49 protein-coding genes, 1 other RNA gene and 6 pseudogenes (1 of these 56 only partly in view) are annotated in these 57,671 nt (G+C 45.5%); 22 read left to right on the forward strand and 34 right to left on the reverse strand.

The features are described 5' to 3' along the window. Positions 1-164, forward strand: the 3' portion of a protein-coding gene (gene lsrG, locus A3CS_RS0105185; protein WP_005544322.1) for a (4S)-4-hydroxy-5-phosphonooxypentane-2,3-dione isomerase. 139 nt of this gene lie to the left of the window's left edge; 164 of the gene's 303 nt are visible here — the last part of the coding sequence; its start codon lies off the left edge, out of view; the stop codon is at positions 162-164. A 103-nt stretch (positions 165-267) separates the two neighbouring features. Here lsrG and pyk read toward each other — a convergent pair whose 3' ends face one another. The 6 genes from pyk to A3CS_RS0105215 form a co-directional block, all read right to left on the reverse strand. Beyond that, a complete protein-coding gene (gene pyk / locus A3CS_RS0105190) occupies positions 268-1,713 on the reverse strand; it encodes a pyruvate kinase (RefSeq protein WP_012821023.1) in 1,446 nt (481 codons plus the stop codon). A 245-nt stretch (positions 1,714-1,958) separates the two neighbouring features. Beyond that, positions 1,959-2,948 (reverse strand): ribonucleotide-diphosphate reductase subunit beta, encoded by a 990-nt coding sequence (locus tag A3CS_RS0105195; protein WP_005544319.1) that lies wholly within the window; start codon positions 2,946-2,948, stop codon positions 1,959-1,961. A 130-nt stretch (positions 2,949-3,078) separates the two neighbouring features. After that, positions 3,079-4,764, reverse strand: a complete 1,686-nt coding sequence (locus tag A3CS_RS0105200; protein ID WP_005544317.1) for a ribonucleoside-diphosphate reductase subunit alpha — start codon at positions 4,762-4,764, stop codon at positions 3,079-3,081. Positions 4,765-5,039: 275 nt separating this feature from the next. After that, positions 5,040-5,846 (reverse strand): tryptophan synthase subunit alpha, encoded by an 807-nt coding sequence (gene trpA, locus A3CS_RS0105205; protein WP_019518295.1) that lies wholly within the window; start codon positions 5,844-5,846, stop codon positions 5,040-5,042. Positions 5,847-5,848: 2 nt separating this feature from the next. Then, complete coding sequence (gene trpB, locus A3CS_RS0105210; protein WP_005567646.1) at positions 5,849-7,042, reverse strand: tryptophan synthase subunit beta; 1,194 nt, start codon at positions 7,040-7,042, stop codon at positions 5,849-5,851. 9 nt (positions 7,043-7,051) lie between these two features. Further along, on the reverse strand, positions 7,052-7,816 hold the full coding sequence (locus A3CS_RS0105215; RefSeq protein WP_211205773.1) for an SDR family oxidoreductase: 765 nt from the start codon (positions 7,814-7,816) through the stop codon (positions 7,052-7,054). Between the two features lie 408 nt (positions 7,817-8,224). Between A3CS_RS0105215 and A3CS_RS0105220 the strand changes: the two are divergent. Further along, positions 8,225-8,965 (forward strand): annotated as a pseudogene (locus A3CS_RS0105220) (TonB-dependent receptor plug domain-containing protein); the annotation flags it as partial. Here A3CS_RS0105220 and A3CS_RS1000000111475 read toward each other — a convergent pair. Beyond that, the gene (locus A3CS_RS1000000111475; protein WP_080630354.1) at positions 8,880-9,206 is read right to left on the reverse strand and encodes a DNA-binding protein; all 327 of its coding nucleotides are present in this window, start codon (positions 9,204-9,206) and stop codon (positions 8,880-8,882) included. The pseudogene A3CS_RS0105220 and the gene A3CS_RS1000000111475 sit on opposite strands and share 86 nt — an antisense overlap. Positions 9,207-9,214: 8 nt before the next feature. Next, positions 9,215-9,403, reverse strand: a complete 189-nt coding sequence (locus A3CS_RS0105225; RefSeq protein WP_019518297.1) for a helix-turn-helix domain-containing protein — start codon at positions 9,401-9,403, stop codon at positions 9,215-9,217. Positions 9,404-9,537: 134 nt separating this feature from the next. Between A3CS_RS0105225 and A3CS_RS0105230 the strand changes: the two genes are divergently transcribed. After that, positions 9,538-10,047 carry a helix-turn-helix domain-containing protein gene (locus A3CS_RS0105230; protein WP_005546052.1) on the forward strand — a complete coding sequence of 170 codons (510 nt, stop codon included), beginning with the start codon at positions 9,538-9,540 and terminating at the stop codon, positions 10,045-10,047. A 188-nt stretch (positions 10,048-10,235) separates the two neighbouring features. Here A3CS_RS0105230 and A3CS_RS0105235 read toward each other — a convergent pair whose 3' ends face one another. From A3CS_RS0105235 to A3CS_RS0105250, 4 genes are all read right to left on the reverse strand, one after another. Further along, positions 10,236-10,436, reverse strand: a complete 201-nt coding sequence (locus A3CS_RS0105235) for a hypothetical protein (protein WP_019518298.1) — start codon at positions 10,434-10,436, stop codon at positions 10,236-10,238. A gap of 370 nt (positions 10,437-10,806) precedes the next feature. Further along, a complete protein-coding gene (locus A3CS_RS0105240) occupies positions 10,807-12,111 on the reverse strand; it encodes a sodium ion-translocating decarboxylase subunit beta (protein WP_005588631.1) in 1,305 nt (434 codons plus the stop codon). A gap of 10 nt (positions 12,112-12,121) precedes the next feature. Beyond that, complete coding sequence (gene oadA, locus A3CS_RS0105245; protein ID WP_005544789.1) at positions 12,122-13,918, reverse strand: sodium-extruding oxaloacetate decarboxylase subunit alpha; 1,797 nt, start codon at positions 13,916-13,918, stop codon at positions 12,122-12,124. 15 nt (positions 13,919-13,933) lie between these two features. After that, positions 13,934-14,200 (reverse strand): oxaloacetate decarboxylase subunit gamma, encoded by a 267-nt coding sequence (locus tag A3CS_RS0105250; RefSeq protein WP_005544786.1) that lies wholly within the window; start codon positions 14,198-14,200, stop codon positions 13,934-13,936. Positions 14,201-14,553: 353 nt separating this feature from the next. On the opposite strand from A3CS_RS0105250, the gene A3CS_RS1000000111480 reads away from it, so the two are divergent. Further along, complete coding sequence (locus A3CS_RS1000000111480) at positions 14,554-14,742, forward strand: hypothetical protein (protein ID WP_005561119.1); 189 nt, start codon at positions 14,554-14,556, stop codon at positions 14,740-14,742. Further along, on the forward strand, positions 14,717-15,094 hold the full coding sequence (locus A3CS_RS0105255; RefSeq protein ID WP_005544784.1) for a hypothetical protein: 378 nt from the start codon (positions 14,717-14,719) through the stop codon (positions 15,092-15,094). Before A3CS_RS1000000111480 ends, A3CS_RS0105255 begins: the two co-directional genes overlap by 26 nt. Positions 15,095-15,214: 120 nt before the next feature. Here A3CS_RS0105255 and hybG read toward each other — a convergent pair whose 3' ends face one another. From hybG to A3CS_RS0105295, 9 genes and pseudogenes are all read right to left on the reverse strand, one after another. After that, the gene (gene hybG / locus A3CS_RS0105260) at positions 15,215-15,490 is read right to left on the reverse strand and encodes a hydrogenase maturation factor HybG (RefSeq protein WP_005544782.1); all 276 of its coding nucleotides are present in this window, start codon (positions 15,488-15,490) and stop codon (positions 15,215-15,217) included. Positions 15,491-15,519: 29 nt separating this feature from the next. Then, positions 15,520-15,678 (reverse strand): annotated as a pseudogene (gene hybE, locus A3CS_RS1000000112455) ([NiFe]-hydrogenase assembly chaperone HybE); the annotation flags it as partial. Between the two features lie 263 nt (positions 15,679-15,941). Further along, positions 15,942-17,372, reverse strand: coding sequence for a bifunctional indole-3-glycerol-phosphate synthase TrpC/phosphoribosylanthranilate isomerase TrpF (gene trpCF / locus A3CS_RS0105265; protein ID WP_005588635.1), 1,431 nt, complete (start codon positions 17,370-17,372; stop codon positions 15,942-15,944). 8 nt (positions 17,373-17,380) lie between these two features. Continuing rightward, entirely contained in the window at positions 17,381-18,382 is a 1,002-nt protein-coding gene (gene trpD, locus A3CS_RS0105270) for an anthranilate phosphoribosyltransferase (protein ID WP_019518299.1), read from the reverse strand. Positions 18,383-18,393: 11 nt separating this feature from the next. Then, positions 18,394-18,786, reverse strand: coding sequence for a tautomerase family protein (locus A3CS_RS0105275; RefSeq protein ID WP_005543439.1), 393 nt, complete (start codon positions 18,784-18,786; stop codon positions 18,394-18,396). Between the two features lie 73 nt (positions 18,787-18,859). Continuing rightward, positions 18,860-19,449: pseudogene (locus A3CS_RS01000000110915) on the reverse strand (aminodeoxychorismate/anthranilate synthase component II). Between the two features lie 10 nt (positions 19,450-19,459). Next, positions 19,460-21,007: an anthranilate synthase component 1 gene (locus tag A3CS_RS0105285; protein ID WP_005544774.1), complete on the reverse strand. Its 1,548-nt coding sequence runs from the start codon at positions 21,005-21,007 to the stop codon at positions 19,460-19,462. Positions 21,008-21,174: 167 nt separating this feature from the next. Beyond that, positions 21,175-21,729, reverse strand: a complete 555-nt coding sequence (locus tag A3CS_RS0105290; RefSeq protein WP_005544773.1) for a KdsC family phosphatase — start codon at positions 21,727-21,729, stop codon at positions 21,175-21,177. Further along, positions 21,729-22,664: a KpsF/GutQ family sugar isomerase gene (locus A3CS_RS0105295; RefSeq protein WP_005544771.1), complete on the reverse strand. Its 936-nt coding sequence runs from the start codon at positions 22,662-22,664 to the stop codon at positions 21,729-21,731. The genes A3CS_RS0105290 and A3CS_RS0105295 overlap by 1 nt, the downstream gene beginning before the upstream one ends. 126 nt (positions 22,665-22,790) lie before the next feature. Between A3CS_RS0105295 and rnpB the strand changes: the two genes are divergently transcribed. From rnpB to A3CS_RS0105325, 6 genes are all read left to right on the forward strand, one after another. Beyond that, positions 22,791-23,179: RNase P RNA component class A (gene rnpB, locus A3CS_RS1000000111180), an RNA gene on the forward strand. A gap of 167 nt (positions 23,180-23,346) precedes the next feature. Continuing rightward, entirely contained in the window at positions 23,347-24,222 is an 876-nt protein-coding gene (htpX, locus tag A3CS_RS0105305) for a protease HtpX (protein WP_005544769.1), read from the forward strand. A 261-nt stretch (positions 24,223-24,483) separates the two neighbouring features. After that, positions 24,484-25,473, forward strand: coding sequence for a phenylalanine--tRNA ligase subunit alpha (gene pheS / locus A3CS_RS0105310; RefSeq protein ID WP_005574468.1), 990 nt, complete (start codon positions 24,484-24,486; stop codon positions 25,471-25,473). Between the two features lie 19 nt (positions 25,474-25,492). After that, complete coding sequence (gene pheT / locus A3CS_RS0105315; protein WP_005574469.1) at positions 25,493-27,883, forward strand: phenylalanine--tRNA ligase subunit beta; 2,391 nt, start codon at positions 25,493-25,495, stop codon at positions 27,881-27,883. A 3-nt stretch (positions 27,884-27,886) separates the two neighbouring features. Then, a complete protein-coding gene (locus tag A3CS_RS0105320) occupies positions 27,887-28,183 on the forward strand; it encodes an integration host factor subunit alpha (RefSeq protein ID WP_005543400.1) in 297 nt (98 codons plus the stop codon). Between the two features lie 51 nt (positions 28,184-28,234). Next, positions 28,235-28,723 (forward strand): NlpC/P60 family protein, encoded by a 489-nt coding sequence (locus tag A3CS_RS0105325; protein ID WP_005544763.1) that lies wholly within the window; start codon positions 28,235-28,237, stop codon positions 28,721-28,723. A 94-nt stretch (positions 28,724-28,817) separates the two neighbouring features. On the opposite strand, the gene ttcA is transcribed toward A3CS_RS0105325, so the two are convergent. Then, positions 28,818-29,783: a tRNA 2-thiocytidine(32) synthetase TtcA gene (ttcA, locus tag A3CS_RS0105330; protein ID WP_169331099.1), complete on the reverse strand. Its 966-nt coding sequence runs from the start codon at positions 29,781-29,783 to the stop codon at positions 28,818-28,820. A 140-nt stretch (positions 29,784-29,923) separates the two neighbouring features. Between ttcA and A3CS_RS0105335 the strand changes: the two genes are divergently transcribed. Further along, complete coding sequence (locus A3CS_RS0105335; protein ID WP_005544757.1) at positions 29,924-30,340, forward strand: DoxX family protein; 417 nt, start codon at positions 29,924-29,926, stop codon at positions 30,338-30,340. A gap of 89 nt (positions 30,341-30,429) precedes the next feature. Here the strand turns inward: A3CS_RS0105335 and A3CS_RS01000000110920 are convergent. Together A3CS_RS01000000110920 and A3CS_RS0105345 are read right to left on the reverse strand one after the other, a co-directional pair. Then, a pseudogene (locus A3CS_RS01000000110920) lies at positions 30,430-31,670 on the reverse strand (TonB-dependent receptor plug domain-containing protein). A gap of 1 nt (position 31,671) precedes the next feature. Further along, on the reverse strand, positions 31,672-32,169 hold the full coding sequence (locus A3CS_RS0105345; RefSeq protein ID WP_025298397.1) for a hypothetical protein: 498 nt from the start codon (positions 32,167-32,169) through the stop codon (positions 31,672-31,674). A gap of 210 nt (positions 32,170-32,379) precedes the next feature. On the opposite strand from A3CS_RS0105345, the gene A3CS_RS0105350 reads away from it, so the two are divergent. The 4 genes and pseudogenes from A3CS_RS0105350 to A3CS_RS1000000112460 all read left to right on the forward strand — a co-directional run bounded on the left by A3CS_RS0105350 (position 32,380) and on the right by A3CS_RS1000000112460 (position 37,631). Beyond that, complete coding sequence (locus A3CS_RS0105350) at positions 32,380-33,381, forward strand: iron ABC transporter substrate-binding protein (RefSeq protein WP_005544749.1); 1,002 nt, start codon at positions 32,380-32,382, stop codon at positions 33,379-33,381. Continuing rightward, positions 33,381-34,394, forward strand: coding sequence for a FecCD family ABC transporter permease (locus tag A3CS_RS0105355; RefSeq protein ID WP_005544748.1), 1,014 nt, complete (start codon positions 33,381-33,383; stop codon positions 34,392-34,394). The genes A3CS_RS0105350 and A3CS_RS0105355 overlap by 1 nt, the downstream gene beginning before the upstream one ends. After that, positions 34,391-35,140, forward strand: coding sequence for an ABC transporter ATP-binding protein (locus tag A3CS_RS0105360; protein ID WP_005544746.1), 750 nt, complete (start codon positions 34,391-34,393; stop codon positions 35,138-35,140). Before A3CS_RS0105355 ends, A3CS_RS0105360 begins: the two co-directional genes overlap by 4 nt. A 94-nt stretch (positions 35,141-35,234) precedes the next feature. Further along, a pseudogene (locus tag A3CS_RS1000000112460) lies at positions 35,235-37,631 on the forward strand (FepA family TonB-dependent siderophore receptor). 118 nt (positions 37,632-37,749) lie between these two features. Here A3CS_RS1000000112460 and A3CS_RS0105375 read toward each other — a convergent pair. The 8 genes from A3CS_RS0105375 to A3CS_RS0105410 form a co-directional block, all read right to left on the reverse strand. Next, positions 37,750-37,959, reverse strand: coding sequence for a TOBE domain-containing protein (locus A3CS_RS0105375; protein ID WP_005543485.1), 210 nt, complete (start codon positions 37,957-37,959; stop codon positions 37,750-37,752). An 81-nt stretch (positions 37,960-38,040) separates the two neighbouring features. Then, positions 38,041-39,075 (reverse strand): ABC transporter substrate-binding protein, encoded by a 1,035-nt coding sequence (locus A3CS_RS0105380; RefSeq protein WP_005568729.1) that lies wholly within the window; start codon positions 39,073-39,075, stop codon positions 38,041-38,043. A gap of 12 nt (positions 39,076-39,087) precedes the next feature. Continuing rightward, positions 39,088-39,876, reverse strand: a complete 789-nt coding sequence (locus tag A3CS_RS0105385) for an ABC transporter ATP-binding protein (RefSeq protein WP_005544738.1) — start codon at positions 39,874-39,876, stop codon at positions 39,088-39,090. A gap of 5 nt (positions 39,877-39,881) precedes the next feature. After that, a complete protein-coding gene (locus A3CS_RS0105390; RefSeq protein ID WP_005544736.1) occupies positions 39,882-40,901 on the reverse strand; it encodes a FecCD family ABC transporter permease in 1,020 nt (339 codons plus the stop codon). A 127-nt stretch (positions 40,902-41,028) separates the two neighbouring features. Continuing rightward, on the reverse strand, positions 41,029-42,432 hold the full coding sequence (locus A3CS_RS0105395) for an efflux transporter outer membrane subunit (RefSeq protein WP_019518301.1): 1,404 nt from the start codon (positions 42,430-42,432) through the stop codon (positions 41,029-41,031). Positions 42,433-42,451: 19 nt separating this feature from the next. Continuing rightward, positions 42,452-43,579 carry an ABC transporter permease gene (locus A3CS_RS0105400; protein ID WP_005568733.1) on the reverse strand — a complete coding sequence of 376 codons (1,128 nt, stop codon included), beginning with the start codon at positions 43,577-43,579 and terminating at the stop codon, positions 42,452-42,454. Position 43,580: 1 nt separating this feature from the next. After that, complete coding sequence (gene rbbA, locus A3CS_RS0105405; RefSeq protein ID WP_005544729.1) at positions 43,581-46,325, reverse strand: ribosome-associated ATPase/putative transporter RbbA; 2,745 nt, start codon at positions 46,323-46,325, stop codon at positions 43,581-43,583. 2 nt (positions 46,326-46,327) lie between these two features. Then, positions 46,328-47,287 carry an HlyD family secretion protein gene (locus tag A3CS_RS0105410; protein ID WP_005544727.1) on the reverse strand — a complete coding sequence of 320 codons (960 nt, stop codon included), beginning with the start codon at positions 47,285-47,287 and terminating at the stop codon, positions 46,328-46,330. A 147-nt stretch (positions 47,288-47,434) separates the two neighbouring features. Between A3CS_RS0105410 and A3CS_RS1000000112530 the strand changes: the two genes are divergently transcribed. Together A3CS_RS1000000112530 and A3CS_RS0105415 are read left to right on the forward strand one after the other, a co-directional pair. Then, positions 47,435-47,680 carry a TetR/AcrR family transcriptional regulator gene (locus A3CS_RS1000000112530; protein WP_231092504.1) on the forward strand — a complete coding sequence of 82 codons (246 nt, stop codon included), beginning with the start codon at positions 47,435-47,437 and terminating at the stop codon, positions 47,678-47,680. Further along, positions 47,638-48,024 carry a hypothetical protein gene (locus tag A3CS_RS0105415; RefSeq protein ID WP_012821006.1) on the forward strand — a complete coding sequence of 129 codons (387 nt, stop codon included), beginning with the start codon at positions 47,638-47,640 and terminating at the stop codon, positions 48,022-48,024. Before A3CS_RS1000000112530 ends, A3CS_RS0105415 begins: the two co-directional genes overlap by 43 nt. 50 nt (positions 48,025-48,074) lie before the next feature. Here the strand turns inward: A3CS_RS0105415 and A3CS_RS0105420 are convergent, their stop codons facing one another. Beyond that, positions 48,075-49,265 (reverse strand): amino acid aminotransferase, encoded by a 1,191-nt coding sequence (locus A3CS_RS0105420; RefSeq protein WP_005544723.1) that lies wholly within the window; start codon positions 49,263-49,265, stop codon positions 48,075-48,077. 421 nt (positions 49,266-49,686) lie between these two features. Here A3CS_RS0105420 and pepN point away from each other — a divergent pair, with 421 nt between their 5' ends. From pepN to topA, 4 genes and pseudogenes are all read left to right on the forward strand, one after another. Further along, complete coding sequence (gene pepN / locus A3CS_RS0105425) at positions 49,687-52,296, forward strand: aminopeptidase N (RefSeq protein ID WP_019518302.1); 2,610 nt, start codon at positions 49,687-49,689, stop codon at positions 52,294-52,296. A 72-nt stretch (positions 52,297-52,368) separates the two neighbouring features. Continuing rightward, complete coding sequence (gene pyrD, locus A3CS_RS0105430) at positions 52,369-53,388, forward strand: quinone-dependent dihydroorotate dehydrogenase (protein WP_005574487.1); 1,020 nt, start codon at positions 52,369-52,371, stop codon at positions 53,386-53,388. 30 nt (positions 53,389-53,418) lie between these two features. Next, positions 53,419-53,904, forward strand: a pseudogene (locus tag A3CS_RS01000000110925) (PHP domain-containing protein); the annotation flags it as partial. 237 nt (positions 53,905-54,141) lie between these two features. Next, positions 54,142-56,748: a type I DNA topoisomerase gene (gene topA / locus A3CS_RS0105440; protein ID WP_005544715.1), complete on the forward strand. Its 2,607-nt coding sequence runs from the start codon at positions 54,142-54,144 to the stop codon at positions 56,746-56,748. An 84-nt stretch (positions 56,749-56,832) separates the two neighbouring features. Here topA and A3CS_RS0105445 read toward each other — a convergent pair whose 3' ends face one another. Beyond that, the gene (locus tag A3CS_RS0105445; protein WP_005568752.1) at positions 56,833-57,669 is read right to left on the reverse strand and encodes a DUF4198 domain-containing protein; all 837 of its coding nucleotides are present in this window, start codon (positions 57,667-57,669) and stop codon (positions 56,833-56,835) included. Between the last annotated feature and the right edge of the window lie 2 nt (positions 57,670-57,671).

Consider the following 57,671-nt stretch of genomic DNA (forward strand, 5'->3'; position numbering starts at 1 on the left):
GCACCCGTTTTTACGCTTATGAAGTCTATGTGAACGAAGCCGCTTTGGAAGAACATCGCAAAACGGCGCATTATCATCGCTGTGTTGCCGAGTTGGAACCCATAATGACCGGCAGTCGAAGTAAAAAAATCTTTGAATGGGTGTTTCCTGAAACCGTTAATTGATAAGCAACGCATGAAGTGCGGTTGAAATTTTCGGTGTTTTTTCTTCACACAAAAAAGGCTTAGAATTCTCTAAGCCTTTTTTATCTGTTTATCGTTACGTTAATTATTCAACGGTAAGGATACGACAGGTGTTGGTGTTGGAACCGCTGTTGGCGAATTCTGCACCTTGGGTTAATAACACGGTGTCGCCGGACATTAAGAAGCCTTTTTCTTTTAACAGATTAATGGCTTTTTGCGCGCCTTCGATGGTGCGGCTGACATCATCGTAATAAATCGGAGTTACACCGCGATACAACGCACACAGGTTTAAGGTATTTTGATTGCGGGATAAGGCAAAAATCGGTAAGCCGGAGCTAATGCGAGACATTAACAGCGGGGTGCGACCGGAACTGGTCATAGCGATAATTGCAGTCACGCCTTTCATGTGGTTTGCCGCGAACATGGCGGACATGGCAATGGTTTCTTCAGGATTGTCGAATTCCATATCCATACGATGATGAGAAGTATTTACGCTAGGCATTTTTTCCGCACCTAAACATACTTTCGCCATGGCGGCAACGGTTTCGGCGGGGTATTGACCGGCGGCGGTTTCGGCAGAAAGCATTACTGCGTCGGTGCCGTCCAATACCGCGTTCGCCACGTCCATGACTTCCGCACGGGTTGGCATTGGGTTGCTGATCATAGATTCCATCATTTGTGTCGCGGTGATTACCACGCGGTTTAATTTACGGGAGCGGCGGATTAATTTTTTCTGTACGCCGACCAATTCCGGATCACCGATTTCCACCCCTAAGTCACCACGGGCAACCATGATGATGTCGGAAGCCAGAATGATGTCGTCCATCGAAGCATCGTCAACAACGGTTTCGGCACGTTCAACTTTGGCAACGATTTTGGCATTTAAGCCGGCTTCTTGGGCTAATTGACGGGCGTAGTTTAAATCTGCGCTGGAGCGCGGGAAGGAGACGGCAAGGTAGTCAACGCCGATACGCGCGGCGGTAATGATGTCCGCTTTGTCTTTTTCGGTTAAGGCATTGGCAGATAAGCCGCCGCCTAATTTGTTAATCCCTTTGTTGTTGGATAACGGGCCGCCTACAGTCACTTCGGTGAAGACTTTCGCGCCTTCGGGGGATAATACTTTTAATTGTACGCGACCATCGTCTAATAACAGAATATCGCCCGGTACAACGTCTTGTGGAAGGGTTTTGTAGTCTAAGCCGACAACTTCTTGTGTACCTTCGCCTTTCGGTAATTCTGCGTCTAATACGAATTTATCGCCGACGTTTAAGAAGATTTTGCCGTCTTTAAAGGTGGATACGCGAATTTTAGGGCCTTGTAAGTCACCTAAAATCGCCACGGTTTTACCTAATTTTTTGGCAATTTCACGTACATGTTCTGCGCGGGCGATATGATCTTCTGGTGAGCCGTGTGAGAAATTCATACGTACTACGTTGGCACCGGCAGCAATGATTTTTTCTAAATTGTTACCACGGTCTGTTGAAGGTCCCATAGTACATACAATTTTCGTTCTTCTTAGTCTTCTGGACATTAAGATTTCTCCGTAATTGGTTGTATTGTAAAACTTTTTATTGCGGGCGCAGGTTTCAACAATTACCCACAAGAACCGGGCGGTATTATACGCCGAAAATAAAGTTAGATCGAGATCACATTTCAGGAAAAACCGTTGCAATTTTAGCCGATTTTATAAAGGTGTTTAGACATAATCGGTTACGGTTTCCCCATGAAAAAAGTGCGGTGAAAAAACACATTAATTTTCTACCGCACTTTTTGAAGCTAAAATAAATCGTCTGCCGTGATTTGTTTCATTTTTTTACTGTAATCGGTGGAGCGCTTGTTGAAGAAATCCGTTTCCTTGGTGGAGAGAATTTCAATGTCAAACCATTCCGTTTCCTTCAATTGCGCCGGACTGATGTTGTAAATCGGTTCCAAACCTAACGTCACTAGAGAGTTGTTGTAACGGTTGGCAATGTAATTTTCGACGGTGGCTTTGCTTAAGAAACTCAATTCGCCGTCTTCGAAAATCCAGTCCAAAATCGCTTTTTCCGCGTTGAAAGCTTGTTCGGCGAGTTCTTTTAATTCCGCATAGAACTCGTCGGTAAATAATTCCGGCTGTTCTTCGCGTAAAAGATGATAAAGGCTAATACCAAAACGCCCGTGAATTTCTTCTTCTTTGGATGTGGCTTCTACCGCATTAGAAATGCCTTTGAACAGGTTTTTATGTTTGTTGAAGCTCATCATGATAACAAACTGGCTGAACAGCGAAATGTGTTCCACGAACAGTGAAAACATCACCAGTGAAAGCACAAAATCCTGTTGGCTCACGTCTTTTTTACGCATGAAGGCTTCCATGTACTCAATGCGCGCCATGATGGCTTTGTATTGACGCACGTTGCGGAACATTTCATTCAACCCGAGTTTTTCCAGCAGGAAAGAATAGGCATCTTTGTGGCGAATTTCCGATTCCAGAAAACTACCGCCCACATCTTCAATTTCCGGTTTCGGGAAATAATTATAGAGATTGCCCCAGAAGCGTTTGACGCTTACTTCAATTTGCGAAATGGCAAGCATGGTTTTGGTGATAACGGCACGTTCAACATCGCTGATATGGGTGCGAAAATCCTGAATGTCGCCGGTGAAATTAAATTCCGTGTGAAGCCAGTAAGAATGGCGGATAGCGTCTTTAAATTCAAGCAGTTCGGGATATTCGTAAGGTTTAATTTCAAAGCGTGGGGTAAATAAGCTGCGTTTTGCGGTGGCGTTCATTGTGCGATCCTCGTGATTCATGGAATAAGGCTTGATTTGCCGGTGTGTGCCGTAAAATTTGGCACGCGTTAGAAAACGCGCGCTATCATCTGTTTTGTTGTAAAAGTGCGGTGGTTTTTTCTCGTGTTTTTTAACCTTCACAACTGCTACAATTAAGCAGGTTACGGTTAAACACTTGCGCCGCACTCATGCTGTATTGGTAATAAATGGATTTCAAACCCAGTTCTTCGGCGGTGAGGTAAAGCTGATTTAAATCACGCGCCGGGGTCCCCGGATGCACCATGATATTAACGCTTTGTCCTTGGTCGATGTATTTTTGACGTTGTGCCGCCTGTTGAATCACGGAAAGTTGACTGATCTCCGAGAAGGTTTTAAACACCTCTTTTTCCTGTTCGGTCAGCTCGTTTAAATGCTGTACGGAACCGTCATTGAGCAGAATGCTTTCCCAAATATCTTCGCGATCCAAGCTTTTTTGTTTGAGCAGGGCTTCTAAAAACGGGTTTTTATAGACCACTTTAATTTTGGACAAATCTTTCACGTAGTAATTGGATTTAAACGGCTCGATAGATGGCGATACGCTGCCTAAAATAAAGCTGCTGGATTTGGTCGGCGCCACGCTCATTAAGGTGGTATTACGGCGGCCATAACCTTTCAGAATTTCCGGTTCACCGAAACGATGTGCCAGCTCTTTCGAGGCTTTTAAGGTTTTTTCCTGTAACAATTTGAAAATCATATTGTTATGTTGCATGGCTTCAAAGCTGTCGAAGGCGATATTTTTCGATTGCAAATAGCTGTGCCAGCCCAGCACACCCAAGCCCAGCGCACGATGACGACGGGCAAATTTATTGGCTTTTTCCATGTATTGAATATTGGCGCTTTGTGCAATGAACTCGCTCATCACTGTATCCAGGAAATAGGTCAGCACTTCCGGTGCGTCGGTGTCTTTCCATTCATCAAAATAGAGCAAATTCATAGAAGACAAACAACACACGAAACTTTCATCTTCGCTGGACGGCAAGGCGATCTCACTACACAAATTGGAAGCGTGAATCATCATGTTGCGATCTTTATACACGTCCGGACGACCGGCATTGGCGTTATCCTTGAAGAACAAATAGGGAATGCCCGTTTCCGTCTTACGTTGTAACAATTTTGCCCAGATTTGGCGCTTGTACGGATCGCCGGCTTTCATTGCTTCTAACCATTCGTGGCTGACGCATACGCCGTAATACATTAACTGAATCGGGTTGCCTTCGGTGTGAATATCCAGCCATTCTTCAATGTCGCCGTGGTCGATGTCGATATAACCGGCGAACATCCCTTTACGGCTGGTGCCTTGGCTGATGGTGTCAATGGTAGCCTCAAACAGTTTAGTGAAGGCGAAAGAACCGTTGGATTTACCGTTATTGGTAATGTTGGAACCGCGCGGGCGAATATCGCCGAAATAGCCTGAGGTGCCGCCGCCGAGTTTGCTCATCACGCCGATTTCCGCCACAGTGGACATAATGCTGTTGATGGAATCACCGATATAGGAACCGAAACAGCTGATGCTTAAACCGCGACTTAAACCGAAGTTCGACCAAATCGGTGAGGAGAGGGAATAATAGCCGCGCGCCATGTAGTGATAAAATTTATCCGCATAGCCTTCAATGCCGAGTTTTTGTTCGGCATAATCGGCAATAAAGCGAATGCGTTCTAGGGCAGAAGTGCCTTCTAACAGATAACCACGTTGTAAAAACAATTTGCTGTCTTCATTAAGCCAGGCAAAATCCGGTCGATTCGGATCGGTAATTGGAAGAAATTGGGTGTGAGACATAATAACCTTGTAAATTAGTAAGAATAAATCCCGTTTATGCTAACAGGATTTAATTGTGATGAAAATCAGGATTTTTATTCTCTTTGAATAGTGGTGAAAAATAAAAATAAACACAACATCTAGTGGTTATTGAATTCATTAACCCTAAATAGCGAAAACTATAGAAAAGAGAGTAGACCAGTGACAGGGTTTGTAAAAAGGTGGAAAATTCAGAAAAACGGAAAGGATTTTAACCGCACTTTCGTGACATTTCAAAAGTGCGGTTGTTTTTTTGGTTATTTCGTCGCCGCTTTCATATTGCGTACGAATTCGCCGAGTTCAGTTAAACATTGGGCGTGGTTATCCAAATTTCGCGCAATGATTTTCACCGTAGCGGAACCGGAAATCGCCCCTGCCGCGCCCAGTTGCAGTGCTTCTTTTACCTGCGCCGGTTGGGCGATGCCGAAGCCTTGCAGAATTGGCGCGGCGTGGTGGGCTTTGAGTCGTTCTACTAAGCTGTCCAGATTCGCCGTATGGCTTTGATTTTCTGCACCGGTCACGCCCGCGCGGGAAACCAAATACGTGTAACCTTCACTATTTTGCGCCACATCTTGAATGGTTTTTTCGTCTGCATTCGGCGGGCAAATAAAAACGGGTTGAATACCGTGTCTTTTCGCGGCGACGACATAATCGTCTTTCGCCAACAACGGAATATCGGCAACCAACACGGCGTCCACGCCCACGTCGGCGCAACGCTGATAAAAATTATCCAAGCCTTTGGCAAAAATTAAATTGGCGCAAAGCAGCAAACTCATCGGAATCTCCGGATATTTTGACCGCACTTTTTCCAGCAATTTAAAGCTGTCTTCCGTGCTGTGACCGGCGTTTAACGCACGATTGTTGGCGGCTTGAATCACCGGTCCGTCCAATAAGGGATCGGAGAACGGAAAACCCAGTTCCAATGCGTCCGCCTCGTTATCCACCAGGGTGCAAATAATGTCAAAAGAACGGTCGAAAGTCGGGTCGCATAAGGTCACGAAAGGAACGAATGCGCCTTCATTTTGCGCGTGTAATTGGGCAAATGTGGTTTCAAAACGGCTCATGATTACATTCCTTTTTCATTTAAAATTTTATCTACGGTGAAAATATCTTTATCGCCGCGACCGGACAAATTCACCACCAAAATTTGTGCTTTATTTGGTTCCTGACGGATCATTTTTAAGGCTTGGGCGAGGGCGTGGGAGCTTTCTAACGCAGGAATAATGCCTTCGTGTTTTGCCAATGCTTGGAACGCGTCAAGGGCTTCATTATCGGTAATACTTGGGTATTCCGCACGACCGATGCTTTGTAAATAGGCGTGTTGCGGCCCCACGGAAGGGAAATCCAAGCCCGCCGAAATGGAATAGGATTCTTCCACTTGACCGTCTTCCGTTTGCATCAACGGTGATTTCATACCGAAATAAATTCCCACTTTGGCATGACCTAACGGCGCGCCGTGTTTGCCCGTTTCAATGCCTTTGCCGGCAGGTTCCACGCCGATTAAACGCACCTCTTTTTCGTCAATAAAATCGGTAAACATTCCGATCGCATTTGAGCCACCGCCGACTGCCGCAATTACCGCGTCCGGTAAACGACCTTCTTTTTCCAGCATTTGGCGTTTGGTTTCTTCCCCGATCATTTTCTGGAATTCACGCACGATAGTCGGAAAAGGGTGCGGACCTGCCGCTGTGCCGAGCAAATAGTGCGTATTTTCATAATTTGCCGACCAGTCACGCATGGCTTCGCAGCAAGCGTCTTTCAAAGAACAGGAACCTTTTTGCACCGGTACCACTTCCGTGCCCATTAAACGCATACGAAACACATTCGGCGATTGGCGTTCCACATCTTTCGCGCCCATATAAACACGGCACGGCATATCCAACATGGCGCAGGCGAGAGCAGTGGCGACACCGTGCTGTCCCGCGCCGGTTTCGGCAATAATGCGGGTTTTGCCCATGCGTTTGGCAAGCAAAATCTGACCTAATACCTGGTTGGTTTTATGTGCGCCGCCGTGTAATAAATCTTCCCGTTTTAAATAGATTTTGGCGTTGGTGCCTTTGGTGAGATTGCGACAAAGGGTAAGTGCGGTGGGTCTGCCGGCATAATTTTTCAATAAATCCTGAAATTCGCGCTGAAATGCAGGATCCGCCTTGGCTTCTACAAACGCTTTTTCCAACTGTTGCAACACCGGCACTAGAATTTCCGGCACATACATTCCGCCGAATTCCCCGAAATACGGGTTTAAAATCGTTTCCGCCATCTTGCTTCCTTAATCTAAATTTAAATTCCTTGCTACATTAAGCGGGGCGAAGGTTTGCGCCGTCGGCATCACTTCAATGCGGTTAATGTTGACGTGTTCCGGTTGTTGATTGAGCCACAACACGATATTGGCAATATCTTGTGGCGTAACATATTGTACGTTTTCGTAGAGTTTTTCCGCGCGGGCGTTATCGCCTTTAAAACGTACGTTAGAAAATTCCGTGCCGCCGCACAGTCCCGGTTCCACATTGGAAACGCTAATATTGGTTCCGGCAAGATCGGCACGTAGGTTTAAGCTAAATTGTTTTACAAAGGCTTTGGTACCGCCATAAACATTGCCGCCAGGGTAAGGATAGGTGCCGGTGATAGAACCGAAGTTGATAATGTGCCCCTGATTACGCGCCACCATTTGCGGCAACACTAAGCGGGTCATAGTGACTAAGCCTTTCACATTGGTATCAATCATTTTGTCCCAATCGTCTAAACTCACCTTGTCTGCGGATTCCAAGCCTAATGCCAGCCCTGCATTGTTGACTAACAAATCGATTGCCTGCCATTGCGGCGGTAAGGTTTTCAACGCATTTTCAGCGGCGTGACGGTTGGAAATATCAAAGGTGAGAGGGAAGAAATGTTTGCCGTATTCTTGTTGAAGCTGCGCTAAACGTTCGCTTCTTCTGCCGGTGCCGATCACCGAATAACCGGCATTCAATAAGGTTCGGCAAATGGCGTTACCAAATCCGGCGGTGGCGCCGGTAACCAATGCGATTCTTGTCATCATTATTTCTCCTTATCTTGTGGGAATTGTGTGTGATGAAAATTCATGTGGAAAAATCACCGCACTTTTGCTTGAATGCGAAACATACTACTCCACTAGTACAGAAAAATATAGAAGTTTTATTAAGAAACTTGAAGTCGGGGAAGGAAAAGTGCGGTGAAGCATAACGTTACTTGATAAGTATCTTTAATGATATATAATGATAACTATTATCATTCGGTGTTATTGATAATAGCTTTCGCTGATTAATACTTATAGATTAAAAATGCGTTGAGCTTCTTCGTTGTTGGTATCAAATCAACAACACAAATACTGCTTAAGATGTTGGGTATGAAAATCGTTGTTGATTTCGTTTTTTGACAAACAGTACAGCGCCGTTTTTATTGCTCATTACTAAAGGGAAAATTAATGAAAAAGCAACCAAAATTTTGTGTTAACCTCATAACCTACCTTTTCGTTTCTTGTTATAGCTACGTCGGCTATGCCGCTACAGCCGATACAAAAAAAGAAGAACTTGAAACCATCGATGTCGTTACAGAAAAAATCAAAGACCGGAAAGACAATGAAGTGACCGGATTAGGAAAAGTTGTAAAAACAACTGAAACGATAAATCGTGAGCAAGTTTTAAATATTCGGGATTTAACCCGCTATGATCCGGGAATTTCGGTGGTCGAGCAAGGTCGGGGCGCTTCTTCCGGTTATTCCATTCGCGGAATGGATCGTAATAGAATTTCATTAAGTGTAGATGGTCTACCTCAAAGTCAGTCTTATGTGGTTCAAGGCCCACCGGCGGCCGGCAACGGCTATTCCGGTACAGGTGCAATTAACGAAGTTGAATATGAAAACGTAAGATCCATTGAGATCAGTAAAGGTTCCAGTTCTTCAGAATATGGTAATGGTGCATTGGCCGGTGCAGTGGCGTTTCGTACTAAAACAGCAGATGACATTATCCAGCCCGGTAAAAACTGGGGGTTACAGACCAAAAACGCTTATGCCAGCAAAAATCGTGCTTCCACATATTCCATTGCAATAGCGGGAAAAAACGATGGGTTTGAAGGTCTTTTTATCTACACGGATCGTCGAGGTAAAGAAACACAAATTCATCGTGATGCGCGCAGGGGAAGACAGCGTTATTCCCGCCAGGTTGCCGTACCGGGTAACCGTCGCCGTTGACCCATTCCATCGCCTGCATATCGGCGACCGTACGCACCATAGAAGGAAACATCCGGCTCATGGCGTATTCGTAACCGCCGCCTTTGCCTTGTCTAATCCGACATTTCCAATTTTCTCGTTTAGCTTTTGTTAAAATGGCTTTTTTTGTTTTAGGTAAACTTATTAAACCAAGCTCAACAAGAGACTGCGCGCTGTAATGTGACTCTAGTTCATACATATGAACCCCTAACAATCCAATTGGATATTTAATTTAATTGCTATTTCACGTTCTCTGCCGTAATTAAGCTTAGATCTGCCATTCAAAACTCGACTAATCTCATTTGAGGTATAGCCGTTTCGACGCCCCCATTCGGCTTGGGTAATATTTATTTCTTTAAACCAAGCCTTAACTTCCTCTCGTGTTTTTTTCTGCATAAAACCACCTTTTTATGGACTAAAAACAGTTTATGAACTAAACTACCCATTCAATTTAATATTGAATCATATAGTTCAATATTGTTTACTTAGTTCATATTAAATATGAACTTTCTGAATTGCAAGGTTTTTTTATGAAAAATTTCACAGATATCGTCAATCGATTAAAAACTGAACTATCGGTATCCATGGATAAGGATATTGCTGAATTTTTAGGCATGTCTAAAAGCGCATTTGCAGAAAGAAAGCGTCGAGGAGTATTTCCTAAAGAAGCATTGATGCTGGCGGATTTAAAACATTCAGAACTAAAACTAGACGTCGAATACATTCTAACTGGCAGAAAAGGGGATGAACTGAGTCAACTCTTAACTAGCGTATCTAAAAAGAGGATTGATCACCCTTTAGACCCTGAAGATATATCAATAGAGGAACAACCAATCACCCCCAAAGATGCGGATGCATACGTTTTAGTGAATATGGAGGAAAAAATTTTATTAAACTGGTATAGAAGAAGTGATACAAAAGGCAAGAAGCTAATTTTAGATATAGCTAAGATGTCTCACGAAATGCTATTGACACAAATGAGATTGATTGAGTACACAGAAAACAAACTATTCAACAACACAGAAAGAGAAAAGCGATAAACTAATAAACCCCCTTTATTTCAAATAGTTACATTAATTACAACTACACAGAAAAAAAACGGAAAACTACACAGAATAAAAAATTTACTGTGTACTATATTTAGCACCAACTGGGCGCAGCATTAGCCTTTAATAGATTCATTAAAGAAAGATATTAAAAGCAATAGAAAGAACACCTCTCAATTTAGTTAAGCCAATATAAGACAGGAAACCTGCAAATCATCAGGCAAGTCGTTCACATCGGGAAACCATTTCAAGACTTCATCTTGATTACCGTATTCATTAGTTCTGATAACATCATTAAGTTCCAAAAGGACATCCCTTGGCAAAGATGAAATCAAAGATTTTCGACCCATTTTTTCACTCCTTTTAATTTCTTTATTTCCCATTATATTCCTTTATTTATTTTATTCAAGGTCCGCCAATTACAACATAATTCAACAAAATCCCTAGCTTCTTATTTTTCTAATGTTATGTGGTTGGGTACATTAACCAATTCAATTTTCTAAACGCGACCCTTCAATTCGTTCAAATTCTCTTAACTTATTGCTAACCAACATCAATCCTTCGCTTGCGGCATAAGCACCAACTTTTGGTTTGTATGTCGGGTAAAAGAAGAATTAAAGCATACCGGTGGGAAGTAAAAGTGCGGTGGGTTTTTAAATAGATTCTCGCGAGCAAAAAAAAGGCACACGCCGGTGAAGCGTGAGCCATCATTCTATTTAAAAAGTGCGGTCGGTTTTCGCAACGTTTTTACCGTTACAACATTGCGCCCACATATTTCAGCATCACCCCGGCGGCAATGGCGGAGCCGATAACACCGGCAACATTCGGACCCATGGCGTGCATGAGCAGGAAGTTTTGGTTATCCGCTTCCAATCCCACCTTGTTGGAGACGCGCGCTGCCATTGGCACGGCGGACACTCCGGCGGAGCCGATAAGCGGATTAATTTTGGTTTTGCTGAATTTGTTCATTGTTTTCGCCATTAACACGCCGCTGCCCGTACCAATGCAGAAAGCAACCACGCCGAGAATTAAAATGCCCAGGGTTTGCGGTTGCAGGAATTTATCGGCAATGAGTTTGGAACCCACGGACAAGCCAAGCACGATGGTAACGATGTTAATTAACGCGTTTTGGGTGGTGTCGCTTAAACGTTCTACCACGCCGCTCACGCGCATTAGATTGCCGAAACAGAACATACCGAGCAATGGAGCGGCATCTGGCAATAATAAGCCAACAAGCAACAGCAAAATCACCGGAAACAGGATTTTTTCCCGATTGCTTACATGGCGTAATTGGGTCATGCGGATTTTACGTTCTTCTTCCGTGGTGAGGGCTTTCATTATCGGCGGTTGGATCAACGGCACTAACGCCATGTAAGAATACGCCGCGACGGCAATGGCGCCGAGTAATTCCGGTGCAAGTTTACTGGTGAGGTAAATTGCCGTCGGACCGTCCGCCCCGCCGATAATGCCGATGGAAGCGGCTTGCGGCAGCGTAAATTCAATAATGCCGAAATAATTTAATCCTAACGCGCCAAGCACGGTGGCGAAAATACCGAACTGTGCCGCCGCACCGAGGAGTAGGGTTTTCGGATTTGCCAGTAACGGACCAAAATCCGTCATGGCGCCCACGCCCATGAAAATCACCAGCGGCGCAATGCCGTAGCCGATAGCGACTTTATAGAACAACGCCAGAATGCCTGCGCTGTAGCCCATATCCACCGACAAGGTTTCCAACTGGTTAATCATGGAAGTCGGCGCAGAAGCAATGGCTGTTTTGATGATCGCCGGATCAGGCGCAACGCCCAATTGCGCGGCAATCACGGCGATTTGTTCCGGCGAGCCAAGGTGGAGCAGGTTTTCCAATGCGCTCATGGCAAGCCCGGCTTCCGGAATGTTTGACAGCAAACCGCCGAAACCGATAGGCAAAAGCAGCAACGGCTCAAACTTGCGGGCAATGGCAAGCCACAGCAGGAGCAGGCTGATACCAATCATTACCGCCTGCCCCCATTGCAGGTGAAATATCCCCATGCCTTGAATTAATGCAATAATGCTATCCATAGGGAACTCCTTACACGAGGGTCATTACGGTATCACCCACCGCCACGGCGTCGCCGGCTTTCACCACAATGCCGCGCACTGTGCCGCCTTGCGCCGCTTTTACTTCGGTTTCCATTTTCATGGCTTCAAGAATGAATAACACATCACCTGCGGCAACGGTTTGTCCTTCTGTTGCCACCACTTTCCAGATGTTACCTGCCATCGGCGCAGTGACCGGTGTGCCTCCACTGGTTGGCGCCGGGGCAGGTACGGCTTGCGGCGCTGCTTGTGGTGTGGTAGTTGCCATATGAGAAATGTCACCGCCTTCGCTCACTTTCACCACAAAGGCTTTGCCTTCCAATTCCACGGTGTAAACGGCAGATCCTGATGCCGCCGGTGCGGCTTTAGAAACAGGTTTATTTTCGACCGCACTTTCATTACTCGTCGGTGCCGGTTCAAAGGCGGCAGGATTGTTGCGATTTTCCAGGAATTTCCACGCGATTTGCGGGAAAAGGGCGACGATTAAGGCATCATCTACGGCATTTTCGGACAATTTCACCCCTTTCGCTTTGGCTTGTTCGGCGACTTCCGCTTCAATTTTTGCCATTTCAGGGGCAATGTGATCGGCAGGGCGGTCGGTCATCGGCGCAGCGCCTTCCAATACGCGGGCCTGCAATGCGCTATCCACCGGTGCCGGTGTTTTGCCGTATTCGCCTTTTAAGATACCAGCGGTTTCTTTGGCGATAGTTTTGTAGCGTTCGCCTGTGAGCACATTAATTACGGATTGCGTGCCGACGATTTGTGATGTCGGAGTCACCAACGGAATGTAACCCAAATCTTTGCGTACACGCGGAATTTCTTCCAACACCAGATCCAATTTGTCGGAGGCGTTTTGTTGTTTTAATTGGTTTTCCAGGTTGGTGAGCATACCGCCCGGCACTTGCGCCACCAAAATTCGGCTGTCCACGCCGCGAAGCTGACCTTCAAATTTTGCATATTTTTTACGTACATTGCGGAAATACGCTGCGATTTTTTCCAGGCGTGGAATATCCAAGCCGGTGTCGTATTCAGTGCCTTGCAAAGTTGCCACGATGGATTCTGTGGCAGGGTGACCATAGGTGGCGGACATGGAGGAAATCGCTGTATCCACACCGTCCACACCCGCTTCAATGGCTTTTAACAATGCCATTTCCGCCATGCCGGTGGTGGAGTGGCAGTGCAAATGCAATTCCACGTCGAACCGTTTTTTGATTTCGCGTACCAATTCCGCTGCCGCCATCGGGTTCAAAATGCCCGACATATCTTTAATCACGAGGCTGTCGATCCCGATTTCAAGTAACTGTTCGGTGGTGTCGAGCCAGGTTTGCATGGTGTGAACGGGGCTGGTAGTGTAACTTAACGTCCCTTGCGCATGGCCGCCGAATTTACGCACCGCTTGCAACGCCGCTTTCATATTACGCGGGTCATTAAGGGCATCGAACACACGGAACACATCCATACCGTTCGCCACGCAGCGTTCCACAAAACGCTCCACCACGTCATCGGCATAGTGGCGATAACCCAGTAGATTTTGACCGCGCAACAACATTTGTAACGGGGTTTTCGGGCAGGCTTTTTTCAACTCACGCAAACGCACCCACGGATCTTCACCCAAAAAACGAATACAGCTATCAAATGTCGCACCGCCCCAAGCTTCCAGCGACCAATAACCGATGTCGTCCAATTCATGGGCAATCGGCAACATGTCATCAAGACGCAAACGGGTTGCAAAAAGCGATTGGTGGGCATCACGAAGCACCAGTTCGGTCACTTTAATTTTTTTAGTCATAGCAAAATCCTTGTTTTATTTGAACTGTTGGGTACGGCGATGGTGCGCGATAGCCGCTGCAATCACAGGGCGCAAACGCTCAAAATCGTCAGTGGAAGCCGCAGAAAGTGCGGTGGAATTTGGGGGAGTTTTTGGCGAGGGTTGAGGCTCGGGAAAATATTTGTTGATAAGTTTCGACATCAGCCCGATTGCCCAAATCAAAATAAGCAAAAAGACCAACACAAAACCCATCCCTGAAAACATCAGATTAATTCCTTCACCGAAAAGTTCTGCCGAAGTCATCAGTCGTTTCCTCATATTTTTGAAATGGGAGTTTCATTCTAGCGGATTCACTCCATCAAAACCGTGATTGAGATCATAATTTACGCCGATGGCACGGTTCGGCGTGGAAAGTGCGGTGGTTTTTGAAGTGATAGCGCACAAGCGTCCACACTTGTGCTGAAAATATATATTTGTGGAAATAAAAAAGTACAAGTGAAAAACGCTTGCGTCAGCAGGGGGGGAGCTATGGGAAATTTCCTAATTACATAAAAATATATTAATAAAAAACTGTTCTATAATTTTGACTGTACTTTTTGTTCAATGTAATATGATGTATCTCAACGGTTGTACTAAAGACTTGGAGGTTATATATGATGGCTACACTGAAACGTTTAGTTGATTTAAGTATTGTCTCTCGTGTATTGCAAAATCCAACAGAGTATTCCGATATACATAATGGATTTGTTAAAGATCGGGCTAAATTACGTGGGGATTTTAATACCACAGTATCAAATTTAAATCGTAACACTAGAAAATATGGCAACGAAAAATACACAGGTTAAAGCAAAAAATTCTGTAGGTAATGAAATTAGCTTATCTCATAGCCAAACAGATAGTCCTATTCTTGATGTAAATTCTCTTGAACGCTTAAATACATTTCGACCTGATTTGGTTGATTTTGTTATTAAAGAAACTGGAGAAGAAGCTAAAAATCGCCGTAAACGTGAAGTTAAAATTGATTGGTTTACTTTTATTGAAAGAATGGGGGCGTTGCTTCTTGCCGCAGGTATAGCAACAGGTGGTATATTCGGTTCCATTTATGCTGCTGCAAATGGATATGAGAAACTTTCTTGGATCATTGCGAGTACGTGTATTGGTTCATTGGCGATCGCTTTTCTAAAAAGAAATAGATAAAAATATGATACATAATTTTTATTTCTGAAGTAATGGAAGATGTAAGTGTATAAATTTGTCTTCCATTTATTATTTGAAATTATAATTTATTCGTAAAAACCAACCGCACTTTTCCTCAACCTACCCCTGATTCAACCCCAAAAAATCGCCCACTTCATGTTCCAACTGACTCATGGCGATCAAAGCTTCTTGAGTTTGTTTGGCTTCTTCTTCGTCGATGATGCTCATGGCGAAGCCAACGTGGAAGAGGACCCATTTGCCAAGGAGCAGTTTGGGGTCGTCGTTGCAGATTAATGAAATATTGATGTCGCGTTGAACGCCACACACGTCCACGGTGGCGAGTTGTAACGCGCTATCGCCGATTTTAACGATTTGTCCCGGCACACCTAAACACATAATTCATTCACTCCATTTGCAAATTGCGTTTATTTTATCATGGCGTTAAACAGGTTTCGGCGATCCGGATCAAATTTCGGTTGTTTTGTTGGCATAGATAAAATCATGCGCAGGCAATCCTGCGTGAGCTGCACCGCTTGAGCTTGAGTTAAATTCGGGTCGATAGGAGAATGCAGGGGGGCTTCAATGCCGGTAAGCGGGGTAAAAAGTGCGGTGTTTTTTTGCGGTGTTTTTTCGTGTCGGTATATGGTTGTTTATCAATATTAATAAAATTAAAGAATAGCAGAACCTTAAAGATGTACAACCAAAACATCGTCTACATTTTTCCCTAAGGACATCGTTTACATTTCGTTGGGTTGTACAATACTTTTGAAATATCAATATATTACAATGTTTCTAACAGCAGTGGTCTCCTGATGCGTGCCATCGTTCGTATTATGGTTTGGTGATTTTACAAAATCTTCGCAAAAACCGACCGCACTTTTTCGGCATCTTTCACGCCTGGGGCGCTTTCTACGCCGGAATTGAGATCAACGCCTGCACAATGTTGTGCCAATGCGTCTTCAATATTACTCGGGCTAATGCCGCCCGCCAGAATAATTTTATATTTCAATTCCTGCGGAATCAGAGACCAATCAAAAGTCGCCCCCGTGCCGCCTTGTTGTGTGCCTGATTTGCTGTCGAAAATAAAACGATCCACCTCGGAAACGTCGTCAAAATTAACCGCACTTTTATGCTTCACATCTACAGAAATGGCTTTCCAAATACGAATATGTTGAGGCAATTGAGCGCGAAGTGCGGTGATAAATGCCGGCGTTTCGTTTCCGTGCAACTGAACGGCGTAGAGTTGTAACTGTTGGGCGATTTTCACAATAAAATCAATGTTCTGATTTTGGAACACGCCCACAAAACGCAGTGGGGCGGCGGTCACCAATTCCTGCGCCTGACGTAAACTGACGCAGCGTTTAGACTGTTCGGCGAAAATTAGCCCACCATATAAAGCGCCGTTGTCGTAAACGGTTTTCACATCCTGCGCACGGGTTAAGCCACACACTTTGTTTTCACCGAAAATCACTTCACGTACGGCGTTATTTAAATCCGCGCTGCCCATTAAGCTGCTGCCGATTAAAAAGCCATGGGCAACGCGTTGTAATTCACGCACTTGTTGATGATTATAGATGCCCGATTCGCTGATGATTCGCACATCCTCAGGGATTTTATCCGCATATTTGGCGGTGAGTTCCACCACGCGATTTAAATCTACCGTTAAATCATGCAGGTTACGATTGTTCACGCCGATAATTTTTGCGCCTAACGCCAAGGCGCGTTCAAATTCTTCCTCGTTGCTGGTTTCGGTCAGCACGCCCATGCCGAGGGAATGGGCCAAATCCGCCAAAATGCGATAGGTTTCGTCGTTCACCACGGAAAGCATCAGTAAAATGGCGTCGGCTTGATGAAAACGTGCCAAATAAACCTGATATTCGCTGATCATAAAGTCTTTGCACAACACCGGTTGCGTGACAACGTCGCGAACTTGCTGAATATAGGCAAAATCCCCTTGGAAATATTTTTCATCGGTTAGCACGGAAATCACGCTCGCGTAATTTTTATACACCTGTGCAATCTCTGTCGGTTTAAATTCACTGCGAATCAATCCTTTGGAAGGCGAGGCTTTTTTACATTCCAGAATATATGCCGGCTTTTCATGCGAACCTTGCGTCAACGCGCCATAAAAAGTGCGGTCGGATTTTTCAATGTTTTTTTCAAGGGCACTCAACGGAAATTCCGCCGCTTTGGCTTTCACCCATTGAGCTTTGTCGAGAACGATTTTTTGTAGCACTGTGGCGGTTTCGAGTGGTTTGGAGAAGTCTTGTGTGATCATATTATCAGTTAATTAAATAATGGTTGGATGTTAAATACGGTGTGTTGCTGTTCAATTTGCCATAAATCGTAGTCTGCTTGCATACCCAGCCATAATTTCGGTGTTGTGGTATTCAATAATTCGCTTAATCGCACAGCCATTTCAGGCGTTATACTTGCTTTGCCGTTGCCTTGTAATAGTGTGGTGATCATTTGCGCATTTTCAGCCGGTTCGCCGCCGCGTAAGGTTTCTAATGGTTTTGCTTGGAAGCCGAAATCCTGTGGTGTCAAGGTGTAACGCTCGATATTGCCGTTGCGTACTTCTGCCACTTGTGTGATGCCGTGGATTGCCACTTCGTCCAAACCGCTGCCATGTAAGATAATGGTGTGTTCATGTCCTAATTGGGCGATGGTTTTGGCATAAACTTCAATGAGTTCGGGGGAATACACGCCGAGTAGCTGGCGTTTCGGGCGGGCGGGATTAATCAGCGGACCGAGGATATTAAATAGCGTACGGGTTTTTAAGGCTTGGCGTACAGGAACTACATATTTGAAGCCCGGGTGATATTGTTGGGCGAATAAGAAACAGATGCTGATGTCGTCCAATACTTTGCAGGCTTGTTCCGGTGACATGGCGATGTTGACGCCAAGGGCGGTTAATAAATCGCTCGAACCGGTTTTGCCGGAAACGCTGCGGTTGCCGTGTTTTGCCACTTTCGCGCCGCAACTTGCCGCGACAATGGTGGAAGCGGTGGAAATGTTAATGGTGTTGGCGCCGTCACCGCCCGTGCCTACGATGTCGGCAAAAGGGTAGTCGGGCGTTGGAAACGGTTTGGTGTTTTTCATCGCGGCTAACACGGCGCCGTTGACTTCATCAATGGTTTCGCCGCGTACTTTTAAGGCAATTAACATGGCGGCGATTTGTTCGTTGCTTAACGCGTCCGACATAATGGCGTTAAATAGAATTTCACTTTCCGCTGCGGTTAAGGTGTGTCCGCCATACAGTTTTTCTAACAGGGCTTGGCTTTCCATCGTCGTCACCCTTATTTATTAATATCGTAATCCAAATCGCGCGCTTCATCGCCGGTCATGCCACGGAAGCCCCAGCAATGTGCGGGTTGTTCTTTAATGGTGATTTCCACGTCAAACGGGCTAATGCCTAATTTATATTCAAATTCGCTGAACAGCATTTTTATCAGGCGCTTTTTGGTTTGCTCCAGGCGCCCTTGCATTAAATTGATTTCAATCACCATGTAATTATCGCTACGGTTGGCGGTGTGCGGATAGTAAAAGTCATCATCTTCCAAGCAAATAAAACGGAGTGCGTGCTTGCCTTTTGCTACGTCTAAGCCAAGTTCCAGGCAGTTATAAATCACTTCCGCCACGGCGGATTTGCGCGGGGAAAGGGTGCGTTTTAAGCCATATACTGTGATCATTGTATTTCCTTTGTTCTTTGTTAATGGAGCGTTTTCTAACTATAGCTGTTGAATACTAAAGTGCGGTCAGAATTTACGGCGTTTTTCGCGCCAACAACCAGTTCACCGATTGTGCCAATAATTGCGCGCCTTGTACCGTTAAAATGGATTCGGATGGAACTGGAAGCTGCAAATTGGCAAAGTGCGGTGGCGAATTGCCATGTTTATGCCGTTGTAGGCAGCGTTCGGAATCAGGTCGTCGGGGAGATTGATGCCCATTAAGGAATGGTAGCGCGCTACCGGCATAGGGTTGCTTAAGCCTTTGAACATGGCTTCGTTATCGTGTTCGATTCCGGAGACTTTGCCGTGCAGAATTTCGCCCGCATGAACCACTTTGCCGCCGAATGCTTCAATTAATGCCTGATGTCCCAAACAAATGCCCAACATCGGGACTTTGCCGATTAAGCATTTAATCAACGGAATCATGTTACCGGCTTCGTCGGGTGTGCCCGGCCCCGGGGAAAGGGCGAGAATGGTATCGGGTTGCGCCAATGCGGTTTTTTCCAACAGATCTAAATCGCAATCATTGCGGTAAATGTTCACCTGGTGCCCTAAACCGCGAAATTGATCAACCAAATTGTAAGTAAAGGAATCAAAGTTATCTAAAAATAAAATGGTTGCCATGAGTTAACTCCTATTGATTCGCTTTGTTGTTGGTTTGTACGATGGCGTTAATTACCGCGCGGGCTTTGTGGCGGGTTTCGTCGGCTTCCATTTGCAGGCCGGAATCCAACACGGTGCCACAGCCGGCTTGTACATGGGTGATGCCGTTTTGCACGAAGGCGGAGCGAATGACGATACAGGTGTCAAAATTGCCGTCGGATTGCAGATACCCCACCGCACCGCCGTAACTGTGGCGTTTTTCCTGTTCAAATTGATAAATCAGCTGCATAGCTTTGATTTTCGGTGCGCTGGTTAGCGTGCCCATGTTCATACAGGCTTGATAAGCGTGCAACGCATCCAGTTCGGGGCGGAGTTTGCCCACCACGCGGGAAACCAAGTGCATAATGTGTGAGTAGCGGTCCCCCTGCATCAAATCCTTCACGTGACGGGTTTTGCTTTCACATACGCGGGCGATGTCGTTACGTGCCAAATCCACCAACATTAAATGTTCCGCCTGTTCCTTGTGATCTAAACGTAATTCCAATTCCAGGCGGGAATCCAATTCCGGATCGATATTGCCATCGGCATCAAAACCGCGCGGACGGGAACCGGCAATCGGGTAAATTTCCAGTTGGCGGGTGGCTTGCGAATATTTCAAGGCACTTTCCGGCGAGGCGCCGAACAGGGTGAAATCCGCATCCTGAATGAAGAACATATAAGGGCTCGGGTTGTTTTGTTTGAGTTGACGATATGTTGCCAGGATGTTCGGGCATTCTAGAGAAAAACGGCGGGAAGGCACGATTTGGAACACATCGCCGCAATAAATATGCTGTTTCAAACGCTCAATAATTTTCTTGAATTTATCATCGTTCAGATTAACGGAAACCTCCGTTGAGGCGGGTTTGAGCGGTAAGTGCGGTCGAATTTCCAAGAGTTTTTTGGCAATGTCCTGCGCTTCCTGTTGCAACGCATTTTCTTGATGTTGTGTAAAGCAGAAAGTTTGCAATTCCGCCTGTTGTAATTGATGGTCGATCACCAGTAATTGTTCAGCTAAATAAAAGCAATAATCCGGACAGGTAATGCCATCATCTTGCAGCTGAATGTTTTTCATCGGAATAAAATTCGCCACCAAATCGTAAGCGAACAAACCGCCTAAAAATACCGGTAACGGGCTTGCCTTGTAGAGTTCGGTGAAGCAGCGTAAGCCGTCGAAAATGCTTGCCGCCAGCAATTTGCTGTCTTCATCGGCATTGTTATCGGCCGGGGAAAACTCCACGTCCAATTGCTCGCTTGTGCGGGATTTTACACTGACGTGCGCCGCTAATTTTTGCTCGATTAACGGCAATACCGCCGCGCCGTTGTGGGTTAATGCGTGAAACCTCACCCGTTGCCCCAAACAGGAAATTTTAATGGCGGCATTGACGAGTAATAAACTTTTTAAACTGTTTTTGCTGGAAATTTCGGCGGATTCTAAAAGCAGGGTGTTTGGTTTGTTTTCACATAATGTGGCGAAAATCGCGGTAGGATCGCTATGATAAGGGACATTTTGCGTAAACGTTTGAATAAAAGCGGAGGACATTCTCATTTCCTTATAAAGCATGAAATAAATTTTGCACTATTAAACTAGTACAAGGGGTAAAAGTCAAGGGAAATAAAAATTTTGTTTAAGGTTTATGGAAATAGTTGAGGGGAAAAGTAGGGCGCGTTATCTGCGCCCGTAAAGTGCGGTTCTTTTTTCAAGCGTTTTTACTGTGCCATCTTCTTCGCTGTTTTCAAAAATCCTTGTGCGGAACTGTAAATGTCGCTTTTGCCTTGGGCGTTTAAGATCATGTCGGACATTTCACGAAACGCCCCTTTGCCACCGCCTAAACCTAGGACGTAATCGGCGCAATCTTTGACATATTCGGGCGCGTCGGCAACGGCGAAGGAAACGCCGCAAACGGCAAAAGCGGGAAGGTCAACGCTGTCGTCGCCGATGTAGACGGTTTGTTCGGGCACAACACCGGCTTGGCGGCATAATTCCAAACAGGCGCTTTCTTTTTCCAATTTACCCAAAAAGAAGCGTTTAATGCCTAAATCGGCAATGCGTTTGCGTAAAATCGCCGAATCACGCCCGGATAAGACGGCGACCTGCACACCGGCTTCCATCAACATTCGGATGCCTAAACCGTCGCGCACATGAAAACTTTTGATCGCTTCGCCGTTGGCATCGTAGTGCAATAAACCGTCCGTTAATACGCCGTCCACATCGGTGATGACGAATTTCACCTGCTTCAATTTTTCTTGTAATTCTGTTGTCATTAACTTGAAAACTCCACTAAACCGACCACGTGTTGCGCATCATCCACTACAACCAAAGAATGAATTTTATGCGCTTTCATGTAATTTTCCGCTTCCGAAATATAGGTGTCTTGGTGAATGGTCTTCGGATGAGAGGTCATGAGCTCCTGCGCAGTTTTATTCAAGGTTTCTGCACCGTTTGCGGTGAGCGCGCGTCGAATATCGCCGTCGGTAATAATGCCGCGCAGTTGCTGTTGTTCCATCACCAACGCCACGCCCATTCTGCCTTCGTTCATGATGGTCAAACAATCGGTGAAGGTGGTGGTTAATGCGGCGATCGGTAAGTGGGTTTGCATTTGATCTTTCACGCGGCATAACAAACAGCGTCCCAAACTGCCGCCAGGGTGGAATTTGGCGAAATCTTCCGGTTGGAAATCGCGGGCGCGCACTAAACAGACGGCTAATGCGTCGCCCAATGCCATGGTGACAATAACGGAGGTGGTCGGTGCCAGATTATTCGGGCAGACTTCGCGTTCTACGGTGATGTCCAACACATAATCCGCATGGCGCGCCAGCGTAGAATTTTTATTCGAGGTTAAAGCGATGATTTTATTACCGAAGTTTTTCAGGCTTGGAATGAGTTTGTTCACATCGTCGGTTTCGCCACTGTAAGATATGAGCATAACCAGATCAATGGGTTTGAGCATACCCAAGTCACCGTGAAAGGCTTCCGTCGGGTGTAAGAAGAAACTCGGCGTGCCGGTGGAAGCGAAAGTGGCAACCATTTTTTTGCCTACCAATCCGGACTTGCCGATGCCGCCGATAACCAAACGACCTTTGCAGTTCAGAATCAAATTTACGACGTCGGCGAAAGTGCCGTCTAATCTTTGTTTAAGTTGCCCGAGGGCGTTTTCTTCCACACCCAGGGTTTCCTGAGCGATGTGTAAATAATCCATTGCGGTTTCCTTATTAGCGCGGGGAAAGTGCGGTTTGTTTTCGGAACGTTTTTTGTGGCGCTCATTCTAGCCTAACTTTTTACTTAACACTATATTTCGCCAAGAATTTAGGCTATACTGCGCGCCTGAGTTGGTCAGGCAATCGCCGGTCTATTGAAGCCTCTAACGTCGCACAAGCGTAAACCGGGGGACAAGTAGGCGGGAGGAAAGTCCGGGCTACACAGGGCAGAGTGCCGGATAACGTCCGGGGGGCGAGAGCCTACGACAAGTGCAGCAGAGAGCAAACCGCCGATGGCTCGCAAGAGATCAGGTAAGGGTGAAAGGGTGCGGTAAGAGCGCACCGTGCCGCCGGTAACGGTTGGCAGCAGGGTAAACTCCACTCGTAGCAAGACCAAATAGGAATCCAATGAATGGCCCGTTCAGGATTCGGGTAGGTTGCTTGAGCGTATGTGTAAATGTGCGCCTAGATGAATGATTGTCCACGACAGAACCCGGCTTATCGACCAACTCCATTTTTCTTTTCAAAAAACGTCCTTAAAACCGACCGCACTTTTTTGTATGTTTTCCCATTAAATTATCATTCTTCCGTAGAAAATTCATCGGTATACTTGATTTTCCTGTTTTTATCATCATTATAGCCAAGTATATTTTCATTATTATTTTATTTAGGGAGTTTTTATCTATGATGCGCATTTTACTTTTCTTAGCCACGAACATGGCGGTTTTACTGGTTTTCAACATCATTTTATCTTTAACCGGCATTCAAGCCCGTGACGCGTCCGGGTTAATGATTTTCGCGGCACTGTTCGGTTTTGCCGGTTCCATCATTTCCTTATTTATGTCTAAAACTATGGCGATTCGTGCCATCGGTGCGGAAGTGATTCAACAACCGCGTAATGAAACCGAACGTTGGTTGGTGGATACCGTGTATTCGCAAGCAGAACGTGCCGGTTTACCGCGCCCTGAAGTGGCTATTTATCATTCCGCCGATGTCAACGCCTTTGCCACCGGTGCGAGCAAAAATAATTCGTTGGTTGCCGTAAGTACGGGGCTGTTAAACAAAATGACGCGCGGTGAAGCGGAAGCTGTACTGGCGCATGAAGTGAGCCATATTAAAAACGGTGACATGGTCACGATGGCATTGTTGCAAGGCGTGTTGAATACCTTTGTGATTTTCTTATCGCGCTTAATCGCGAATGTAGTCGCCAATTCTCGTAATCAGGGCAGTGAAAGTTCAAGCAATTCCGGTATTTATTTCTTGGTGTCCATGGTGCTGGAAGTGGTGTTCGGTTTCTTGGCAAGCATGATCGCCATGTGGTTCTCCCGTCAACGTGAATTCAGAGCGGATGCCGGTTCGGCGGATTTGGTAGGCAAACAAAAAATGATTGATGCGTTAAAACGTCTGCAAAGTTTGCATGAACCGCAAGAATTAGAAGGTTCCGCCTTAGCGGCATTTGCCATTAACGGTAAACGTGGCGGCGGTTTGAAAGAGTTATTTTTAAGCCACCCGTCGTTGGAAAAACGTATTGAAGCGTTGCAACAGTTGCGTCAGTTATAAAATTTCATTTTACCGATACGAAATAGAGGCTTTTGAAGTCTCTATTTCTTTGTCTGTAAGAAATTGGGCTTAATAGATTCAGCATTAAACTTTCTCTCGTTCCCCAAAGTGCGGTTGTTTTTTTATGTGTTTTTTCATCAGTATCTTTTCCGACTCACGAATAATTTGCCTAAAACCTGATAAATTGCGTGATTTTCTAAGTAGTTAATATTATCATTATAAGCATTTTTCCAGATAAATCGAACATGACAGAGGATATATATGCAGCATCTTAAAGATCTTGTGGAGAAAGCAAGAAATGCCATAGACAGTATTGAAAATAAAAGCCTTGCGGCGCTTGATGAAATTCGGGTGGAATATTTTGGTAAGAAAGGGCATTTTACCCAATTAATGCAAGAACTTCGCAATGTGGCGGCGGAAGAGCGTCCGGCGGTGGGTGCAAAAATTAACGAAGCCAAACAAGCGGCGTTGGATTTCTTAAATGCCAAAAAAGCAGAGTGGGAACAAGTCTTATTAGACGCCAAACTGGAAAATGAACGTATTGATGTGAGCTTGCCGGGGCGTAAAGTGGAAATGGGCGGTTTACATCCGGTTTCCATCACTATTGAACGTGTCACCAAATTTTTCTCCGAATTGGGTTTCTCCGTGGAATCCGGCCCTGAAATCGAAAGCGATTATTATAACTTTGATGCCTTAAATATCCCGAAACATCACCCGGCACGCGCTGATCACGATACCTTCTGGTTTAATCCTGAGTTATTGTTAAGAACCCAAACCTCCGGTGTACAAATTCGTACCATGCAAAAACAACAGCCGCCGATTCGCATTATGGCGCCAGGTCGTGTGTATCGTAACGATTACGACCAAACCCACACACCGATGTTCCATCAAATCGAATTATTGTATGTGGACAAACACGCCAATTTCACCGAATTAAAAGGCTTGTTACATGATTTCTTACGCGCCTTTTTTGAGGAAGATTTACAGGTGCGTTTCCGTCCGTCTTATTTCCCGTTCACCGAGCCTTCCGCTGAAGTGGATGTGGTGGGAAAAAATGGAAAATGGTTGGAAGTGTTGGGTTGCGGTATGGTGCATCCGAATGTGTTGCGCAATGTCGGTATTGACCCGAACGAATATTCCGGTTTTGCGGTGGGCATGGGTGTAGAGCGTTTGACTATGTTACGCTACAACGTCACGGATTTACGTTCATTCTTCGAGAATGATTTACGCTTTTTGAAACAGTTTAAATAATTTTGAGTGAGAGATAAGTATGAAATTTAGTGAACAATGGGTACGCGAATGGGTTAATCCGGCAATTTCCACGGAGCAACTTTGCGATCAAATTACCATGTTGGGTTTGGAAGTTGACGGCGTGGAAAAGGTTGCCGGCGATTTCACCGGCGTTGTCGTAGGTGAAGTGGTGGAATGCGCGCAACACCCGGATGCGGATAAATTACGCGTGACCAAAGTAAATGTGGGCGGCGAACGTTTATTGGATATTGTGTGCGGCGCACCGAATTGCCGTCAAGGTTTGAAAGTCGCCTGTGCGGTAGAAGGCGCAAAATTGCCGGGCGATTTCAAAATCAAGAAAACCAAATTACGCGGTCAGCCTTCCGAAGGTATGCTGTGTTCATTCAGCGAACTCGGTATTGAATCCGACGCTAACGGCATTATCGAATTGCCGCAAGACGCGCCGATTGGCACGAATTTACGTGATTACTTGAAATTACATGATAACGTCATTGAAATCAGTTTAACGCCAAACCGTGCCGACTGTTTAAGCATTACCGGTGTTGCACGTGAATTGGCGGTGGTTAATAAACTCCACGAAAATCCACCGCACTTTAAAGCGGTTCAGCCTACTATCGACGATAAAGTACAAATTGATGTGCTGGCGCCGGAAGCCTGTCCGCGTTATTTATTGCGTGTGGTGCGAAATGTCAACGTAAAAGCCCAATCACCGATGTGGATGCAGGAAAAATTACGTCGTTGCGGCATTCGTTCTATTGACCCGATTGTGGATGTCACCAACTATGTTTTATTGGAATTAGGTCAACCGATGCACGCTTTTGATATGGCAAAAGTGGCGCAACCGATTCAGGTTCGCATGGCGAAAGAAAACGAAGAATTGGTGTTATTGGACGGCACTACTGCGAAATTACAGCCGAATACATTGGTTATCGCCGATCAAAATGGCGCCTTGGCAATGGCGGGTATTTTCGGCGGTGAAACCAGCAGCGTGAATGCGGAAACCACAACAGATGTGATTTTAGAAGCGGCATTCTTTGCACCGTTGGCGATTACCGGTCGCGCCCGTCAATATGGTTTACACACCGATTCCTCCCACCGTTTTGAACGTGGTGTGGATTTTGAGTTGCCGCGCAAAGCGATGGAAAGAGCTACCGCACTTTTACTTGACATCTGCGGCGGCGAAGCCGGTGAAATTTGCGAAGTGGTAAACGCACAATATTTACCGAAACGCCAACAAGTCACGTTACAACATCACAAATTAGATGCGTTACTTGGACACCATATTGCTACCGAAACCGTTACAGATATTCTTCAACGCCTTGGTTTACAGGTTTCTTATGCCGCTGACACGTGGACGGCAATTGCACCGTCTTGGCGTTTTGATATTGAAATTGCCGAAGATTTAATTGAAGAAGTCGCCCGAATTTACGGTTATAACAGCATTCCGAATAATGCACCGCTGGCGCATTTGCGTATGCGTGAACATAAAGAAGCGGATATTGAACTATCTCGCATTAAAGCTGCTCTAACCAGTTGTGATTTTTATGAAGCCATTACTTATAGCTTCGTTGATCCGAAAATCCAAAGTTTGCTGCATCCTGATGTTAAACCGATGGTTTTACCGAACCCGATTTCCGTTGAAATGTCCGCCATGCGTGTTTCATTATTGACCGGTTTATTGGGCGCAGTGATTTATAACCAAAATCGTCAACAAAGTCGCGTGCGTTTGTTTGAGCACGGTTTACGTTTTATTCCGGACGAAAAGGCCGAATTCGGCGTGCACCAAGAGCCAGTTTTTGCCGCGGTGATGACAGGGTTAAAATCAAACGAACAGTGGAGCGAAAAAGCCGTACCGGCAGATTTTTACGACTTAAAAGGCTACATTGAAAACTTACTTTCGTTAAGTTCTGCTGGAAATCGGGCAAAATTTGTAGCAAAATCATACACAGCATTGCATCCGGGTCAATCTGCGGCCATTATGCTGGATGGTGAAGAAATCGGATTTATTGGTCAACTTCACCCGACTATCGCGCAAAAAATTGGTCTTACCGGAAAAGCATTTGTTTGTGAAATTTCGGTCGCACACATTTCTCGACGAGAAGTCGCCCGTGCCAAAGAAATTTCCCGTTTCCCTGCTAATCGTCGTGATTTGGCGGTTGTGGTTGCGGATAATATCCCTGCAAATGACGTGCTGGAAGTGTGTCGTACAGCAGGCGGAGATAAATTAACCCAAATCAATTTATTTGATGTTTACCACGGAACCGGTGTTGCTGCAGGGCATAAGAGCTTAGCTATCAGCTTAGTAATTCAAGATAATGAAAAAACCCTTGAAGAAGATGAAATTAACGCGGTAATTTCAACGGTATTATCTGAGTTAAAACAATGTTTTAATGCTTATTTGAGAGATTAAACTATGACATTAACTAAAGTAGAACTCGCCGAAAATCTTATTGAGAAATTCCATCTCAGTAAACGTGAGGCAAAGGATTTGGTCGAAAGCTTTTTTGAAGAAATCCGTGTGGCTTTGGAAACAGGAAATGACGTGAAATTATCTGGTTTTGGTAATTTTGAATTACGTGATAAAGCTTCCCGTCCGGGTAGAAACCCGAAAACCGGTGAAAGCGTACCGGTTTCTGCCCGTCGTGTGGTGGTGTTCAAACCGGGACAAAAATTGCGCAACCGGGTTGAAAAGGTCAAACCGAAAGCTTAATAAATTGGCTACTGCAAGCGATTGTCGGTAGCTTTTTGTTATGGATGATTTATGCGTATTTCTTTTAAATCTCTACTTATTTGTTGTTCTGTCCTGGCGTTAGCCGCCTGTTCCGGAGGACCGTCAAAATCCTCGCGGATTAATTACAAAGGGCAGATAAACGATCCTATTATGGCGATTGCGCTTTTAAGCGAACAGCAATACGAATGGGCGGGAACGCCTTATCGTATCGGCGGACAAAGTCGCAGTGGCGTGGATTGCTCCGGTTTCGTGCAAACCACCTTTTTCGATCGCTTCGGCATAAAATTGCCGCGACAAACCAAAGATCAGGCAAATTACGGTCAGTATATTGAAAAAGGCGATATTCAAACCGGTGATTTGGTGTTCTTTAAAACCGGTCGCGGTCCTCATGGCTATCATGTGGGCATTTATGTGAAGGAAGACAAATTTCTGCACGCGTCTACTAAGGGTGGCGTGATTTATTCCTCGTTGAACAGCGATTATTGGCGTAAGGCATATTGGCAGGCAAGACGAATTTAATCACATACAATTTCTAGAAAAATCGTTGCGTAAAAACCGCGATTTTTTGTTTGCATATCGCCGTAAAAGTGCGGTCATTTTTTCCGATGTTTTCCTACCGCACTTCCTTAAAGGCGATCATTTCATGCTCGCTGAAATCCGCCTGATCTTCATCATCAAATTGCATCGGCGTGATGTTTTCTTCATCAAATGCCGTATCGCCTTCCACGCCTTCAATCAATTGACCGTGTTTAATGCCTTTGAAATCAAAAAGTTTTGGATCACACAGGTGAGACAACGTAATGTTTTGCATGGCGCTGAACATGGTTTCCAAGCGTCCCGGATATTGGCGATCCCAGGTATTCAGCATTTCTTTTACCACTTGACGTTGCAGATTCGGTTGCGAACCGCACAGATTGCAAGGAATAATCGGAAAAGCCTTCGCGATGGCATATTTTTCAATGTCTTTTTCTTTGCAGTACGCCAACGGGCGAATCACGATTTGTTTGCCGTCGCCGGAAATCAGCTTCGGCGGCATGGATTTTAATTTTCCGCCGTAAAACATATTTAAAAAGAGGGTCGCCAACATATCGTCGCGGTGGTGTCCTAAGGCAATTTTGGTGGCACCGAGTTCCGTTGCGGTACGATATAAAATCCCGCGGCGTAAACGGGAGCAGAGGGAGCAAGTGGTTTTGCCTTCGGGAATTTTTTCTTTCACGATGCCATAGGTGTTTTCTTCCACGATTTTGTAACCCACCCCGATACCTTGCAGATACCCAGGCAAAATATGTTCCGGAAAGCCCGGTTGTTTTTGGTCTAAATTAACCGCCACAATCCGGAATTTTATCGGCGCATTTTGCTGTAAATTCAACAAAATATCTAACAGCGTATAGCTGTCCTTCCCGCCGGATAAACACACCATCACCTTGTCGCCTTCTTCGATCATATTAAAATCTGCAATGGCGTTTCCCACATTTCGGCGTAGACGTTTTTGCAATTTATTGAAATTATAGCTTTTTTTCTTCTCGGTTTGCGTTATTGTCATAGGGTTGTCTGTATCGGATTGCGTAAAAGGCGGCATATTATATATGAACCGACGGGGGTTGTGTAATCCAATTATTGAAGATTCGGAAAGACAGCTTTTTTCCAAGCTATATTGATAAATATGTAGCAATTTTGTTACAATAAAACAGCATTTTTTATATTTTTGAGGAGATTTAAATGTCTATTGTGAAAAAATTTAATCAACTTGTTGATTTACCTGAACTGGCTAAACTTATTTTACGTGTTGGTTTTTCAGTGTTATTTTTACTACACGGCGTGCATAAATTAAAAACCGGTGTAGATTTCGTCGCTATGAAGTTTATGGAATTCGGTTTACCGGCATCATTTGCATATCTTGCTTATTTGGCGGAAGTCGTTGCACCGGTTCTAATGATTTTAGGGGTTTATACCCGTATCGCCGCGTTTATTGCTGCGAGTGGTTCGGTGGTCATCATGATTTTAATGTATTCCGCCGATCTCTTCACGTTAACTAAAGTTGGTTCATGGACTGCAGAAGGCATTGCGACTTTCTTGTTTGCGTTTGTTGCCGTTATGCTTTTAGGTTCCGGCAAATATGCGTTAAAAGCAGATTAAAAACGCTGAGAAAAGCAACCGCACTTTATTCCTTAAAATAAATTGAGCTTTGTCATTGCAAGGCTCAATTTTTATCGCTAAGCAGAATATTAAAAACGATATTTCAAGTTAGAAAAATACACTCGTCCCGCTTCCGGATAACCGGCTTCATAATAGTAGTTTTTATCAAACAGGTTGAATACGCCGGCTTCCACGATGAATTGTTCGGTAACGTTGTAAGTGAGTTTGGCATTGGTATTGCCGAAGCCGGAAAGTCTAACCGTCGGCGCCCGGCTGCCGAAACCATCTCTGCTATAACGACCGTGTTCCGCTTCTTGACTGACATAAAGGGAAAGGTTAGGCACAATTTTCCAATCCACATAAGCGAAGAATTTATGTTGCGGAATATCGCGCACAATAAAGTTCGTGTAGGTTTTATTTTTTGCGCGGGTATAAGTGTAGTTGGCACCCAATGTCAGGTTATCCGTCGCAAAAATTGCGGCGGCAAGTTCCACACCCTTAAACACTTCTTTGCCGTAGTTTTGATTTTGTTCTTTATTGGAAATTGTCGGATGCGCCACAAGTTCAATGGCATCACGCACTTCGGAATAGAACAACGCGCCGTCCAGTCTTAACCAATTGCCGAAGGTGCGCGTATAAACGCCACTTTCAAACTGAGTTTTTTATCCCGTTGTACGGAATTTTCCGCCCGTGCGCCATCATCACCGCTTGGTAAAACCCGATGATAATGACGCGACAGTTGAAGCCCTTGTTTTTCTAAAAATGAACCGCTTAATTGGGCATAAAAATAGTCTTGTTTTGAACCTAAATTAAAGTAGGTTTGATTGGTGCCCGTGCTGCCGCTTCTACCGTGAGCAAATCCGTAGCCGATAGTGCCTTCAAACGGTTTGGTCAGTTTTTGCGTAATGAGATTTACCGCACCGCCCAGCGTGTTGGCGCCATAAAGCACGGAACTTGCGCCCTTGGAAATATCAATGCGGGATAAATCGAAGGTGGTGAAGCGACCAATGTCCATATTGCCGTCATAGGGCACATACACCGGAATGCCGTCAATAAACACTGGCACGCGATTGGCTTTAAATCCGCGTACCAACAAATTATGTTCATTGCGTGCGCCGCTACGATCCAAAAATACGCCCGGTGTGGTTTTCGCCACCTCGGCGACATTGGTTTGATTGTTTTTCTGTAAGTCAGCCTGTTCAATGCGTGTGGTGCTTAAATCCGTTGATCTATCGGCAATCACCTCAATTTGCCCAAGGGTAAAAACTTCTTCGGCATACGCCGGTAAGCAAGCCATAGCGATGGCGGTATAAAGCAGTGTCTTTTTCATTTTAATGTCCTTTTAAGTTAAAAGCAGGGATAGGATTAATTAAACGAAGTTGCAGCACGATGGTGATCGCAGCAAAAATCTTTTCATCATTATGGGGAAAATTCTCCCGTAAAGTGCTGTGGGAATTTTTGACGTTTATTTTTCCTTCGGCGAGTTCTTTTAGCAGCGCATCCAAATCCAGGTTTAGCTGTTCGGCAATTTGCACAACGGAAAAATGCTCGAACGTCATGATCAAGCGGTCTAAATTGCAATAACTCGGGTATTTATTGTGTAAGACCAAATCGGCAAATTGGGTATTGATTTTCGCCAATTTATTTTTGCGGTTCAGAATATGCAGTAACAACGCGGCGACCAGCAAAACGGCAAAGCTCACATGAATATTGAACAGCATGCTCAATTGCCAACCGTAGAATAATCCGGCGCCGCTTATCACAACACACAACAAACTGATAATCAGCACACACAACAACAGGAATTTGTAAATGACTTCAAATTTCATGATGTTACCCCAACAGAATGTGAGAAAAATATAACGATGTATATTTAAAAACATAGCGTCTTCATTATAAATAAAAATCGCGAAAAGTTCGCCAATATATTTAAAAATATATAGCGTTTTAGTAAAATTCATGCCGTTTACACAAGTTGAACGTGGCAAAGAAAATTTCAAATTCGTTGGATTTTATGACCGCACTTTAAGGAAATTCCCATGAAAAAATGGTTTATGCTGTTACTTCCGCTGACATTTATCGGCAGCCTTTGGGCGCAGGAAGCGCCTTCCCCCTTTCTTGCCGGGGAATTACCGGCAGCGCAAAAAATCGAAAAAGTCTTAAGCGCCGGTAATCCGAGTGATGCGTTATTGCTGGCCGCCGCGCCGCAAAAAATGGTCGGACTGGCGGGCTTTAAGATGGCATCCAAAGGCGGCAAATTATTTCCTGTGCAACAACAAGCGTTGCCGACCATCGGCAAAATTGCCGGAAAGGGCAGTACGTTTTCCGCCGAAAAAATCGTGGCGCTTCAACCGAATTTGATTATTGATGTGGGCAATGTGGCGCCGAATTACATCGATCAGGCAAAACGCACCTTTGCGCAAACCGGTGTGCCTTATTTATTGCTGGACGGCAGACTCGCCGAAACGCCGAAAACCTTGCGTGAGTTGGGCAAATTGCTAGGTGCGGAAACCTTCACGGAGCCACAGGCGCAATACGCGGAAGAAACTCTTAAAAGTGCGGGGGATTTTGCCGGCGTTTTACAACAAACCGCCTATTTGGCGCGCAGTGCCGACGGTTTACAAACAGGGCAAAAGGGATCCATTCATACGGAGGCTATGGAGTTGGTCGGCTTGCGCAATGTGGTGGAAGGCGAGCATAAAGGGTTAACACAGGTTTCTATGGAGCAGCTTCTGCTGTGGAATCCCGACATTATTTTGACCCAATACGCCGAATTTTTTCAAACCATCAAAGACAATCCCCAATGGCAGCAATTAAGTGCGGTCAAAAATCAGCGCGTTTTTTTCATTCCCAATCAGCCTTTCGGTTGGCTGGATTCCCCGCCGGGATTGAATCGCTTGCTCGGTGTGCGGTGGTTACAACATTTATTAAGCAATAAACCGATGGACGATTTTGCACCCGAAGTGCAACGGTTTTATAAATTGTTCTACCACATTGATTTATCAAAAGCGCAAGCTGAGCAGTTGCTACAGGGACAATAATGCAAAATCTTATCCAACGTGCGCCACGCCTGTTCTTTTTATTGCTGACGGGAATTTTAGTCGGCAGTATTTTACTTGCCCTGAACGTGGGGAAATTTCCCGTTTCACCAAGTCAATTATGGCAAACGCTCGTTTGTTCCGTGAATTCACAATGTGACACAAACTCACCGATTCACACCGTGTTATGGCAAATTCGCTTGCCTCGCATTGCGGTGGCTTGTTTGGTCGGTGCCGCTTTAGCCTGCGCGGGGGCGACCTATCAGGGGATGTTTAAAAATCCATTGGTTTCGCCGGATATTTTGGGCGTATCCGCCGGCGCCGGGTTTGGGGCGTCACTGGCAATTTTCTACAATTTACCGATGTTTTATATTCAGCTTTTTGCCTTTCTTGGCGGCATTGCCACGGTATTTTGCGTTTCCCTTATCGCAACCCGTAGCAAAGACCAAGACCCGATTCTCGTTCTCGTATTATCGGGAATTGCCATCGGCTCGTTGCTTGGCGCGGGGATTTCGTTGTTGAAAATTCTCGCCGATCCTTTTACCCAACTGCCTTCCATTACTTTTTGGCTACTAGGAAGCTTAACCGCCATTAGTCCGCAAGATGTGTTGCAACTGGCGCCGATTTTATTGCTCGGTATGGCGCCGCTATTTTTACTTCGTTGGCGTTTAAATTTGCTTTCTTTAGAGGAAGAAGAAGCGCGCAGCCTTGGCGTACCGATAAAAATGACCCGCTACATTTTGATTATTTTTACCACCCTTTGCACGGCAAGTGCGGTGTCTATTACAGGCATTATCGGTTGGGTCGGCTTATTGGTGCCGCATATTGCCCGTTTATTGGTGGGCGCCAATTTTATCCTGTTGCTTCCGACATCTTTGCTTCTCGGCGCCGCTTTTCTGTTATTAACGGACACTTTAGCGCGCACCGTTGCCGACATTGAGCTGCCTCTTGGCATTTTGACATCTGCCTGCGGCGCACCGTTTTTCCTTTATTTATTATTGCGGGGCAGACGATGAATTTAGTGGAAACCCGTGATTTAGCCATTGGCTACGGCGATAAAATACTGGTGAACAACATCAATTTCCGTTTACAGGAAAAGCAAATTTGTTGTTTATTGGGGGCAAACGGCGCGGGCAAAAGCACCTTTCTGAAAACCTTGTTAGGGCTACAAGCTCCGCTACAGGGGGAAGTGTATTGGCGGCAACGTCCTTTATCGGATTACAGCCAAGGGGAATTGGCGTGCAACATTGCTTATGTGCCGCAAGCTCATCAGCATTTATTCCCGTTTTTGGTGCAGGATATGGTGCTGATGGGACGTTCGGCGTATCTCAAATGGTATCAATCACCGAAAGCCGAAGATCGTGATTTGGCGCTTTCCGCCCTTGCCGGTTTACAAATCGAACATCTCGCCAAGCGTTATTATCACCAACTGAGTGGGGGAGAGAAACAGTTGGTGCTGATTGCCCGCGCCATTGCGCAACAGGCAACATTATTGATCATGGACGAACCCACCGCGAGCCTGGATTTCGGCAATCAAATTCGTGTGTTGGAAAAAATAAAACACCTGCAAACGCAAAATATCGCCTTATTGATCACCACACATAACCCGCAGCAAGCGATGTATTTGGCGGAAAACATTCTGTTGCTCGATCAAGAATACGGTTTTCAGCAAGGCTCAAGAGAAGCGCTGTTGACCTTGGAAAACTTGGCAAAAATCTACCGCACTTCAGAACAGCAATTACGCCGGCATTTGTGTTTTTAGAAGATTTATTTGCACCTACCCATTTATGATTATTTATTATTTTATATAGCGATCGTATTATTGCTCGGTTTTTACTCAACCCCAAGGACGTACCATGAAAAAACTCCTGCCGTTCAGTCTGATTAGTTTGGCTGTCATTTCAACCTTTACCCACGCACACGCAGAAGACACGCAAAATTTAGATGAAATTCAAGTGACCGCCGAACAGCAAGTGAAACAGTCACTGGGCGTGTCCGTCATCACGGAAAAAGATCTGGAACGAAATCCCATTGAAAATGATGCGTCTGAAATCATCGCCAAACAACCGGGTGTCACTTTAAGTACCAATGCACCGGGCGGCGCACGCGGCAATAAACGCCAAGTGGATATTCGTGCCATGGGGCCGGAAAACACCTTGATTCTGGTGAACGGCAAACCGGTAAAATCCCGTAATTCCGAACGCTATGGCAGAAACGGCACGCGGAATACCCGCGGCGACACCAACTGGGTGCCGGCAGATGCTATTGAGTCCATTGAAGTCTTGCGAGGTCCGGCAGCAGCACGTTATGGTTCAGGCGCCATGGGCGGGGTGGTGAACATTAAAACCAAAGCACCAACCGCAGAATATCACGGCAGTTTAAATCTATTTACCGAGCAACCGGAAGACAGCAAAGAAGGCCATACCAACCGTCTGGGTTTTAATTTCAGCGGTCCGTTGATTAAAGATGTTTTAGGCTTCCGTTTATACGGCAACATTGCCAAAACAAAAGCCGATGCATTGGATATTAATTCCGCTGAAGATGCCGGGACCAATAATAATGCGGCGACACAAGACAACACCCGCTATGCCGGTCGTGAAGGCGTGCGTAATCGTGATGTGGCAGCCCAGTTAGTTTGGAACATCACGCCGGATCAAAAATTAACCCTTGATGCCACATACAGCCGTCAAGGTAATATTTATAACGGCGATACGTAAAATAGCTCCGTTTTAGTCAGCCAAGCCATGCAAACAAGCCGTCAACTGGCGTTACAAAAAGCGGAAACCTCAACGCTTTATCGTCAAAGTTATAGCTTAACGCACGAAGGTAAATGGGGTTCATTTGACAACCGCACTTATTTCACTTTCGATCAAACCCGTAACTACCATTATCCGGAAGGTTTGTTGGGCAGTACGGAAGGGGCTTACAACGGGTTAAATAAATCTGTTGGCTTTCTCAGAAATTACCGTTTCAGTAACGAACTTTATATTCCGTTTACCTTGGGCAGTACCGGCCATATGGTTACCATTGGTGCGGAAGCTTCCCGTTCAGAATTAAACGATGCCGCGTCTATGACACAAACTATGCAGGTTTACGCGATTGTGCCTTGGTTAGCGGATAAAGGGCGTAGTGGTAAAGTGGCACAAAATGAATGGGCGGCATTCTTGGAAGACAACATTATGTTGCCAAATAACAAAACCATTTTAACGCCGGGCATTCGTTTTGATTCCAGCACGAATTCTAAATCCAACTGGAGCCCATCATTCAACTTCTCCCACCAAGTCAGCGAAAACTGGAAAATTAAAGGTGGCGTGGCAAGAGCCTATAAAGCACCGAATCTTTATCAATCTTCGCCAAATTATTTATTGGTGAATGCAAGTAACGGTTGCCCGATTGATAGCGCAAATAACTGGAATAATCCGAATGCGTTAAATCCGACCGGTGGTAACGGCACTCGAAATAACCCTTATACAAACAGCAATGCCAAAGGGTTTGACTGGGGTCGTGCCTGCTATTTCCTGGGCAATGAAAACATCAAACCGGAAACCAGCTGGAATAAAGAAATTGGCTTTGAATATGAAAACGAAGGCAAGTTGTTCTCCTTGGCGTATTTCCATAATGATTACCGTAACAAGATCGTCTCTAACGGGGAATTCTTAACCACCATTGACGCGCCTGCAGGTGGTTACGATCGCGAAATTCGTGCAAGCAACACCCCGAACGGAAGCGCGATTTATCGTAACTACACGGCAACCAACGTTTATCGTTGGGGCAATACGCCACGCGCGATTATCGAAGGGCTGGAAGGCAATATTACCTTGCCATTCTTGGATGATGCCATTTTATTTAGCACCAATTTCACTTATATGCTCAAAAATGAAAACAAGCAAACCGGCAATCCGATTTCCCTTGTACCGAAATATACGGTGAACAGTAATCTTAATTGGAAAATTAATGATCATTGGGACATTAATACGTCTTACACCCGTTATGGCAGACAAAAAACCGTTGAAAATGCTGAAAACTTTATGCAGGTGATTTATACTACCGGTGAAAGCCTTGTTAACCAATATCATCTTGGTAGTTATGGTAGTTGGGGCGCTAATGTCGGGTATAAATTTAACGACAATTTAAGCCTACGCATGGGTGTGAATAATATTTTAGATAAACGTATTTATCGTAATGCAGGGACGGCACGCACTTATAATGAACGTGGTCGCTCTTACTTTGCTAATCTGAAATACAGTTTCTAATGAATGATATAAGAAAGTGCGGTGATTTTTCACCGCATTTTTTATGGAAGAAAAACACATAAAAAAACAACCGCACTTTTCAAATGCAGTTGTTTTATCGTCTAAAAATCGGTAGAAATTATTCTACACCGACCATCACGGAAGTGGCTTTGATAATCGCATAAGCGTCTTTGCCGACAGCTAAGCCTAACTCTTTTACCGCTTCAATGGAGATGGTGGAAGAAATCACGTTTCCGCCGCCGATGTCAATTTGAACGATAGCGTTTACGGAACCGGTTTCGATTGAAACGACTTTGCCTTTTAATTGGTTTCTCGCACTGATTTTCATAGATATTTCCTTATGATAAAGCCTAACTAGGCAGGTAAAAAACAGCGCGCATTCTACAAGAAATTCAATCGAATGCCAACACTACTTAAGCGGGGGTAGCCCTTTTAAGATTTGTTGTGCATTTTCTTTGCTCAAACTGTAATTGTAGTATCTTTGATAAAAATCCTGCGTTTTCAGCACTATATCCAAATCGCCGAAACGTTCAGGATGGAATAATTGTGCCGCCCAGAGAATTTGTAAGGCTTCTTCCGCGCTGTAACGATCCCAAGGGAAGGTGCCTGTCGGGTTGGCATAAATCCGATTATTTTTGACCGCACTTATGGATTGCCAGGTCGGATCCGCTTTGATTTTCTCAATTGCCGCTTGGGCTTTGTTGCCGCTGCTGCCGATGATAATCACATCCGGGTTGGCTTGCACAATGGCTTCCATGGTGACATTCACCATATTGGCTTCATCCGGTAGCACATTTCTGCCGCCCGCCATGCGAATCCAATCCCCGATCATGGATTTTCCGCCGTCAATTTTGAGCAAATCCGAGCCACTAGTGATGTGTAACACCCGTGGTTTTTGGCTGTCTTTGACATCTTTAACGCGTGAATGGACAAAATTGATGTTGTCGTTCAATTCTTTAATGTATTTTTTCGCCACTTTAGGCGCGTCGCCACCCAACACGTCTGCGGTAATGCGCACGGTTTTCTTTAATCCGTCAAAATCCTGAAAACTCACGTGTACGCCTTTTAAGCCTGCTTGGTTCACTTCCTTCAACATGGATTTTTTAGAAAGCAATACGGCATCGGGTTTTTGCGCCAATAATTCTTCAATTTGAATGGTTTCGCCGTTGGTCAAGACAGGTACTTCTTTAATTCTCGGATACACTTCCTTATACCAAGGATTCGCGCTGATCGAAGTCGTGGTTGCCACCAGTTTGTCTGCGCCGCCCAATAACAACACGATTTGATTATTGGCGTGCCACAAATCTGCCACACGTTCTACGCGATCAGGAATATCCACTTGATTGCCATCCACATCGGTGATGATTTTCGCCTGCACGGAAAATGCCAGCAGGGTAGCCGCAAAAAGTGCGGTGTGTTTTAACAATGTTTTTTTCATGGTCATAAGTACGTCCTCTTAAATATGCGTAATGGCACAGATTTTACGTTGTAATTCAGGTACATCAATTAACCGCAAATCCGTTTGGTAAAGTTCTCGCAGATTGTCTTCCGTGAGAATAGCCTCGGTGAAACCGCAATGCAATTTTCCCGATTTCGTTAAAATCGCTACTTTGCTGTTCGGAATGACTTCATTAAGCAACATCGGATGATCGGGGTTATGTGTTGTCATAATAATAGAAAATTGCTGATGTGATAACCCTTTAATCAGGCTTAATGTCTTAAATACATTGCCGTAATCTAACGCGGAGGTGGGTTCATCAAACAAAATCAGTTGCGGCTGTTGCACCAGAATTTTGGCTAAATTCACCAGCTGCTTTTCGCCGCCGCTCATTTGCATATAGATTTTGTCTGCAAAATGGCGAATGCTCAGTTGTGCCAGCGCCCGTTCCGCCAAATGATAATCTTCTTCGCGCGGTTTGCCGAACAAGCCTAGATGGGCGGCTCGCCCCAGTACCACGTAATCCAGCACCTTGTATTGATACGTCTGCGGCGAATGCTGCGAAACATAAGCCACTTGGCGGGCAATTTGTTTGGCGGAAAGTTGTTTGATTTCCTTATTTTGCAGAAAAATTTCACCGCACTTTGGTTTCAGTAAGCCGGCAATGCAATTTAACAGGGTGGATTTCCCCGTGCCGTTGGCGCCGAGAATAGTGAGCAGCTCGCCCGCCTTCAGTTCCAAATCAATGCCATTAAGCAACGGAATATTACGTTGATGCTGAAAGTAAAGTTGATTAATTTTTAACATTGTCATCAGTCCGCCACCTTTTGTTTCACTAACACCCAAGCAAAGAACGGCGCGCCTATAAAGCCCGTGAGAATACCGAGAGGAATTTCCTGCGTGTATAAATTGCGTGCCAAAGTGTCGATAATCAACAGGAAAATCGCGCCGATAAGGGCTGAAAGGGGAAGGGTGCGTAAATTGTTGTCGCCGATAAACATACGCGCCAAATGGGGAATAATCAAGCCGATCCAACCGATGGTGCCGCTTAAGCACACGGCGGAGGCGGTGAGCAACGTGGCGAACATCACCATCAGATTGCGTTCAAAACGAATATTGGCGCCGATGAGTTTTGCTTCCCGATCACCCAAAGACAGCACATTAATGCGCCAACGCATCATCAATAACGCCGCGGTGGTGAACAGAATCATCGGTGCAAGCAGACGCAAATTTTGATAATCCGCTTTAGTCAGGCTGCCCATTTGCCAATAAACAATGTCTGCGAGCTGGGTTTCCGGGTCGGCAAGATATTTCACCAACCCCAAACACGCCATCATAAAACCGGATATGATAATACCCGACAGCACCAAAATAATCGTCGAATCCCGTCGCACCAGTTTCGGCAGGCTCATGGTCATTAGCACTGCCAGCAAACCGCCCACGAATGCAAAACCCTGAATGGCAAACAAGCCAAGTCCCAGCAAAATCGCCACCGCCGCGCCGATACAGGCGCCGCCGGACACACCGAGCAAATCGGGCGAAACTAACGGATTACGGAAAATCCCCTGAAAAGTCGCCCCGGCAAGCGCCAGCGCCGCCCCGACCAAGAGCGACGCAAGAATGCGCGGTAAACGCAGGTTAAAAATAATGTTGTTCTGCACCTCGTTCGGGTTATTCCCCGTCAGCGTTTGCACCACATTCTCAACAGGAATGGCAAATCGCCCCCAAGACAACGAAAACAACGCCAGCCCGACAAGTAATAAGGCAAGTAATATAAAAATAAATCTGTTTTTATTCATCAGAAAAGTGCGGTGAGCTTTAAAAGTGCCCATTATACACATCTTTATGCTTTATTTTATATAGCGAATTTGGGGTAAGGCGGGCGCAGTGAAAAACATCGGGAAAACCACCGCACTTTTACAAAACGCAAAAGTGCGGTCGATTTCGCAAACGTTTTTTTCATCGCTCGGACCAACCGCCACCTAGTGCTTTATACAAACTAATCAAATTCTTCGCCCCCGCTAAACGGCTTTGGATGAGTTGGTTTTGGTAATCCAGTGCGGTGAGGCGAGCGGTGAGGGCGTTGTCTAAGGTTTTTTCGCCGTAGTTAAATAATTTCTCCGCATTGCCTGCCTGCTTTTGCGCCTGTTGGCAGGCGGTTTGTAGCAATTGGGTTTGGCGATTTAATGCGGCTTGTGCCTGATAGCTGTTATCTACATCGGCAAGGGCTTGCAGCAAGCCTTTGTCGTATTGAAGTAAGGCAGCTTTCAGGCGGGCGTCGGCGGCGTCAATGTTGGCTTGAATGCGTCCGTTAGTGAAAATCGGCAGGCTAATGTCGAGGCTCAACAAATTGCCCCAACCTTTTAAATCGGGAATGTCCGTGTTGATGTCAATGCGCCCTGTTTGTCCTAAAAATTGAATCTCAAAGCGCGGGTATAAATCCGCTTTGGCAGAAGCCAGTTTTGCCGCCAGCGCTTGTACTTGGGCGCGATAAGTGCGTAAATCGGGGCGGCGTTCCAATACATTGCCGGGCATTACACCATGCGGGGCGGCTGGTAAAACACCGAGAAAATCCACCGCACTTTTGTTAAGACGGAAGTCTTGCGGCGGTTTGCCGATAAGAATAGCAATGGCGCGTTCGTTACCGGCGATTTGTGCGTTCAGCGTGGCTTGTTGCGCCTGCACGGCGCTGATTCGGCTTTCCACCTGCAACACATCGTTGGCGTTCGCTTGTCCGGCGCGGAAGCGACCTTCCGCATAACCTTTCAATCGGCGTAAGTATGTTTCGTTTTGTTGTAACAGCGCATTTTGCTGATGTAAGGCGGCAATATTGGCATAACTTTCGGCGATTTGCCCGGCAACCAACATTTGGGCGGCATAAACCTGTTGTTGTGCGGCTAGGACGGCAGCTTGTGCCGCATCGCGATCGCTACGTTTTTTACCGAAGAAATCCAACTCCCAGCTTGCCGTGATTCCCGCATGTTGCACATTTCCTGACCGATCATAAGTACGCTGTGTCAACGGATTTTCCCCATGAGAATGAATCATGCCCGCCGAACCTTGCGCGCCGACTTTAGGGCCCAGATCCGCCTGCGTATATTGACTGTTCGCCTGCGCTTCCTGCAAACGGGCTTCAAGGTTATTTTGTAGTCCCAGTTCGATTAATCGGGTCAATTGCGGATCCCGCCAGTTTTGCCACCAACGGGCGATTTCCTGTATGTTTTTAGAGGTCGCCGCATTTTGTGTTTGCTCAAATTGTGCAGGCATTTCCACTTGAGAAGATAAATCGACATTGGTCGTGCAAGCGCTGAGGGTGATAAACGCCGCGATGAATGTGAATTTAAAAGCGAATTTATTTGCCATAACGTTTTCCTTCTGAATCTTAGCCTTGGCGCGACAACATGGATTTAAACTGGGCAAGTGCGATACCTAAGAATAATGCGCCCAACGCCGCAATTTGGAGCAGTTTATCCCACACCACATCAAGCCCTGTGCCACGGAACAGCACATCTTGCGCATAAGCCCCGAAAATGGCGGTGGGGGAGAATTGGATCAGTTTTTGTACGAATTCCGGCATATTTTCCAACGGCGACATGGTGCCGGAAAGCAGATACATCGTGATATACACCGGCAGAACCAACAAACCGAATTGAGGCATGGTCGGGGCAAAAATCGCCAGCATAATGCCAAGGGAGGCAATGGAAAAAATAAACACTGCCGCGCCTAAAATATAAAGCGAAAAGGCACCTTGCGGCAGGGGCGTGCCGATGATTTTATGCACCACAAAATAGAGTGAAAACATCACGACGGTGAGCAACACCAGTTCGTTCGCCACGATTTTCGCCATAGCAATTTCGCTGGAGCGTACGGGCATCACCAAAATATGTTCCAGCGTGCCGCGCTCCCGTTCCCGAATGACAGCGGCGCCCACCAGCAACATGGTTAATAAATTCAAATAGCCCACAATGTTCATGCCGCCCATAAACCAGTTACCGGAAAAATTCGGGTTATAAAGCACATTAATGGTGGGTTGAATGAGTATGCCGTTATTGCTTTGAAGGTGCAGAAAATCGTTAATTTCACCGTGAAAAATTTGTGAAATATAAGCGGAACCGATGGCGGCTTGCGTCATTGCCGTGGCGTCGGATAATAACTGAATCAGCGGGTTACGCCCCGCAAGTACATCACGTTCATAATTCGGCGGAATATCTAAAATGAACGTATATTCTCCTGTGTCCATCAGGCGATCCGCCTGTTGTGCATGAATTGTATGCACTTTACGGAAGTTCGGCGGAATCAGGCTTTGTTGCAGGCGATAAGACAACGCCGAGTGATCGTTATCCACAATGGCAACGGAGGCATTTTTCACTTCCAAGGTAATCGAATTGGCAACGGTGTAAATAGCGACGGTGAACATATAAATAATTAACACCACCAGAACCGGATCGGAAAATAAACTGCGCAGTTCTTTGCCCGATAAATAAAACACATTTTTTATCCATCTGAACATATTATTTCTCCTGTTTCTTCAACAGGGCGACCGCCCCGCAGAAATACACGGCGTAAATCGCCAACAACGCGCCGTAGCTACTGAGAAAATCCATAAAACCCAATCCTTTCGTGAAACCGCCTAAGCTGATAATCAGAAACCAATAACCGGGGAAGAGTTGTGCGACCATATAAACATGAGGCGGCAGGGTGGATGTCGGATAAAGCATGCCGGAGAAGTTCATGGTCGGGATAATCACGATAATTGCCGTGGCGAAAATCGCCGCAATTTGCGATTTTACAAAGCTGGAAACGAACAGCCCGAACGCCGTTGAGGCGGTGATAATAAAAAGTGCCCCCAAGGTCATTGCCCACATAGAGCCTTTGACCGGCACGTTAAACACCATCACCGACATCCACACCATAATCAGATAACTGATAAACGCCAGCAAAATGTAAGGCAGTTGTTTACCGAGCAAAAATTGCACCGCACCGGCAGGGGAGCCGTACAGATTCATAATGGAGCCGATTTCTTTTTCACGCACCACGCCTAACGCCGTCATCATGGACGGAATCAACATCATGGCAAGCATGATCACGCCTGGTGTCATGGCGAAAATGCTTTTAAAATCCGGGTTGTACACAAAGCGGGGTTCCAGCACGGTATTGTTCGGCACGTTAACGCCTTGTTGCGTTAAGGTTTCCTGCACATATTGGTTGATTGCACCCACCACGGAGCCGCGCAGATTTTCAGCGGTGGAAGGAAAGGCGCCGTCGATAAAAAAGCCCACTTCCGGCATTTGTCGTTGCAACACTTTTTTGCCGAAATCAGGGGGGATTTCAATCACCAGTTTCACTTTTGAAGATTGCAACACCTGATTAATTTCCTGCGGAGAATGAATATCCGGTTGGCGCACGAAATAGCGGGATCCGTCGAAATATTCGATAAAACGGCGGCTTTCCGAGCTGTTGTCATAATCCAGCACGGTAAAATTCGACGGATGTACGTCAAAAGAAATACTGGATGCCATGGCGAACAACATAATCACCGGACCGAGCAAGGCGAAAAATAAACGAATGCGATCCCGTAATAATTCTTTTCCTTCCCGTACCGCAAACGTCCACACCAACGACCACCACGCCAGTATGCCTTTTTCCGGCGAATCGGCAGAAACACCTGAAATATTGACCGCACTTTGATCGCGTTTATCCATTTTAGGCGCGGTAATGTCATCCGCCTGTTCTTCCAGATAAGCGATAAAGGCTTCTTCCAGCGTCGGGGCTTTTTTCTCAAGACGTAGCGATTCCGGCGTGCCGACCGCCAACACACGCCCACGGTGCATAAAGGAAATGCGATCACAACGCGCCGCTTCGTTCATAAAATGGGTGGTGACGAAAATGGTGATTTTATCTTCGCGCGACAGTTTAATCAGATATTCCCAGAACATATCCCGCGCGGCGGGGTCAACCCCTGAAGTAGGTTCGTCCAGAATCAGCACTTCGGGTTTATGCAAACAGGCGGCGGCAAGCTGCAAACGTTGCCGAATGCCAAGAGGCAGCGCGGAAGGGTATTCATCGGCAAGTTGAATTAAATCGAATTGCTGCATGACGGATTGCACATAGTGTGCCCATTGCGCGCGGGGAGTTTGATAGAGCTTGGCGTGCAATTCCAGATTTTGATAAACGCTGAGTTCTTCATATAAGGAAAACGCTTGGGACATATAACCCACCCGTTTTCGCGTGTCGATATTGCCCGCATCAATAGGCTGACCGAGCAGCGTGGCAGAGCCTTCCGTCGGATCCAGCAAGCCGGTAAGCATTTTCATGGTGGTGGATTTGCCGCAACCGTTGGAGCCTAAAAAGCCGAAAATTTCTCCTTTCGGAATGGTAAAACTGACGTTATCCACCGAAACGAAATCACCGAATTTCTTGGTTAAACCTTTGGCAACGATAACCGGCGGTTTCTCGGCATTGGGTTTAAAGGGCTGAATATGCAAGCCGTTTTCCGCACCGCGTTTTTCTGCCGGCAGCAATTTGACATAGGCTTCTTCCAGATTGTGACTTTGCGTGTCGGCAATCACCTGCTTAGTGGGCGCATTGGCGATGAGCTTGCCGTCATCCATGGCAAGAATATGTTCAAAACGTTCCGCTTCGTCAATGTATGCCGTCGCCACAATCACCGTCATGCCGTTTTCTTCACGGCGTAAATCCTCCACCAATTGCCAGAATTGACGGCGGGAGAGCGGATCCACGCCGGTAGTGGGTTCATCTAAAATTAATAAATCGGGGCTGTGCACCAAGGCGCAACACAGGCTGAGTTTTTGCTTCATCCCGCCCGATAATTTGCCTGCCGCCCGATCGGCAAAAGGAGCTAACCCCGTGGCATTCAATAAGCGCTGAATGCGGGCTTGCCGTTGTGGTTTGTTTAATCCGAACAGGCGGGCGTGAAAATCAATATTTTCATAAATGGACAGGGTGAGATACAGATTTTTGCCCAGCCCTTGCGGCATAAAGGCGATTTTATGAGAAAGGGCATCCCGCGCTTTTTTCTCCGCGACATTTAAATCAAACACCTGCACGCTGCCGGTCTGAATTATTTTGACACCCGCGATGAGGGAAAGCAGCGTGGATTTGCCCACGCCGTCCGGTCCGATTAGCCCGACGGTCGCGCCACGGGGAATGCGCAGGCTGACATCATAAAGTGCGGTGGTTTTTCCGTATGAATGTGAGAGATGTTCCACCGCAACGGCAGGTCGAATGGCTGTCATGGCTATTCACCCTGCGGAAGTCTCACGTTTAACTGTGCCGGCCATTGCGCCTGCTGATCGTATTTCACATAGCCCAGCCCCGTCATGCCGCCTTTTAATAAAAGCTTATATTTCAGTGCAATATCCACGGGAAGCTGCAATTTCACCTTAAACATCAATTTGGCGCGTTCTTCCGTGGTTTCCACGGATTTGGGGGTGAATTGCGCGTTATTGGCGATGAACGTAATGTTGGCGGGGAAAACGGCATCCATGCCATCAATCACGATGCGGGCCTCATCCCCCAATTTTAGCTGATTCATTTGTGGCGCAGTGAGGAAAACATTGATATAGGTATCCGTCGGATCGAGCAAACTGACCACTTTGCCACCGGCACCGAGAACATTGCCTACTTCCGCAATTTGATATTCCACCCGTCCGTCTTTCGGCGCTTTAATCAGCATATCGGTATTTTGCGATTGCGCTTGTTCTAACTGCGCTTGCGCCTGTGCGACGGCGGCTTGCGTGGTGTTCACGGCAGCGAGTGACGCCTTATAAGCGGCTTGACGGCGTTCTAATTCGCTGCTTGAAATCAGATTATCGAGGCGCAATTTTTGTGCGTTATTCAATTCCAATTTCGTTACGTTGACTTGTTGTTGGCGGGCATCAATTTCTGATAGGGCGCGGGCAACGGATTCTTCCGCCCGTTTCTTTTGTGCCTGTGCGGCGGAAACCTGCGCTTGCGAAATGCTGGAAGAAAGCCGTGCCAGTGGTTGATTGCGTTTTACTTCATTACCTTCCTGCACCAAAATTTCTTCTACACGGCCGGGATAAAGGGTGGCAATGTCCAGCCGTTTTAATTCCAAACGTCCGTTAACTGCCGCAATGCCGTTCAGTTCACTGGCCTGTAATTGCCTGTTTTTCCAAATGGCGAAACCGACGGCACCGATAATAATGAAACCGAACACGAAATATTTTGCTTTCATCTCTGTATCCTTACTTTAACGCGGTTTATGCGAATGATTATAGAGATCGGGTAAAAACCACTCAACCACCAAGAGGCAACGTTTTGTTGCTTAACCCTACAAAAAGGCGTAATTTGTTGCTTAATTCGGTAAATTTAAGGAGAGATGATGAATAATCAGGATGTTCGGGTGCTTCGAACCGATAGACTTATTCGTGATGCGTTTTTGACATTGTTGGCAGAAAAAGGCTTTGAAGCCATGACGGTACAGGATATTTTGGATCTGACGAAAATTAACCGTTCTACCTTTTATAAGCATTTCGCCAATATACCTTTTATAAGCATTTCGCCAATAAAAACGCCGTGGCGAAAATGCTGGTGGAAGAGCTCAAAGCCTTGGTGGCGGAACGATTAAAACAGCGTTTTTCCGTGCCGACAAAGGAATTTATTCATAGCGTCCAACCGCTTTTTGAACAACATCACCAACTGATTTACCTGATCGGTCAAATCGAAACACCGAAAATTCATTTATATAACGACATTCATAAAATGGTTAAAGAAAAATATGTTGAACATTTGAAAACTGAAAAGGCACAAATCTCCCAAAATGCAGATTTGGATTTTCAAGGTCACCTGTTCGCTACCATGACGCTAGGCATAATGAAATATATTATTGAAAAGGGCGAAATGCCACAGGTGGAGGCACTGATAGAAAATGTGAATTCGGTGTTTGATATGTTTATGGTTCAAGAGGTGTAAAAACACTTTAAAAGACGACCGCACTTCTCTCATAAAAGTGCGGTTAAAAATTACAACACTTTTACAATGCTTTCGCAGAGGTAACGAATGTTACCTTCGGTAATGCCGGCAACGTTAATGCGTCCGGAACGCACGGCGTAAATGGCGAATTCGTTTTTCAGACGGTCAACCTGTTCAGCGGTTAAGCCGCTGAAAGAGAACATACCGTTTTGATTGATGATAAAACCAAAATCTTGTTGCGCGCCGTATTCTTTCAATAACTGCACGAAAAGGTGACGCATTTGTTTAATGCGATCGCGCATTTCGGTTAATTCATTTTCCCAATCGCGGCGTAATTGCGCGTCGTTTAACACCAAGGCGACGGCGGTGGCACCGTGTGCCGACGGGTTGGAGTAGAGGGTGCGGACGATGATTTTCACTTGGGTCAATGCCGTTGCGGCGATGTCGGCGTTTTCCGCTACGACGGTGAAAGCCCCTACACGCTCATTATATAACCCGAAGTTTTTCGAGAAAGAGCTTGCTACCAAGAGTTCTTTGTGATTTTTTGCAAAGGCGCGTAAGCCGTAAGCATCTTCCTGCAAGCCGTTAGCGAAACCTTGATAAGCAAAATCGAATAAAGGTAGCCAGCCTTTTTTCTCCGACATTTCCGCCAATTTATTCCATTGTTCGGGGGTCGGGTCGATACCGGTCGGGTTGTGGCAGCAACCGTGGAATAACACCACATCGCCTTCACCGGCCTGGCTTAAATCGGCGATTAAATTATCCCAATCCAAGGCTTTGGTTTGCGGGTTGTAATAACGGTATTCGCGAATGGTCATGCCCACGGCATTAAAAATGGCGTTGTGATTCGGCCAGGTCGGCGTGCTGATCCAAACATTTTGTGCTTTAGTTTGACGTTTAATAAATTCCGCTGCAATGCGTAATGCGCCGGTTCCGCCTAAACTTTGCACGGTTCTGGCACGGTTATTTTTCACGATGTCGGAATCGGCGCCGAATAAGAGTTCTTTGGTGCGTGCGTTGAAATCGGCAACGCCGTCAATCGGCAGGTAGTTTTTGGTATTTTCTTGTTCTAACAAGCGTTTTTCCGCTTCTTTTACCGCTTTTACGATAGGCGTATTGCCTTTTGCGTCTTTATATACGCCAATGCCTAAATTGATTTTGTTAGCGCGGGTCTCCGCTTTGAATGCTTCGCCTAAACCTAAAATCGGATCTGCCGGAGCGGCAACAATATTTTCAAACATAGAATAATCCTCGAGATGTTGTGTAAAAATCTGCTTATTTATACTGCCACGGCAGGGTTTTGACAAGCTGTCGTCAGCCATTTAACTTAATTTATTTTTGCCCATTGCAAACCGGGTTGATAATTTTGGGCAATTCAAGGAATAATTTATCTGATAGTTGAAGAAGGTAGCGAGGTTATAAAATACCTTAGAAATAAACCGCACTTTGATCGCATCAGCTAAAGTGCGGTCAGTCTTTTCGGTGTTTTACACAGCGTATTTAGGTTATTTAAACACAGGGATTTCAGAGGCTTTGCCGGTTTTAGGAAATAATATTTACACAAACGTTTGGATAAGGTTGCGGAAGAAAATCTATTTGCAACTTAGCGCTAAAAATCATATCCTTAACGGCAATTTTTAGCCCTTAGAATTAGGTCGTTTTATGTACGCTAAAGCCAAATACAGAAAAGATTACCAAACCCCCGATTTCACCGTCACCGATATTTATCTTGATTTTCAATTAGAACCGGAAAAAACCATCGTTGTTGCCACAAGTAAATATCAACGTCTTAACGAAAAAAGCACCACATTGCGTTTAGACGGACATGATTTTCAATTTTCCTCCATCAAATTAAACGGCAAACCGTTTTCACAATATCAGCAGGATCACGAAAGTTTAACTTTGGACTTGGTTCAAGTGGCTGCAGAGCAATTTGAACTGGAAATTACCACCGTTTTAAATCCTGCCGCCAATACGTCTTTACAGGGCTTGTATCAATCCGGCGACGCATTTTGTACCCAATGCGAAGCGGAAGGATTTCGTCAGATTACTTATATGTTAGACCGCCCCGATGTGTTGGCGCGTTACACCACTAAAATCACGGCGGACAAAGCCAAATATCCGTATTTGCTTTCTAACGGCAATCGCATTGCCGGTGGTGACTTGGATGATGGACGTCATTGGGTGGAGTGGAATGATCCCTTCCCGAAACCGAGTTATTTATTTGCCTTAGTGGCAGGGGGTTTTGATGTTCTGCAAGACAAATTCGTGACCAAAAGTGGGCGGGAAGTGGCATTGGAATTGTATGTCAATCGCGGCAATTTAGACCGTGCCGATTGGGCGATGCAAAGCCTGAAACGCGCCATGAAATGGGATGAAGACCGTTTTGGTTTGGAATACGACCTGGATATTTACATGATTGTCGCCGTGGATTTCTTCAACATGGGCGCAATGGAAAATAAAGGGTTAAATATCTTTAATGACAAATATGTGCTTGCCAATCCGCAAACCGCAACAGATGATGATTATTTAGCCATTGAAAGCGTCATCGCACACGAATATTTCCATAACTGGACGGGCAACCGCGTGACTTGTCGTGACTGGTTCCAATTAAGTTTAAAAGAAGGCTTGACGGTTTTTCGCGATCAGGAATTTTCCTCCGACACCGGCTCACGCCCGGTAAATCGCATTAATAACGTGAAATTCTTACGCACCGTGCAATTCGCCGAGGATGCCGGCCCGATGGCACATCCGATTCGTCCGGAAAAAGTGATTGAAATGAATAATTTCTATACGGTGACCGTGTATGAAAAAGGCGCAGAAGTCATTCGTATGTTGCACACCTTATTGGGCGAAAAAGGCTTCCAAAAAGGCATGAAGTTATACATCGCGGAAAATGACGGCAAAGCGGCGACCTGTGAAGATTTTGTTTCTGCGATGGAACGTGCCAATGAGTTGGATTTAACCCAATTTCGCCGTTGGTACAGCCAATCCGGTACGCCTGAATTGACCATCAGCGATCGTTATGACGAGAAAAATCATGTGTATCAATTGCAGGTTTCTCAATTAACTCCACCGACCGCCGACCAAATGGAAAAAGTGAATTTACATATTCCGTTGAAAATTGCGTTGTATGACGAAAACGGCGTCGCGCAAACCTTATATGATTCCGAAGGTGTGGTGGATAATGTGTTGAACATTACCCAAAAAGACCAAACGTTTGAATTCCACAATATTTACACCAAACCGGTGCCTGCCTTGTTGTCTGATTTCTCCGCACCGGTGAAATTGGATTATGATTACAAAACCAGCCAGCTGATTACTTTGGTAAAATTTGCTGAAAACGGGTTTATTCGCTGGGATGCGGTGCAAATGTTACTTAACGCAGAGTTACGACGTAACGTAAGTAACTATCAGCAGGGCATTGAGTTAGATTTATCTGCCGAAACGATTGCGGTGCTACAGCAAATTCTTACGAATTATCAAAAAGATATTGAGTTAACCAGTTTGATTTTAACCTTGCCGAAAGCAACCGAGTTCGCCGAATTATTTAAAACCATTGACCCGGATACCATCAGCGCCGTGCGTGAATTCATGGCGCGTGCCATTGCCGAAAATCTGCAGGAATTATTGTTTAAAACCTACAATCAAATTCGCTTGGATGAATATAAAATTGAGCGTCAGGACATTGCTTTACGCAAACTGCGCAACGTTTGTTTGAGCTATCTGGCTTACACCAATATGGGCAATAACCTGGTGAATAAACATTATTCCTATTCCAACAATATGACCGACACGCTTGCGGCGTTAACCGCTGCAACGCAAGCCAAATTGCCTTACCGCGATAATCTGTTGGCGGATTTTGAACAAAAATGGCAACAAGACGGCTTGGTGATGGACAAATGGTTTGCTTTGCAAGCCAGCCGCCCGGAAGAAAATGTGTTGAACAATGTGATGCAGTTAATGGAGCACCCGAGCTTCAATTTCAATAATCCGAATCGTGTACGTTCGTTAGTCGGCACATTCGCAGGGCAAAATTTAAAAGCCTTCCATGCCATTGACGGTTCCGGCTATCGTTTCTTAACGGATATTTTGATTAAACTGAATAAAAGCAACCCGCAAGTAGCTTCTCGCTTAATTGAACCGTTAATTCGTTTTGTCCGTTATGATGCGCAACGCCAAACGTTGATGAAACGCGCCTTAGAACGTATCAGCGAAACGGAAGATTTATCCCGCGATTTGTACGAGAAAATCGAAAAAGCATTACAGTAATATCAAAAAGTGCGGTTAATTTTGACCGCACTTTTTCATTCCACAGTTAACTATCCGGAGAGATAAACGAGTATGTATTCTTTGATTCGTAAAGGGATTTTCGCCCTTGATGCCGAAAATGCCCATAACCTAGCCATAAAAACCCTTGCTTTGGCAGCCTATCCGCCGTTACATTTTCTGTTAAAACAGCTTTTAAATTGCCCGTCGGGTACGCCGAAAACCGTCATGGGTATTACGTTTAAAAACCCTATCGGCTTGGCGGCGGGCGCAGATAAAAACGGCGAAGCCATTGATGGTTTCGGCGCCATGGGATTCGGTTTTATTGAAGTGGGCACCGTCACGCCTTTAGCGCAAGAGGGCAATGCAAAGCCGCGTCAATTCCGTTTAATTGAAGCGGAGGGTATTATTAATCGCAACGGTTTCAATAATTATGGTATCGATCATCTCATAGAAAACGTGAAAAAAGCCAAATACGACGGTGTGCTTGGCATTAATATCGGTAAAAATAAGCTAACGCCATTAGAACAAGGCAAGGATGATTACATCATTTGCCTCAATAAAGCCTATAACTATGCGGGCTACATCACCGTAAATATTTCTTCGCCGAATACGCCGGATTTACGTCAATTACAATACGGCGATTATTTTGATGATTTGCTGCAAAGCATTAAAAGACGCCAACAAGCGCTGGCGGAACAATATCAAAAATATGTACCTATTGCGGTGAAAATCGCCCCGGATTTAACGGAAGCGGAGCTGGTTCAAATTGCCGATACGTTATTACGTCATAAAATGGACGGCGTGATTGCCACCAATACGACAATTTCTCGCGACAACGTCACAAATTTAAAAAATGCCGAACAGCAGGGCGGATTAAGCGGAAAACCGCTACAACATAAAAGCACGGTAATTATCGCCCGATTACATCAGGAACTAAAAGGACAAATCCCAATTATCGGCAGTGGCGGCATTGACGGTGTACAAAACGCACAAGAAAAAATCCGGGCGGGCGCCGAGCTTTTGCAAGTGTATTCAGGATTGATTTACCACGGACCGAAATTGGTGAAAACATTAGTTGAGGCGATTAAATAGGGGGCATATCAACATGACAAAATACGATTTGCTTACGCAGAAGCCAGAAAACTAGCCGGTGAAGGCGAAGTCACCAGAGCGCATTATGCGCGTCATTTAGTGCAAATCGGCAAAGTCTCTAACGACGGGCAAGCCTTTAAACGTTATTTGGGACAGGGCAAGTCTGCTTATGTGAAGCCGCAATGGGCGGACATTCCAACCACCATTGACATTATTCACCAAGCCGGTGGCGCTGCCGTGTTGGCGCATCCGTTGCGTTACACCATGACTATGAAATGGGTGCGAAAACTAGCGGAGAATTTTAAAAGTTGGGGCGGTGATGCCATGGAAATTTCCGGTTGCGGGCAACGTCCCGATCAATTTCAATTGCTGGTAAAACTGGCTGAGGAACACCAATTGGCGGGTTCGATGGGATCGGATTTTCACTTTCCTTGCGCGTGGGTGGAACTAGGAAAACTAAAACCGCTGCCGGAACACATTCCTTTTGTCTTAAATATAAAAAATGACCTTGCCTGAACAGCAGTCCATTAAAAATACCTTGTAAAACGACCGCACTTTAAGGTGTTACCCTGCACAAATCCAGCTGGCTGATGAGTCAATAAAGGCTTTGACCTTCGCCACCAAATTTTATCTAAATTGCGTTGAGTTTGTCCATTTATTGCGCCGTTTGGAAAAAAGTAGTTGACCTGCTTAAAGATAGTCAGCAATATAGCGGGCAATTTTACACAGATTAATTGAAATTAGGTAATAATAATGAGTAAATCCTTAGTTATTGTGGAGTCGCCGGCAAAGGCGAAAACCATTAATAAATATTTAGGAAACAATTATGTAGTGAAATCCAGCGTGGGGCATATTCGCGATTTGCCAACCGTGGGTTCCTCCACTGGAGAAAAAGCCAAAGCCATTTCCACCAAAGGGCTCAGTGCGGAAGAAAAACAGGCGATAAAACACAAAAAAGAACAGGAAGCTTTAGTCAAACGCATGGGCATTGACCCTTATCACAGTTGGAAAGCCAACTATCAGATTCTCCCCGGCAAAGAAAAAGTGGTTGCCGAACTGAAATCTCTCGCAAAAAAAGTTGATCATATTTACCTCGCCACCGATTTGGATAGAGAAGGAGAGGCGATTGCCTGGCATTTGCGTGAAGTCATCGGCGGCGATGATGAACGTTATAGCCGCGTGGTGTTTAATGAAATTACCAAAAACGCCATTAAACAAGCCTTTGAACACCCCGAACATTTGAATATGGATCGCGTTAACGCACAGCAAACCCGCCGCTTTTTGGACCGCGTGGTAGGCTTTATGGTCTCACCGTTACTTTGGAAAAAAGTGGCGCGCGGTTTATCTGCCGGTCGTGTGCAATCGGTGGCGGTGAAGTTAATCGTTGAGCGTGAACGTGAAATTAAGGCTTTCGTGCCACAGGAATATTGGGAAGTCTCCGTGCTCACCAATACACCGAAAGGCGATGAAATTCGCTTGGATGTGGTTCAATTTAAAGGTAAGAAATTCGAGCCGAAAAATGCCGAGCAGGCGCAAAGTGCGGTGGATTTTTTAAGTAAATCCGACTATGTGATTTCCGATTTGGAAACCAAGCCGACCAGTTCCCGCCCAAGAGCGCCGTTTATTACCTCAACCTTACAACAAACCGCTAGCACCCGTTTAGGCTTCGGTGTGAAAAAAACCATGATGTTGGCGCAACGTTTGTATGAAGCCGGTTACATCACTTATATGCGTACCGACTCCACCAATTTAAGCCAGGATGCGCTGAATATGGTACGCGGCTACATTGAAAAACAGTACGGTCAAACCTATTTGCCGGCAAAACCGAATTTTTATTCCAGCAAAGAAAATGCGCAGGAAGCCCATGAAGCTATTCGTCCGTCCGATATCAATGTGGGCTTGGATGACTTAGCGGGCATGGAAAAAGACGCGGTGCGTTTATATGATTTAATCTGGCGTCAATTTGTGGCATGTCAAATGCCTGCGGCACAATATGACAGCACAACATTAACCGTAACAGCGGGGGATTACAGTTTAACCGCGAAAGGGCGCATTTTACGTTTTGACGGTTGGACCAAAGTGTTACTGCAACAAAGTAAATCTGCAGAAGATCAGGCGTTACCGGCGGTTTCCGTTAACGATAAACTTAACTTGTCGGAAGTGCAACCGCAGCAATATTTCACCAAACCGCCGGCACGTTTCTCTGAAGCAGCGTTGGTAAAAGAATTGGAAAAACGTGGTATCGGCCGTCCTTCCACTTATGCAGCGATTATCTCTACAATTCAGGAACGCGGTTATGTACGCACCGAAAATCGTCGTTTCTATGCGGAAAAAATGGGGGAAATCGTAACGGATCGGTTGAATCAGTCTTTCGCCGATTTAATGAACTACGATTTCACCGCTAATATGGAAGACGTACTGGACCAAATTGCTTCCGGGGATAAAAACTGGAAAACCGAATTAAACCAATTCTTCAAAGACTTCTCGACCCAATTGACCAAAGCGGAATTAGATGAATTGGAGGGCGGTATGCGCCCGAATAATTTGGTTGAGACGGATATTTGTTGCCCGACTTGCGGTCGCAATATGGCGATCAGAACCGCCAGTACAGGCGTATTCTTAGGCTGCACCGGCTATGCCTTACCACCGAAAGCACGTTGCAAAACCACCATTAACCTGGTTCCTGAAGCGGAACTATTAAATGTGTTGGACGACGCGTCGGAAACCAAAGCGCTAATGGAACGTAAACGCTGCCCGAAATGCGGTACGGCGATGGACAGTTATATTATCGATCCTCATCGAAAACTACATATTTGCGGCAATAACCCGAATTGTGACGGCTATTTAGTCGAAGAAGGTAAGTTTAAGATTAAAGGTTATGACGGCCCAATCGTTGAATGCGATAAATGCGGCGGTGATATGCACCTTAAACTGGGGCGCTTCGGTAAGTATATGGCGTGTACACAATGCGATAATACGCGCAAAATTCTGAAAAACGGCGAAGTGGCGCCACCGAAAGAAGAACCGATTCATTTCCCGGAATTAAAATGCGAAAAATCCGATGCTTATTTCGTCTTGCGAGATGGCGCGGGCGGGGTGTTTATGTCCGCGCATAATTTCCCGAAATCCCGTGAAACCCGTGCACCTAAAGTGGCGGAATTGGCGTTATATCGTGAGCGGCTGCCGGAAAAATTAAGCTATCTGGCTGACGCACCACAAACGGATCCGGAAGGCAGTGAAGCCATCATTCGCTTTAGTCGTAAAGAAAAACGTCAATATGTCACCTCCGAAAAGAATGGCAAGGCGACAAAATGGATAGTGGATTTTGTTGATGGGAAGTGGGTAGAGCGAAAGAAATAAAACAGATTTTCGTTCATGCTTCTTAAAAAGTGCGGTTAAAAAAACAATTAAATTTTTAACCGCACTTTTTATTGATAAAAGAAATTAGTGATGGTGGTGATGTTCGTGAGGTTTATATTCCGCGCGTTTTTCTCCCACCGGCAATACCAGCGTCGCGTAATTTGCCGAATGTTGACACACTTTAGGGTCACCAAACGGAATCTTGTGTATAACTTTTACTTTCCATAAACCTTCAACTAACGGTAAGAAATTAACTTTGCCATCTTTGTCCGTTTTACTCGAAAAACCTTGTACTTCACGGTGGTCTTCCGCTGATTCAATATCTTTAACTAGCACGGTGTCAGCTGTTGCAATAACAACCTCGCCGGCTAATGGCTTACCTTTATAAAAAATTTGTAACGGGAAAACTTCACCAGCTTTGAGTTCTGCGGGACTTTTTAGTGGTACAATTTCTAACTCTTGCCCTAATTTTTCTTTATAAATTGTCGAATCTATTTTGCCACCGACAGTAACCAAACTTTTACCAAACATTTGAGTTTGCTCACAGTAGGTAGCATCTTTCATTTGTTGCATATTTTCTTGTTTCCAGCCTTTAGCATTTTGTGACCAGAAAATCGGTTTATAGGTAGCTGAGACCCAATAAGAACCCTCTGCCAACGGTTTTTCAGCGGTGTATTGATAATTTTCGCCTTGTTGCTTCAATTCGGTGGTATTTCCGTTTTTATCGGTTAATTCAAGTGGTGCAAAAAAATGCAGTCGATCATCAGCAATTTTTTCTGCATATGGGAAATGATGTCCGTATCCTAAATCTGCTTTTAATATATCTTCCGCACTAATATGGGACGGTGCGGTCACCCATAGATCATGCGCTTGTGTTAAACTACTTAATCCTAATAGTGTAATTAGTAATGATTTTTTCATTG

Origin of the sequence: Aggregatibacter actinomycetemcomitans DSM 8324, from assembly GCF_000372365.1 — a bacterium.
Lineage (GTDB): Bacteria > Pseudomonadota > Gammaproteobacteria > Enterobacterales > Pasteurellaceae > Aggregatibacter > Aggregatibacter actinomycetemcomitans.

Bases quoted from the DNA above. Each gene is read 5' to 3' on its own strand.
- pepN (WP_019518302.1), top strand. From the start codon at position 49,687: ATGTACGCTAAAGCCAAATACAGAAAAGATTACCAAACCCCCGATTTC.
- A3CS_RS0105215 (WP_211205773.1), bottom strand. From the start codon at position 7,816: ATGACAAGAATCGCATTGGTTACCGGCGCCACCGCCGGATTTGGTAAC.
- A3CS_RS0105295 (WP_005544771.1), bottom strand. From the start codon at position 22,664: ATGGATTATTTACACATCGCTCAGGAAACCCTGGGTGTGGAAGAAAAC.
- A3CS_RS0105390 (WP_005544736.1), bottom strand. From the start codon at position 40,901: ATGGGCACTTTTAAAGCTCACCGCACTTTTCTGATGAATAAAAACAGA.
- A3CS_RS0105285 (WP_005544774.1), bottom strand. From the start codon at position 21,007: ATGTCCTCCGCTTTTATTCAAACGTTTACGCAAAATGTCCCTTATCAT.
- htpX (WP_005544769.1), top strand. From the start codon at position 23,347: ATGATGCGCATTTTACTTTTCTTAGCCACGAACATGGCGGTTTTACTG.
- pyrD (WP_005574487.1), top strand. From the start codon at position 52,369: ATGTATTCTTTGATTCGTAAAGGGATTTTCGCCCTTGATGCCGAAAAT.
- A3CS_RS0105230 (WP_005546052.1), top strand. From the start codon at position 9,538: ATGAAAAATTTCACAGATATCGTCAATCGATTAAAAACTGAACTATCG.
- A3CS_RS0105415 (WP_012821006.1), top strand. From the start codon at position 47,638: ATGCTGGTGGAAGAGCTCAAAGCCTTGGTGGCGGAACGATTAAAACAG.
- A3CS_RS0105445 (WP_005568752.1), bottom strand. From the start codon at position 57,669: ATGAAAAAATCATTACTAATTACACTATTAGGATTAAGTAGTTTAACA.
- A3CS_RS0105420 (WP_005544723.1), bottom strand. From the start codon at position 49,265: ATGTTTGAAAATATTGTTGCCGCTCCGGCAGATCCGATTTTAGGTTTA.
- A3CS_RS0105290 (WP_005544773.1), bottom strand. From the start codon at position 21,729: ATGACAACAGAATTACAAGAAAAATTGAAGCAGGTGAAATTCGTCATC.
- A3CS_RS0105380 (WP_005568729.1), bottom strand. From the start codon at position 39,075: ATGACCATGAAAAAAACATTGTTAAAACACACCGCACTTTTTGCGGCT.
- trpCF (WP_005588635.1), bottom strand. From the start codon at position 17,372: ATGATCACACAAGACTTCTCCAAACCACTCGAAACCGCCACAGTGCTA.
- A3CS_RS0105200 (WP_005544317.1), bottom strand. From the start codon at position 4,764: ATGTCTCACACCCAATTTCTTCCAATTACCGATCCGAATCGACCGGAT.
- A3CS_RS0105375 (WP_005543485.1), bottom strand. From the start codon at position 37,959: ATGAAAATCAGTGCGAGAAACCAATTAAAAGGCAAAGTCGTTTCAATC.
- A3CS_RS0105235 (WP_019518298.1), bottom strand. From the start codon at position 10,436: ATGGGAAATAAAGAAATTAAAAGGAGTGAAAAAATGGGTCGAAAATCT.
- A3CS_RS0105395 (WP_019518301.1), bottom strand. From the start codon at position 42,432: ATGGCAAATAAATTCGCTTTTAAATTCACATTCATCGCGGCGTTTATC.
- A3CS_RS0105225 (WP_019518297.1), bottom strand. From the start codon at position 9,403: ATGCAGAAAAAAACACGAGAGGAAGTTAAGGCTTGGTTTAAAGAAATA.
- A3CS_RS0105195 (WP_005544319.1), bottom strand. From the start codon at position 2,948: ATGAACGCCACCGCAAAACGCAGCTTATTTACCCCACGCTTTGAAATT.
- A3CS_RS0105360 (WP_005544746.1), top strand. From the start codon at position 34,391: ATGAATTTAGTGGAAACCCGTGATTTAGCCATTGGCTACGGCGATAAA.
- hybG (WP_005544782.1), bottom strand. From the start codon at position 15,490: ATGTGTTTAGGTGTGCCGGGACAAATCGTTAAAATCGGCGATAGCGCG.
- trpB (WP_005567646.1), bottom strand. From the start codon at position 7,042: ATGGCGGAAACGATTTTAAACCCGTATTTCGGGGAATTCGGCGGAATG.
- topA (WP_005544715.1), top strand. From the start codon at position 54,142: ATGAGTAAATCCTTAGTTATTGTGGAGTCGCCGGCAAAGGCGAAAACC.
- rbbA (WP_005544729.1), bottom strand. From the start codon at position 46,325: ATGACAGCCATTCGACCTGCCGTTGCGGTGGAACATCTCTCACATTCA.
- A3CS_RS0105255 (WP_005544784.1), top strand. From the start codon at position 14,717: ATGGCAACGAAAAATACACAGGTTAAAGCAAAAAATTCTGTAGGTAAT.
- A3CS_RS0105385 (WP_005544738.1), bottom strand. From the start codon at position 39,876: ATGTTAAAAATTAATCAACTTTACTTTCAGCATCAACGTAATATTCCG.
- A3CS_RS0105240 (WP_005588631.1), bottom strand. From the start codon at position 12,111: ATGGATAGCATTATTGCATTAATTCAAGGCATGGGGATATTTCACCTG.
- A3CS_RS1000000111475 (WP_080630354.1), bottom strand. From the start codon at position 9,206: ATGTATGAACTAGAGTCACATTACAGCGCGCAGTCTCTTGTTGAGCTT.
- trpA (WP_019518295.1), bottom strand. From the start codon at position 5,846: ATGAGCCGTTTTGAAACCACATTTGCCCAATTACACGCGCAAAATGAA.
- A3CS_RS0105400 (WP_005568733.1), bottom strand. From the start codon at position 43,579: ATGTTCAGATGGATAAAAAATGTGTTTTATTTATCGGGCAAAGAACTG.
- pheT (WP_005574469.1), top strand. From the start codon at position 25,493: ATGAAATTTAGTGAACAATGGGTACGCGAATGGGTTAATCCGGCAATT.
- A3CS_RS1000000111480 (WP_005561119.1), top strand. From the start codon at position 14,554: ATGGCTACACTGAAACGTTTAGTTGATTTAAGTATTGTCTCTCGTGTA.
- A3CS_RS0105350 (WP_005544749.1), top strand. From the start codon at position 32,380: ATGAAAAAATGGTTTATGCTGTTACTTCCGCTGACATTTATCGGCAGC.
- pheS (WP_005574468.1), top strand. From the start codon at position 24,484: ATGCAGCATCTTAAAGATCTTGTGGAGAAAGCAAGAAATGCCATAGAC.
- A3CS_RS0105345 (WP_025298397.1), bottom strand. From the start codon at position 32,169: ATGAAATTTGAAGTCATTTACAAATTCCTGTTGTTGTGTGTGCTGATT.
- A3CS_RS0105335 (WP_005544757.1), top strand. From the start codon at position 29,924: ATGTCTATTGTGAAAAAATTTAATCAACTTGTTGATTTACCTGAACTG.
- A3CS_RS0105325 (WP_005544763.1), top strand. From the start codon at position 28,235: ATGCGTATTTCTTTTAAATCTCTACTTATTTGTTGTTCTGTCCTGGCG.
- A3CS_RS0105410 (WP_005544727.1), bottom strand. From the start codon at position 47,287: ATGAAAGCAAAATATTTCGTGTTCGGTTTCATTATTATCGGTGCCGTC.
- ttcA (WP_169331099.1), bottom strand. From the start codon at position 29,783: ATGCCGCCTTTTACGCAATCCGATACAGACAACCCTATGACAATAACG.
- A3CS_RS1000000112530 (WP_231092504.1), top strand. From the start codon at position 47,435: ATGAATAATCAGGATGTTCGGGTGCTTCGAACCGATAGACTTATTCGT.
- A3CS_RS0105275 (WP_005543439.1), bottom strand. From the start codon at position 18,786: ATGATCACAGTATATGGCTTAAAACGCACCCTTTCCCCGCGCAAATCC.
- A3CS_RS0105355 (WP_005544748.1), top strand. From the start codon at position 33,381: ATGCAAAATCTTATCCAACGTGCGCCACGCCTGTTCTTTTTATTGCTG.
- A3CS_RS0105250 (WP_005544786.1), bottom strand. From the start codon at position 14,200: ATGACTTCGGCAGAACTTTTCGGTGAAGGAATTAATCTGATGTTTTCA.
- pyk (WP_012821023.1), bottom strand. From the start codon at position 1,713: ATGTCCAGAAGACTAAGAAGAACGAAAATTGTATGTACTATGGGACCT.
- trpD (WP_019518299.1), bottom strand. From the start codon at position 18,382: ATGGAAAGCCAAGCCCTGTTAGAAAAACTGTATGGCGGACACACCTTA.
- oadA (WP_005544789.1), bottom strand. From the start codon at position 13,918: ATGACTAAAAAAATTAAAGTGACCGAACTGGTGCTTCGTGATGCCCAC.
- A3CS_RS0105320 (WP_005543400.1), top strand. From the start codon at position 27,887: ATGACATTAACTAAAGTAGAACTCGCCGAAAATCTTATTGAGAAATTC.